Genomic DNA, 57671 nt, shown 5'->3' with positions numbered 1-57671 from the left:
CGGCCCGGACGCCACGACCACGGATGGCACGACCACCGATGGCACGGACGCGGGGGACGAAGGCCCGAGTGCGCAGGGTCCGGATGGCGATCGGCCGGACGGCACCGGCTGATCGCTCGTCCGTTCGTCCGGACGGGCCGGCGGTTGTCCACAGGCTCGGATCGCTCGTCCACAGCGGTCGGCGGGATCTCGCCCGGGACCGGATCCGCGTGACACGGTGGTCCTCCCGGCCCACGGGCCGGATTCCGAACTGTGTCCGGCGGCCGCGGCCGCCGGTGGACCCGCGGGGGATCCATGCGCCCGATCCTCAAGCCTGGCCTACGTCGGCTCTGGCACAACGGCTCGACCTTGCAGCTCGGCATCGATCCGACTCGGGCCGTGGTCGTCACCGGTCTCCAGCCGGCGCACACGGCCCTGCTCGACACGCTCGACGGCCGCCGCACCTGGGAGCAGGTGCGTGCCGACGGCGGCCCGGCCGGTCAGGATCTGCTTGATCTGCTCGCCGAGGCCGGCATGCTGACCGACGCGACCCTCACGTCGTCGCTGGCGGCTCCCGACCCACAGGCGGCCGCACGGCTCGCTGAGGCCCTGGGGGTACCGGGCAGCGCCGTGGAGCCGGCCGTCGCCGCCCGGGCCGAACGAGCCCGGCTGCTTCCGGATCTGGCCGCGTTGTCCCTGCGCTGGGCCGATCCGGCTCGCCCGCTGGCGGTGCTGCGGGCCCGGCAGGCCGCCCAGGTGCTGGTCCAGGGAGCCGGGCGGGTCGGTGCGCAGATCGCCGCCCTGCTGGGTGCGGCCGGCATCGGCCGCATCGTGATCGATGATCCCGGGGTGGTTTCCGCCGCCGACGTCGCGCCCGGTGGGCTGCGCCTGGCCGATGTGGGCCGCTCCCGGGCTCTCGCGGCGGGTGCGGCGCTGACCCGGATCGGCCATGGTTCCCCCGGGCAGCAGCCGTCGGCGGCACCGTCCCGGCCCGCGCGCGCTCCCACTCGGCCCGGTCGGCCCGATCAGGTGCCGGCGGTCGGTGACTCCGGGCCACCGGTGCCCGCGGCCTTCGAAGCGGATCTGGTGGTGCTCGCCCCGATCGGCCCGCCGCTGCTCGCCCCGGATCTCGCGCTCGACCTGGAACACCGCGGTCACGCCCATCTGCTGGCCGGGGTGCGTGAGACCAGCGGGATCGTCGGGCCGCTCGTCGTGCCCACGGTGACGGCCTGCCTGCACTGCCAGCATCTGCACCGCCACGACCGGGATCCCGACTGGCCGCGGCTCGCCTTCCAGCTGGTCCGGCCGCGGACCAGCGGCGACGACCCCTGTGACGTGACCCTCGCGAGTCTGGTCGCGGCGCTCGCCGCGATGCAGGCCCTGGACTATCTCGACGCGTCCGCTCCCCTCCCCCGGCCCGGCCACGCCGAGCGGCGGCCTTCGGCCGCGCACCGCGTCGCTGAGACGAAAGCCATAGTGCTGCGCGGCGAGACCCCCCTGCCGGCAACGGCGAACGGATCTCTGGAGTTCGCCGTGCCCGGCTGGCAGGTCGCCCGCCGCAGCTGGCCGGTGCACCCCAACTGTCCCTGTCGGACAGCCCGTCGCGCCGCCCGGGCCGCGCCGCCGGGGGTGCCCCGGGCGGGCACGGTCCCGCCCGGTCCCGGCGGCCGCGGCGACCCGCCGACACACCAGGCTGGGCCAGCCGAAGCTGGATAACACCCAGCAGTTCGTCACGCGACCCTCCCGTAACACGGCGGGAGGGGGCACGATGGAGCTGTGTCCGACATCCCGCGGCGGGCAGTGGTCCGCACCGCGAAACTGGCCGCGCTCCCCTTGGGGATCGCCGGCCGCGCCACGATCGGCGCCGGTCGACGCCTGGGCGGTCGCCCCGCCGAGGTCGTCGCCTCTGAGCTGCAGCAACGCACCGCCGCGCAGATCTTCCGCGTGCTCGGTGAGCTCAAGGGCGGCGCGATGAAACTCGGCCAGGCGATGTCCGTCTTCGAGGCCGCGCTGCCCGACGAGGTGGCCGCGCCCTACCGGGCGGCACTGACCAAACTGCAGGAGGCGGCCCCGCCACTACCCACCGCGGTGATGCGGCGGGTGCTCGAGGAGGAACTGGGCCCCGAGTGGCGGTCGCTGTTCGCCGAGTTCGACGACACGCCGGTCGCGGCGGCGAGCATCGGTCAGGTCCACCGGGCGGTGTGGGCGGACGGCCGGCCGGTCGCCGTCAAGGTGCAGTACCCGGGAGCCGGCCCCGCGCTGCTCGCCGACCTGACCCAGCTTGGTCGGGCCGCCCGCCTGTTCAGCTCGATCGTTCCCGGCCTGGACGTCAAACCCCTCATCGAGGAGCTCAAGGCCCGCGTCGCCGAGGAACTCGACTACCGGCTGGAGGCCGCCTGGCAGGCCGCCTTCGCCGAGGCCTACGCCGGCGACCCCGACATCGCGGTCCCCCGTCCCATCGCCGGCGCCGACCGGGTGATCGTCAGCGAGTGGATCGACGGAACGCCACTGTCCACCATCATCAGCGAGGGCACCTCCGAACAGCGGGACCAGGCCGGGATGCTGCTGGTCCGGTTCCTCTACTCGTGTCCGGCCCGGGCCGGGTTGCTGCATGCCGACCCGCATCCGGGCAACTTCCGGCTGCTGGCGGACGGGCGCCTGGGCGTCCTCGACTTCGGCGCGGTCAACCGCCTGCCCGGCGGGCTGCCCGAGCCGGTGGGCCGCCTCGCCCGCCAGACACTGGCCGGGGACTCGGCGGCGGTCGCCGACGGGCTGCGCGCGGAGGGTTTCATCCCGGCGGCGGCCGAGATCGAAGCCGCGGATCTGCTCGACTATCTGGCCCCGATGCTGGCCCCGATCGCCGCGGACGAGTTCACCTTCACCCGCAGCTGGCTGCGGGGTGAGGCCACCCGGATCGGCGACTGGCGTTCGGCCGCGGCCCAACTCGGCCGCCAGCTCAACCTCCCCCCGTCGTACCTGCTCATCCACCGCGTGACGCTCGGCGCCATCGGTGTGCTCTGCCAGTTGGGCAGCACCGGCGACTTCCGCGCCGAGATGGCACGCTGGCAGCCCGGTTTCGCCGAGCCCGGCACGCCGGCCGCCCGCGCCGCCGCGCATGCCAACCGGCCCGACCGTCCCCTGCCCGTCCTGCGGGTCCGGGAGGAGGCGGGCGTCATCCACGCGCTCGCCGGTCCGGTCGTCCTCGGGACCCCCCGTTCCCGCCGTGGCCGGCGCCGAGCGACCCTGGCCGAGACGCCCACGCCCCCCGCCACGGGAAAAGCCGGCGCGACCGGCACCGGACGGGCAGCCCGGACCAGGGCGGCCACCCGGTCGAAGCCCACCCCGAAACCGCGAGCCGCCCCCGCGCCGGCCGCTACCGATCCGGCGGTCCCCGAGTCGTCCGCTACCGATGGCCCGACGTCCAGCGGCAGGCCGACCGCCGCCGGCGCGCCGAAGCCGAAAGCCGCCACCAGGTCACGACCACCCGCCCAGACGAAGATCACCGACCAGCACAGGGCAAGCGATCAGCCCGGCCCGGTAGATCAGCCCGGACCAGCCGACCGAACCGGCGCAGGCGACCGGGCCGAAGCGGTCGATCAGCCGACAGCCACCAGCGAGGTGGTGCCAGCGCCCAGGCCCGACCCCGACAACGGGCGGTAGCTCGAGGCCGCGAGGCGATGCTGGGGTGGCGAAGCTACTCGCCGGAGGGAAGATCACCGAGGTAGATGAAGCCGTAGCCTTCGTCGCGGAAGCGCACGCCGGCGGCCCGCAGGGCATCGCCCCAGTCACCGCGGCAGTCCGGATCGGCGGCTTCCGAACCGTGGTCGGCGGTCAGCAGGAACGCGGTGTCAGCCAGCAGGCCCCGCTCGGCCAGCAGATCGAGGAAGACACCCAGCCGTGCGTCCGCGTCCCGCAGCGCGGCCCGGGACTCGGGCGAATAGGGGCCGCCACCGTGGTGGCCGGTGTCGGTCACGGTGGTGTTCCACCACATGACGTCGGGCGCGACCGCATCCGCGGCCCACAGCTGCAGGACCTGGGTGAGGCCGAGCGCGTCGACCCGGCTGGACCACGCGTAGTCGGGATCCCGGTTCGCCCATTCGGCGTCGCTGTGCGGATCGCCCTCGACGGGGGGCAGGTAGTCGCCCATGTCACCAGCGCCGCTGGCGGAACCGGCCGCGCGGACCAGGCCGAACGTCGAGTAGTGCGCGCCCCGGTCGACCGGCTCGTTCACGCAGGCGGTCACCGCCGCCGGACGTGCCCGGAGCACGGCCTCGAAGAGCGTCTCGACGCCGTCGCGGAGCTGCTCACAGGCCGCGTGCCAGGTCTTCACGTCGTTGACGATCACCTGACGGCCGACGGCGCGGTCGAAGTAGACGTTGTGCAGGATGCCGTGACGGCCGGGGCCGACACCGGTGAGCGCGGAGGTGTGGTTGGTCAGTGTCACGCTGGGGAACTCGGCGATGGCACCGCCTGTCAGCGCTGTGCCTTCGGCGAGCAGCCGGGCGACGTTCGGCAGTACGCCGGTGCCGGCCAGATGCAGCAGATCGTTGCAGTTGGCGCCGTCCCACAGCAGACCGACGACGTGGCGTGCGACACCGGCGGTGACGATGTCGGTCAGCGCCGTACCCTCGGCCCCGGGCAGGCTCGCCGAGGCGAGAACGGCGAGGGTCGGGGCGATGTCGATGACCCGGGCCACGCCCTCACGCAGGCCGCGCGCACGCACACCCGCACCGGAGAGCAGCAGGGGGGCGCGGGACTGGCCGGCGTCCAGCGAGCCGTGTTCACCGAGATGACCGCCGCGCTCCGGCCAGTAGTGGCCCGGGGTGTGCACGACGATCAGGTCGGGTGAGCGGGTGGCGTCGCCGAACGCGGACAGCAGCCGCCGGCCGGCGAACGGATAGGCGTTGCGTTCGTTCGGCGGGGACGGGTCGGCCAGGGCGTTCGCCAGGGGCACGCCGTGCAGCGGATCCTGCGAGACCAACGGGTCACGCCCGGAGCGCACCTCCCAGGGCCCGTCCGGTGTGGCGGTGGGCACGCGGGCCGACCCGGCCGCGTTCGCGACATACAGCCACGGCGCGTCGACCCAGGCGACCAGGTCGACGATCGCGGCGAGTTCCGGCGCGGTGAGTGCGGCGACCGCCCGACCCAGCTCGCCGGACCCGTCGGCGCGGGATGCCGCGCGGTGCGCCGGGACGCCAGGGGATCGTGGCCCGACGGCGCGGTCGGGTTCTGGTTCGGCGGCGAGCCCGGCGCCCACCGCCGCGAGCGATGGTTCGGCCAGGGACGATGGTTCGGCCAGGGACGTCGACTCGGGGGTGGATGGGGCTCCGGTCGACAGCGGGTAGACGCGATCGCGACTGGGCACGGGGAAACCCTATCCGGGTGCCCCCGTCAGGCGAGGAAATCCACAGCCAACACCGGCGGGCGGAACACCGACTGCTCGGTGTTCCGCCCGCACCCAGGTGGCTTGGCCGCGGCCGCTGGCAGCCGCGGCCATGTTCAGGCCGCGACCCGCCGAGGCGATGGCCCGTTCAGGCCGCGACCTCCTCGGGACGGACCTTGCGTGGCCGGCCGCGGGGGCGTTTGCGCGGGACGACGGTGCCGGTCACCACCAGCTCGCCACCCCACACCCCCCACGGCTCGCCCCGATCGAGGGCCGCGGTCAGGCAGGCCGCCCGGACCGGGCAGGTGTGGCAGACGGCCTTCGCGGTCTCCACGTCCGCCGGGGACTCTGCGAAGAACATTTCGGGATCGACGTCCCAGCAGGGCAGAACGAGCCGATCCTGCTCGATCCGGGCGACGATCATGTGATCGAACACCGGGGTGTCACCTCCGACACGGTTGGGCTTCGAGCGGATGGAAGGAAGCGAAACGACAAAGAGCCGCGATCCCCATCGGGATCGCGGCTCTCGTGTCAGCTCCGGAGCGCTTACTCCGGATGCGGATCGAGGACGTGTCCCGATGTGAGGTGACGGTTCGTGGGCAGCTGGCCAGCGGTGTTCCCGGTGACCTGGCGATGCTTCGTGAGCAGCGCGGCAGTGCCCGACAGCGGTGCGACGGGTGCCTGCTGGGCGGCGAACACAGCCGTGGCGCTCGGCCGGGCCGCGCCTGATGTGGCCGCCAACACCATGGGGGTGATGGACATGCCGAGAACCCGACCTCGGGCACTCGCCGCCACGCCGGCATCGGCCATGCCGATGGTCGACAGGGCGGTATAGAGGGCGCGCGCGAGCGCCGGACCAGCGCCGATCTCCGTGCTCTGGAGGCAGGCCGCGGACAGCGGGCCCTGCTGACGGATGACCTCGCTGCTCACTCTGTTCGCCAGAATGTTCACCATTGCGAGATCACCTCGATTCTCCGGAGGGCCGGTGGCGCATGGCAGCCAGTCGGCGTCTGTGGGGCGTCGGTGTAACCGTAGAAGGCCTTCGCGAGAACCTCAACGTATTTTCTGTGTCACGAGTATGACACGTTGCGCCACAAGGGTTGAGCCGTGCTCACGGCGTGGCGCGGTCGGCCACCAGGGCGAGCACCGCCGCGCCGTACCGGTCGAGCTTGGCCTGGCCGATCCCGGGGATCCGGACCAGTTCGGCGACCGTGCCGGGGCGGCATTCGGCGATCGCGCGCAGGGTCGCGTCGGTGAGGATGACGAACACCGGCATGCGGGCCTCCTTCGCGGTGGCGGCCCGCCAGACCCGCAGGCGTTCGTACAGCGCGGCATCCACGTCACCGGGGCACTGGGCGCACCGTCCGACCCGCGCCGACGCGCCGGTCAGCGACTGACCGCAGACCCGGCAACGCACCGCGGAACGCCCCCTGGTCCGGGTCCGAGCCGCGTCCCCGGGTCCCCGGGAGCCGGGCACCCCGCCCGTCCCGTCTGATCCCGGCGACCGCTCCCCACCCGGGTCAGCCGAGGCGTCCCGTCCGGTGGCTCCCCCGCCGCCCCGGGAGCCACTCGAGCCAGCGGCACCACCGAAGCCACCGGTACCACCGGAGCCACGGCGTGCGGGGCGTAGCTCGTCCAGGAAACGGGATGGGCGGCGGACCCGGCTGGCTCCCTGGGTGCGCGCCAGCGACCATGACAGGACCAGCTGGGCGCGGGCACGGGTGATCCCGACGTAGAGCAGCCGGCGCTCCTCCTCGACCTGCTCGGCGGAGCGGGCGTGCACCAGCGGCAGGGTGCCCTCGGTGAGGCCGACGAGGAAGACCGCGTCCCATTCGAGGCCCTTCGCGGCGTGCAGGGTGGACAGCGTCACCCCCTCGACGGTCGGCAGATGCTCGTGGGTGGCACGATCGGCGAGTTCGTCGACGAACTCGCCGAGGCCGGCGGCGGGATCACGGGCCGCGAGATCCTCGGCGAGCCGGTGCAGCGCGGCGAGGTTCTCCCAGCGCTCCCGTTCGGCGCCGGTGCCCACGGCGGCGGTGTGCGGGTACCACTGCAGCGCACCGAGGACGTCCGCCACGGCGTCGGCGAGGCCGAGCGGACGGTCGGCGTCGGCGGAGCGGACGGCGGCCCGCAGCAGTCCGCTCGCCTTGCGGACCTCCGGCCGGGCGAAGAACTTCTCCCCGCCGCGCAGCAGACAGGCGATGCCGGCCGCGCCGAGGGCCGACTCGTAGGCCTCCGACTGCGCGTTCGTCCGATACAGCACGGCGATCTGGCTGGCCGGCAGGCCACGGGCGAGCAGGGTCCGGATGCGACTGGTGACGGCGGTGGCCTCGTCGGCCTCCGTGTCGCACTCGAGCCACACCGGCGCGGGCCCGGCGGGCGCGGCGGCGACGAGCGCGGCCCGGGGCCCCGCCCCCACCAGCCGGTTGGCCAGGGCCACCACCTGGGGTGTCGACCGGTAGTCGCGCACCAGCCGGACCACCGCCGCCTGCGGATGACGGCGGGGGAACTCGAGCAGGTGACGCGGTGAGGCCCCGGCGAACGAGTAGATCGTCTGATGGGGATCGCCGACGACACACAGGCTGTCGCGGTCACCGAGCCAGGCGTCGAGCACCCGCTGCTGGAGCATGTTGACGTCCTGGTACTCGTCGACGACGAAGTGCCGGTAACGGGAGCGGATCTCGCCCGCGACGAAGCCGTGCTCCTCGATCATGGCGGCGGTGAGCAGCAGCAGATCCTCGAGGTCGAGGACCCCGGCCTCCCGTTTGGTCTCCTCGTAGGCGCCGTAGAGCCGACCGATCGTCGCGGCGGTCATCGTCGTCTCGCGGCCCGCCGCCGCGGCCAGGCGCGCGTAGTCCTCGGGTGTGACGAGCGAGACCTTGGCCCATTCGACCTCTGCGGTCAGGTCGCGCAGTTCCGTGCGGTCGGTGCGCAGGCCCAGCCGGGCCGCGGCCCGAGCCATCGTCGGGATCTTGCTCGACTCGAGTCCGGGCAGCGGACCGCCGGCCACCGTCGGCCAGAAGTACTGCAACTGGCGCAGTGCGGACGAATGGAACGTCCGCGCCTGCACCCCCGGCACACCCATCGCCCGCAGCCGGCCGCGCAGCTCACCCGCGGCCCGGGTGGTGAAGCTGACCGCGAGGATCTGATCGGGCGCAACCCCGCGATCCGCGACCATGTGCGCGATTCTGTGGGTGATCGTGCGCGTCTTGCCCGTACCGGCCCCGGCCAGGATGCAGACCGGGCCGAGCGGGGCGGCCGCGGCGGCCCGCTGCTCCGGATCCAGCGCGGCCAGCAGATCGTGGCCGGCGGCCGGGCCCGCCGCGCCGATCTCACGGGACGCGGCGACGGGCGTCGCACCGGGTGGGCCGGCGGGTGCGGCGGCGGCTGGCGCCCGGGGCGTGGCGATGGGCGCGGGCGGCGGAGCGGTGGGTCCGGACATCCCTCGACACGGTAGTACCGGTCTGGCGCGGGAAGGGACGGCGCCGCCACACTGTTGGAGCATCTGTTGTGTCCCAGTGACTTGGAGGCCATTCGTGCTCACGATCTACACGACTTCCTGGTGCGGCTACTGCGTTCGACTGAAGAGCCAACTGGACCGCGCCGGCGTGGAGTACAAGACCGTGGATATCGAGAACGACCCGACAGCAGAGCAACGTGTCCGCGATGCGAACAACGGGAACGCGACCGTGCCGACTGTGCTCTTTCCCGATGGCACTGTGATGACGAACCCGAGCATCCGCCAGGTCACCGAGAAGGTCACTTCTGCCGCATAACGGATACGTAGAGCAACGACATCCCGGGAGTTCTTACCTTCCCACCGCACACGCGGCCGGCACGTGGGACGGTGTCCGTCACTGCCCGTGAAGTTTGTGGGAGAGTTCGGCCTGTGTCGTCAGCACCTTCAGAACAGGCGTGGAGCACCGTCGATGCCGCGCTACGGGCGGTTCATGCCCGCGGCCAGATGGAGACAGCCTGTTTCGTCGTGGTTTCCGCGACGACCGTGGGCTATCTCCGGCTGGCGGGATCCTTCGCCGGTCTCGAGGTGGGAACCCACTATCCCCGTGCCGACAGTGTCATCGCCCGCATGCTCGACGGTGCCCCCGCGGCGGCGTCCGGGGTTGGTCCCGGGCATCCCGCGGCCGACACCGCGGAGCATCGTCTGTTGGGGGTGCGCAGCTATCTCGCGACGCCGGTCCTGCGTCCAGATGGCCGACTGCTCGGTGTTCTCGTCAGCCTGGACCATGGCGAGGTGCCTGTGACCACAGAGAATCGTGCCCAGGTACGTGGGATCGCCGACGAACTGGCGGCCTCCGGTCACGTACCAGTGTCCGTTGGCTCGGCGTCCGACGCCGACGGCCCCGTGGCCGCGATGTCGGCGGCGGCCACGGACCTGTCCGACGCGGTAGCGGTGGCCCCAACGGGCGATCCAGCCGAGTCGGGGGCCCCCACACGGGTGTCCCTGACCACGGATCTCCCACCCGGGTCCGTCGCCCCGCCCACAGGCGTCCCACGCACCGACGTCCCACCTACAGACACCCCACCCGCGGACGTCCCGCAACCGCACGCTGACGTCCCGCATACCGAAGCCCCGCCTGTCGACGCACCGCAACCGCACACTGACGTCCCGCAGGCCGAGCGGACGCACGCCGAGGCGACGGCTGGCGGCGGGCCCGCGGTGGGTGTGCCGTCCGGTGCCGGGACTGCGACCTCCGCCGGCCGGGGGGCACCCGTTGCCGGCGCCGCACATCCACGACCGGGCCGGATGCCGACGCCGCAGACCATCGCGCGGGCGGTGCGCCCCGGCGGGCCGGCTCGGACCACGCCGCCGCGTCCGGTCCAGCCGGCGGCTGCGGCCGGATCGGCCGGCTCGTCGAGTGCTGGACGGGGGACGAACGCGGCTGCCACGGCCGCGGCCACGACGGCCGCGGCCCGCCGCCCAGGGGCGGACATGCGGCTGCGGCGGACCTCGGCCGGCTGGGTGGTCGAAGGACCGGGACCGGAGGTACGGCCGGTCGGCGATCTGCTGTCCGCGATGGTCCTGGCCGACCTGCTCGCCGAGGACCTCGCCCCGCCCGGGCGGCCACGCCGCGCCGAGCGGGATCTCGGTGAGATCGAGCAGCTACGGCTGTCCGTCGTCCAGCTTGAACATGCGCTGGCCTCCCGCGTGATCGTCGAGCAGGCGATCGGGGTGCTGGCGGAACGTAATCAGATTCGCCCACGCGAGGCGTTCGAACGGCTGCGGCGCACGGCCCGCGGCATGGGCCGCCGGGTCCATGACCTGGCCCGCCAGGTCGTCGACTCGGTCGGTGACCCACGGGTCGCCCTGCCCGGGGAACTCGGTGGACGCGGCAACGCCGGCGGTCCTGGCAGCCCGGGCGATCCCGGCGGCCCGGGCGGTACCAGCGGCTCGGGCGGTACCAGCGGGCCAAGCGGTACCGGTGGCCCGGGGGGTACTGGCAGCGGCGGTCCGGGGGCACCTGCCGGCGGTCCGGGCGGCGTGTCAGGCGGCACCCCCGCGGCTGGCCCGGCCGGCGCCGCGACGTCCCGCGGGCCGGATCGGGCCGTTTCCGGCGGGAGCGCCGGGGTCACGGGTGGGTCCGGCGCGGCCGGGGTCGCACCTCGACCGGCTCCGCCGAGGTCCCCGTCCGAACGTCACTGACGCGGACCGGCGGGCGCCACTGACACGGCCAGCGGCGTGCGGTGGTGGGCGCGGCGTCAGGCCGGTGCGATCGGAGCCAGGTCGCCCACGGCGCGGGCGATCCGCTCGCGGTCACCGACAAGGACCGTCACCAGACGTGTCGGTGCCAGCAGGTCAGCCGCCGCCGCCCGAAGGTCCTCGAGGGTGACCTCGGCCAGGGCCCGCGGATGGTCACGCAGGTACTCGACCCCGAGGTCCGCGCCGGCCAGCGCCGACAGGGTGGAGGCAAGGCCCGCGGCGGTGGCGCTGCCCAGTGCCAGGGTGCCGACGGCGTACTGACGTGCCGCGTCCAGTTCCCGCTGGCTGGGCGCCAGCAGCGCGATCCGGCCGAGTTCGTACCAGAGTTCGAGCAGCGCCGGGCCGGTGACTTCGGTGGCGACGTCCGCGGCGATCGTCAGGCGGGATCCGGCCAGGTAGTGGTCGATGGAGCTGCGCGGGGAGTAGGTGTAGCCCTTGTCCTCGCGGATGTTGTCGACCAGCCGGGAGCTGAAGTAGCCACCGAAGATCGTGTTGGCGAGCCGTTGGGCTGGCGCCCCGGGTGCTGACCGCGGCAACGCGGCCCCACCGAGGCGGATGTTCGTCTGCACCGCACCCGGCCGATCGACGATCAGGATCGGACCCGGTTCGATCACGGGCAGCGGCGGGGCCGGCGCCGAGAGCTCGCCCGCCCAGCCACCGAGAGCCGAGGTCACCGCGGCGAAGGCCCGTTCGGCGGCGATGTCGCCGACCAGGGTGAGGATGGCGCCGGCCGGGACCACCCGGCGAGCGTGCAGGGACCGCACGTCGTCCGCGCGCACGGCGGCGACCACGGCCGGGTCGGGGATGCCCGTGGCATACGGATGGTCACCGAAGATCCGGGCGAGCAGCGCCTCCCGGGCGATCACCGCCGGCTGGCTGCGGGCGACCGCGGTGTCCTCGACGATCCGCTCCCGCTCGCCGGCGACCTCGTCGTCCGGGTAGGTGGCGCCGAGCAGCACCTCGGCCATGATCCGCAACAGCGGCTCGAGGTTCGACGCGAGCGCGGAGCCGACCACGGCGAGCCGGTCGTTGTCGACTCCGGTGGACAGCGCGCCCCCCAGGCTCTGCACCTCGATGGCGAGCCCCGTGCGGTCGTGGCGGGCGGACCCGGTGAACAGCGTCTCCGCGAGCACCTCCGCACCGGCGTGGAACTGCGCGCCGGTGCCGGCGAACGGAACCCGCAGCCGCACCTCGACGAGCGGCACGCTGGTGCGCTCGACCACGAGCACCCGCAGCCCGTTGGACAGCGTTCGGTCCGTGACCGAGGGTAGGCGCGCCGGCGCTGACGGCCGCACCTCGGGGACAAGAACGGATGTCACGGCTCTCCCGATCTCATGGCAGCTGGTCAGGCGGTACTGGGCGGGTCAGGCGGTGGGGGCAGCGCCGGCTTCGAGTTCGAGGACCGAGCGGCCCTGGTCCAGCAGGCTCGCGGCGGCGGCGGTGACCTCGTCGGCGGTGACGGCGGCAAGCTCGGCAGGCAGCTCGTTGACGAGCTCCGGACGGCCACGGCGCAGTTCGTGCACGGCGATCGACATCGCCCGGCCCAGCGCGTCGTCGGCCTCGCGCAGCAGCGACGAGACGACCCGGGCCTGTACCCGCTCCAGCTCGCCGACGACGAGGCCGTCGTGTGCCAGGCGCCCGAGTTCCTCGTCCACGGCGGCGAGCACGCCGTCGGCGGTCGCGTCCTCGGACTGGCGGGCCTCCAGCGTGAACAGCAGGGGATCACGCTGCTCGAAGGGGCTTCCGAAGGTGCCGAGCGAGGCGCGCACACCGGTCACCGAACGGTCGTGTTGGACGAGTCGGCGCTCGAGCCGGCTGGCGTCGCCGTCGCTGAGCACGTCGGCGAGCAGGCAGTAGGCGAGGAAACCGGTCAGGTCGCCGATCGGATCGGGCACCCGGTAGCCGACGGCGAGCGCGGCGCGGGGGGCGAGCCGGTCGGTGATCCGCTCGCGGCGCTCCTGCGAGCGCACGGGCTCGGCGAAACTGCCCGGCGCCGGCACGGCGCGGGCGGGGATGTCACCGAAGTAGCGCTCGACGAAGGTGAGCGCTTCCGCCGGATCGAAGTCACCGGTGACGGTTAGCACGGCGTTGCCCGGTGCGTAGAACTTGTCGAAGAAGTCCTCGGCATCGTCGAGGCTGGCCGCGGCGAGCTCGGTGAAATCGCCGTAGCCGTTGTGCGCGTTGGGAAACGTGTCAAACGCCACCGGCGGCAGGCTGATCCACGGAAATCCGCCGTACGGCCGGTTCAGGACGTTGACCCGGATCTCCTCCTGCACCACGGCGATCTGGTTCTCGAGGTTCTGCTGGGTGATCTTGGGGCTGCGCATCCGGTCGGCCTCGAGGAACAGCGCGAGTTCGAGCGCCCCGGACGGCAACAGCTCGTAATAGTCGGTGTGATCCGGATGGGTGGAACCGTTGAAGATTCCACCGGCGGCCTGGACGTGCTTGGGATGCTCCGCCTTGCCGACGTTCGCGCTGCCCTGGAACATCAGATGCTCGAACAGATGCGCGAAACCGGTGCGCCCCTGCGGCTCCGACCTGAAGCCGACGTCATAGTGGACGCTCACCGCCACCACCGGCGCCGTCCGGTCGGGTGCGAACAGAACACGTAGCCCGTTCCCCAGGCGCACCCGCTCGATCGGATAGCTCGGCACCGGAAAGGACGGCGAAGCCGCACCCTGGCGGGGTCGTACCACCGTCGGCGGCACCACCGCCGGCCTCCCCACGGCCGACCTCACCGCGGCGGAACCGACCGGATCAGGGGCAGGAACAGAGGACGTGGCCACGGATGCCACGCTACTGCCCACCGCCGCCCCTCGGGCCCGAGCGACGCACACCACCGGACGGACAGCGGACAGGACTTCGACGCCGCCCCTGACCATCGGGGGTGTGGCGCATGAGACAGTCTGTTCCCATGGGACAGTTTCCGGCCGGTCTGCCCGGGACGCTCGCCGCAGAGCTTGGCCAGTTGGGCGAAGAGGTCATCCTGGCGATCTCCCGGGAGGTGCCGGCCTACGCCCGTCCGCTGGAGGGCCGGTTCGGCCAGGGGGTGCGCCGCGGGGTCGCCGAGGCACTGCGGCGGTTCCTGGCTGTCGTCGAGGCCGGGCCGCAGCTCGAGCCGAACCTGGCCGCCGGACGGGACGTCTACGTCCGGCTGGGCCGCGGCGAGGTGCGAGCCGGACGTTCCCTGGACAACCTGCTCGGCGCCTACCGGGTCGGTGCCCGGGTTTCCTGGCGGCGTCTGGGTGAGGCCGCGGCCCGCAACGGTGTCGACGCCGCCGGTCTGGTCTCCCTCGCCGAGATGATGTTCGCCTACATCGACGGCATCTCGGCGGCGTCCGCCGAGGGATACGCCACCGAGCAGTTCACCGCCGCCGGTGAACGCGAACGCCTGCTCGACCGGCTCGGTGAGATGCTGCTCACCGGCGCTCCCGTGGACGCCGTCGCCCAGGTCGCCCAGTCGGGCCGGCTGACCCTGCCCGGTCGCCTGGCCGCCGTTCTGATCCCCGCCTGCGTCCCGGCCGACCCGCCCGCCCTCGACGCGGCACGTCGCGGGGAACCCAGCGATCCCGCCGTTGCCAGGAGCGCCGGGCATCCTCGGGAGGCTCGGGATCCCTGGGACAGCGGGGATGCCTGGGACGTCGGGGACGCCAGCGATCATGGTGTGCGGGCGTTGCGGCTGCCGGACGGCTGTCCGCGCACGGTCCAGGGCCAGGACACCTGGCTGTTCGTCGGCGCCACCGAACCCGGCCCTGGCCGGGTGGCGCTGACCGCGAGGCTGGCTGGTCTCGGCGCGGTCGTCGGCCCCGCCGTCGTCTGGGCCCAGAGTGCCGCGAGTGCCGCCCGGGCCCGCGGCGCCCGCGACGCCCGCGACGCCGGTCGTCTCACCACCACCAGCGCCGCCACCGCCGACCCGCTGTTCACCGACGAGTATCTGAGCGCCCTGCTGCTCGCCCGTGACCCGGACCTCGTCACCGACCTCGCCACCCGGCTCCTCGCCCCCCTGGACAACCTTCCCAGCCGCACCCGCGAACGCCTCGCCGAGACCCTGTTGCACTGGCTGTCGCTGCGTGGCCAGCGCGGCCTGATCGCCGAGCGTCTGCACATCCATCCGCAGACCGTCCGCTACCGCGTCAACCAGCTACGCGACCTGTTCGGCCCAGGCCTGGAGGACCCCGACATCCGCTTCGACCTGGAGCTCGTCCTACGCGCCGGCGCCGCCGCCCGACCCGCCATTGCCGCCACCGAGCGCTCCACAGCCCCGTTCGATGCCCCGGGTGCCCTCGATCGGCCCGTCCCGACCGGCTGAACGCCGGCCATCCCGTCCTGGCCTGGCTCCGTCCTGGCCTGGCTCCGTACCGCTGACCCGGACGGTGCCCGTTCGGGTCCCGCGTCCGGTACGGTCAGCGGCGTGCGGCTGGGCACCTTCAACGTGATGCACGGACGGTCCCTCGCCGACGGTGCGGTTCGGGCGGAGCGTTTCGTCGATGCCATCGTCGGGCTGGACGCGGACGTCCTCGGCCTCCAGGAGGTCGACCTCGACCAGCCCCGCTCCGGCCGGCTTGACCTCGCCGCGCTGGCCGCGGGGGCCATGGGTGCCGACGACGGCGACTGGCGATTCGTCCCCACGGTGTATGGGACGCCGGGGGAGACCTGGCGCCCCGCGGACGTCCCCCGCCCTGCCGGTGAACCGGCCTACGGCATCGCGCTGATCAGCCGGTTTCCGGTGCGGGACTGGCGGGTCATCGAACTCGGCCGGGCGCCGGTACGTTCACCGATCGCCCTGCCCGGCGGCGGTCCCGGCGGCCGGGCACGCCTGATCCTGCTCGACGACGAGCCTCGCCTGGCGGTCGCGGCGACCCTCGACACCGACGACGGTCCGCTGACCGTGGTGACCACGCACCTGTCCTTCGTCCCCGGGTGGAACGCCTGGCAGCTGCGTCGTCTCACCCGCCGCCTCACCCACCGTCCCGCCGGGGCCGCCACGGCCGCCGAACTCGGGGACCCTGCCGGGACCACCGGGACCACCGGGACCACCGGGGGCGATCGCGGCGCTCGGAGTGATGGCGGTGACGGCCCGGTCGTCATCCTCGGTGATCTGAACCTGCCCGGTGCGCTGCCCGGTCTGCTCACCCGCTGGCACCGACTCGCCGCGACCCCGACCTACCCGGCGCCCGCACCCCAGGTACAGCTCGACCATGTGCTCGCCCGCGGCGTGATCGGCGAGGTCCGCGCCGTGCACTGCCAGCGCACCCCCATCTCCGACCACCGCGCCCTGCTCGTCGACCTCGCCCGCTGACACCACCGGCCGCGATCTGGCCGTGATCTGGCCGTGATCCGGGCGGTGCGGGCTCCAGAGCCCGTCGTGCGTCGCTCAGTTCGAGGCGGTCGGGGCGGGACCGGGGCCCGGTGGGGTGGCGCGGGGCGGTGCGGGGGTCAGGAGGGTGGCCAGGTCGGATTCGGACAGGGGATGGGGGCGGACCAGAGCGCCGGTGCGAACGTAGAGGAAAGCGGCGTCTACGGCATCCAGTGGTATGCCGCGAAGGCGGGCCCAGGCCAGGCGGTAGACGGCCAGTTGCAGGTCGTCGGCGGGAGACTGGCCGGTCTTCCAGTCGATGACCTCCCAGCGTCCACCGCCGAGGGAGTAGACGGCGTCGATGCGGCCACGGATGATCCGTCCGGCCAGGGGAAGCTCGAAGGCCTCCTCGATCGCGTGGGGACGCCGCGTGCCGTAGGGGGTACGCAGGAAGGCGTCCTTGAGATCGCGCAGGTCGTCGTCGGTGAGCTCGGCGTCCGCGGCACCGGGGAGGTCGTCGGCTCCGATCAGGGCGCGGTGGTCGAACAGTTCCTCGACCCAGGTGTGGAACCGGCTGCCGCGGCGGGCGGCGGCGACCGGCTGGCGTGGCAGCGGCCGGACCAGTTCCCGGGCGAACGCGGCCGGGTCCGCGTGCATCCGCACGATCTCGGACGCGGTCAGGGTCGCCGGCAACGGGACGTCCAGCCGCGGGCGCCGACTGGCGCGTTCCTCGGCGAGCAGCAGCCGTGCCTCCCGGTCCAGCTCCCCCAACAGCGCCCGCTCCCCCGCGGTCAGACCATCCGGATCGACGCCGGGGGCGGCGAGGGAGCCGGAGGGGTGCAGGGCGGTGTCCAGGTGGGTGAGGACCTCGCGGGCGGCTTCGAGGCGGCGGGCGTACGGCTCGGGGTCGTAGGGGACGGGCCAGGCGAACTCGGGCGGGGTGTCCAGCGCCGGGTTGACACGTTCGGCGGGGCGGGGGGCCCAGACGTCGACGCGTCCACCGCCGGAGCCGGCATGCGCGGCGAGTTCCTCGAGGAAGATGGACGCGCCACGCGGTCGCTTCTGGCTCGGGCCCCACCAGTGGCCGCTGGCGAACAGCAGGGACTTCGCCCGGGTGACCGCCACGTAGGCGAGGCGGCGTTCCTCCCGTTCGGCGTAGGCCCGGGCCTCGACGGCGTACGCGTCGTGGTCGGACTTCTGGTCGGACACGGTCACCGCCGGCAGGTCGTCGGCGTCGCCGCGCAGCGGCACCGGGAGCACCCCGGTCGAGGTCGTCCACTGGTCGCGGACGGTGACGTCGGGGAAGACGCCGGCGCTCAGGTTCGGGACGACGACCACCTCCCACTCCAGCCCCTTGGACCGGTGCATGGTCATCAGGGCGACCGCGTCCGCGCCGGAGGGACCCGTGACGTCCAGGCCGCGCTCGTGCTCCCGGGCGGCGTGCAGAAAGCCGAGGAACGCGTGCAGGGACGTGGTCCCGTCGGGATCGGTGAAGTCGGCGGCGATGTCGAGGAACGCGGCGACGTTCTCCTCGCGGCGGGCGCGCACGGCGGCGTCGGTCGCGGTGAGCTCCACGTCCAGGCCGATCGTGGCGATGACGTGGTGCAGCAGGTCGAGCAGCCCCTCGCCGAGATGGCCGCGCAACGCCGCGATCTCGGCGCCCAGACGGCCCACCCGGGCGGCACCCTCGGCGGACATCTCCGGCCCGGGGTCGGCCAGCACATCGGACAGCGCCACCACGTCGGAGGGATCGACGTCCGCCACCGCCGCCCGCAGCGCGTCCTCGCCGCCCGGCGGTTCGGTCACCCGCCCCTCGGACGCCCGGCTCTCGGACGTACGGCTCTCGGACGTGGGTGAGTCGGGTGAGCCGGCGGGGCCGGGTGAGCCGGGGGGCTGGTCGAGGCGGACGACCTCGCGTGCCCTTCGGCCGAGGGCGGCGAGGTCGCGGGCGCCGAGGCGGACCCGCGGGCCGGTGAGCAGGCGGACCAGCGCGGTGTTCGCCGTGGGGGCGTCCAGGACCTCCAGCACCGCCACGATCTCGGCGACCTCCGGGACAGTGAGCAGACCGGTCAGGCCGACCACCTCGACCGGCAGACCGACGGCCTGCATCGCGGTGAGCAGCGGCGGGATGTCGCCGCGGGCCCGGACGAGCACGGCGATCTCCCGGGCGGCGGTGCCGGCGGCGACGGCGGCCCGGACCCGGCCGGCGATCCAGGCCACCTCGGCGGCCCAGGTGGTGTGCAGGGCGACGACCGTCTGGCCGCGGTCGGCGACGTCGGCGCGTGGGCGCAGTTCGACGACCCGGTGCCGGGCGCGCAGGGGCTCGGCGATGGCGTTGGCGAGTTCGAGCAGCCGGCCGCCGCTGCGCTGGTTGACCGACAGTTCGTAGACGGTCGACGGGGTGCCGTCCGCCTGCGGGAAATGGGTGGGGAAATGGTCGAGGTTCGCCACCGATGCTCCGCGCCAGCCGTAGATGGCCTGGCAGGGGTCGCCGACGGCGGTGACGGGATGGCCGCCGCCGAACAGTCCGGTGAGCATCCGGCGCTGGGCGACGGAGGTGTCCTGGTACTCGTCGAGCAGGACCACCGTGGCCTTGGCCCGCTCGGCCTGCCCGGCCTGCGGCATCGACTCGGCGATGTGGGCCGCGTAGGTGACCTGGTCGCCGAAGTCGAGCACGCCACGGTCGCGGCGCGCCGCGCGGTATTCGGCGACCAGCGCGGCGAGTTCGCGCCGTCCACGCGAGGTGTGGGCGAACCTGCGCAGCAGGTCCTGCACACCCTTGGTCCTCGGCCGCCGCTGGGCGGCGGCCAGGGCGGCGCTGACCTCGACGAGCAGCGCGGTGTCGAAGGCGGTGAGCGTCACCGGGTCGAGCAGATGCTCGCTCATCTCACCGTCGAGGGCGACGATCTCACCGACGACGGCGGCGAGCGAACGGGTCAACGCCCGCACCGAACCGTCGTGGGCGCGGGCCACCCGGGCGGCGAGCTGGTACCGCGCCGCGCCCGAGAGCAGCCGGACGTCCGGTTCCAGCCCCAGCCGCAGCGCGTTGTCGACGACGAGCCGCCCGGCGAACGCGTGGTAGGTCGCCACGGTCGGCTCGCCGTCCTGCTCATCCCCCGCGCCACCAGCGCCACCAGCTCTGTCCGGGCCGCCCGGGCCCGCGCTGGTCGCCCAGTCGCTGCCGTCGGCGCCGCCGGCGCGGCGCAGTGCCAGGCGCACCCGGGCGGCGAGTTCCGCGGCGGCCTTGGTGGTGAAGGTCAGGCCCAGCACCTGGTCGGCGCGCACCTGCCCGGTCGCGACCAGCCAGACCACCCGGGCGGCCATCACCGAGGTCTTCCCGGAGCCGGCGCCGGCGACGATCACTCCCGGTGCCAGCGGTGCGGTCGCGGCGGCGATCTGCTCGTCGGTGAACGGGACGTCCAGCAGGGTGCGCAGATCGTCCGGTTCGAGGCGCGGGCCGGTGCGCGTCCCGTCACGAAGGTCGTCGGGCTCGGCGCCGAAGCCGGGCAGGAACGGCTGACGGGACGGCCGCCCGTCGGTACCCAGCACACTCATGAGATGACCTGCCGTCCCTCCGGACGGGCGGGGCAGCTCGCCTGGAACGTGCAGGTGGTGCAGTGGCCGCCGGGCGCGGGACGGAACGTCTCGGCGTCGATGGTGCGCACCGCGTCGGCGACGACCTCGTCCATCCAGGTCGGGCCGTCGGCGGGCAGCGGCGCCTGGGCCTGCACCTTCGGCGGCCCGGGCGGTTCCTGCTCGGGGTCCGCGGCCGCGGTGTCCCCACCCGCGTCCAGCCGCAGGTGCACGAGCTCCGCCCCACCCGGCTCCACCACCGGCCGCGCCGCGACCGGGTCCAGCCCAGAGGCACCCGACGCGGCGGTGCGCTCCGATGCGGCGGTGCGGACGGCGTCGTCGAGGGCGCCGGATCGGACCGCGAGCTGGTAGCTGCCGAGCTGGGGGTGGCTGGCGAGTTCGGCGGCGGTCACCGGGGTGCGGCCGGTCTTGAAGTCGATGACGTGCACCCGGCCGGCGTCGTCGAGTTCGAGCCGGTCGATGAAGCCGCGCAGCCACACCTGACGGCCGGCGACGGTGAGCTGGCAGGTGAAGCGGACCTCGGCATCGACGACCCGGCGGCCCCGTTCGGCCGCGTGCCAGGTGAGGAAGCGGGCGAGGGCCTCCCGGGCGGCGGCGCGTTCCTGCTCGCCGCGCCAGCGGGCCTCGTAGGCCAGATGCCGCCAGACGGTGTCGAGCCGGGCGTCCAGGGCGGCGAGGTCCGCGGCGGTGCGGCCGGTGGTGACCTCGTCGGCGAGGGCGTGCACCACCCGGCCGAAGCCCTGCGCGGTCGAGGCGACGGTGACCGCGTGCGCCTCATGCTCGAGGAACCAGCGCAGGGAGCAGTCCCGCAGCCCGGCCAGCGACGACCCGGACAGGCGCACCGGCAGTTCCGGCGCGACCACCGGCACCTCGGACGTGGTGACCTCGAGCAGCCCCCACCAGGTGCGCGGATGGGCGGCGGGCGCCAGCGGACGGCCCTCGTCGTCACCGGCGGCGGCGAGCGCGGCCAGCCGGCGGCGCGCCGCGGTGCGCATCGCGGGACTCGCCCCGGGTTCGGTGGCCAGCCGGCGCAGGGTCGCGACCAGACCGACCAGGGTCAACGGCCGCGGCGGGCGCCCCGGCACGGCGACCACGGGCACGCCGATCTCCTCGAGGAACCGGCTGGGCCGGCTGCCGTCGTCATCGGGACTGTCGACCGCGGTGATCAGCAGGCGTCGCCGGGCCCGGGTCAGCGCCACGTAGAACAGCCGCCGCTCGTCCGCGAGCAGGTCCGCCCGGGTCAGCGGGGGGCGCAGGCCGCCTCGGGCCGGTGCGTCGAGCTCCTCGACGCCGAGCAGCGAACCGCGTTGCCGCAGGTCCGGCCAGGCGCCGTCCTGCACACCGCAGACGGCGACCACATCCCATTCGAGGCCCTTGGAACGGTGCGCGGTGAGCAGCCGCACCCCGCGGCGGCGGACGTCCTCCCCGACCGGGGCGATGGATTCGGCGGCGAACTGCTGGCGGCCGAGTTCGCCGAGCAGGGACGCGACGCCCAGCCCCGGCCCGCGCCGGGCGGCCAGCCGGGCGACCGCGTCGAACAGGGCGACCACCGCGTCCAGATCACGGTCGGCGGTGCGACCCGCCGCCCCGCCCGCCGCCGACGCGGCGACCAGCCGCGGCTGCCAACCGCTGGCCGACCACAACGCCCACAGCGCCTCCTCGGGCGACCCGCCGGGTGCGCGCAGCACGCGACGCCCGGCCACAAGCAGCGCGCCGACCCGGCGGGCGGGCGCGGCGACCTCGTCGGGTACGCGCACGAGCAGCCGGTCCGGATCGGCGACGGCCGCGCGAACCAGCTCGTCGGAGGCACCCGGCGCGGTGGCCCCCGCGTCGCGGTCGAAGGCCCGCAGCGCCCGGCCAAGCTCACGCAGACCGGCCGGATCCGCCCCGCCCAGCGGGGATGTCAGCAGCGTGCGGGCCGCCTCGACGGACAGCGCCCCACCCGGGTCGTCGGCGCAGCGCAACGCCAACAGCAGCAACGCCGCCGCGGACTCCTGCGCGACGGGAAGATCGTCTCCGTCGACGGTGACGGGGACGCCGGCGGCGACCAGGGCGCGGCGCAGCCGCCCGATCCGCTCGGCGGTGCGCACCAGCACGGCCATCCGCGCCCACGGGGTGGCGCGCTCGAGATGTTCACGGCGCAGCATGTCGGCGACCGCCCCCGCCTCCGCGCTGGCCGACACGTAGGCACGCACCTCGACCTGGCCGGCGCCGAGATCGTCCCGTCCGGTGAGGTCGCGGTGGGCGCGCAACGCCTGTGCGGGCAGCCGGGTCGCCGGCAGACGGCGGGCGACGTGCCGGCTGGCCAGCAGCGGCGCCGGGGCCATCCGCCGGCACCGACGCAACGCGACGATCGGCGCGTCCAGGCCGCCCACCGAGCGGAACCGCCGGGGGAACTCCAGCAGCCCTGACACCTCGGCGCCCCGGAAGGCGTAGATCGACTGATCGGGATCACCGAACGCGATCAGGTTTCCTCCGCCGCCGGCCAAGGCGCGCAGCAGCCGTTCCTGCGCGGGGTCGGTGTCCTGGTACTCGTCGACGAAGACATGCTGGTAGCGGGCCCGCAGCTCCTCCCCCGCCGGCCCCTCGGCGACCAGCACGGCGCGGTGCACCAGATCGGCGTAGTCCAGCGCCCCCTCGAAGCCGAAGACATCAAGGTAGATCTCGTAGAACTCGGCCAGCGCCGACCACTCCGGCCGGGCGGTACGCCCGGCCAGCTGCGCCAACTGCTCGGGCTCAAGACCCACCTCGCGTGCCCGGGCCAGCAGCGCCCGCACCTCCTCGGTGAACCCGCGGGTGCCCAGCGCCTGGGCCAGCGACTCCGGCCAGCGGGGATAACCGTCCTCCCGGGTGCCGTCGATGAGCTCGCGGAGCCGACTGTCCTGCTCCGGGCCGGACAGCAGCCGGAACCCGCCGTGGGGCGCCGGCCGGTCATGGGCCCGCAGCACCGCGAGGCACCAGGCGTGAAACGTCCACGCCCCCGGCCCCCGCCCGCCCCCACCAGCGGCGCCCAGGCGGGCGGTGATGCGTTCGCGCAGCTCGCCGGCGGCTCGCCGGCTGAACGTGAGCACCAGGATGGACTGGGGGTCGGCGCCGGCGGCGACGCGGGCGGCGACGGCCTCGACCAGTGTCGCTGTCTTGCCCGTGCCCGGCCCGGCCAGCACGAGCAGGGGGCCGCCCGGATGCTCGACCACCTGGCGCTGTGACCCGTCCAGCTGCAACGGTGTGGCGACGGGCACCGGCGCGGCGACCAACCGGTGGCCGGTGCGCGGCGCGGCGGGGGCCGAGGCGGACAGCAGGCTCACCGGAACAGCACACCACGCGCCACCGACACACCGACCGGCAGGCATCCCCACTGGTCCGTCAATCCAGGATCATGGCCCCCTGTGTCCGTCCGACAGGGTGGCGATGGCACCCACCGGCGACCCGACCATCGCGCATCCGACCCCCGTCTCGGGGTCGCCCGACCGGGCCAGGTCACACGCGCACGCGACCGGACGTGTCACTCTCGTCAGCCATGAGCCCATGCGCACCGACACACGACTGCGAGGGCAAGGTGGCGCTCGTCACGGGGGCGGCCTCCGGGATCGGCGCCGCCTGTGCCCGTCGGCTGGCCGCGGCCGGAGCCCGGGTCGTCCTCACCGATCTGCGCCCCGACCAGGTCAAAGAGGTGGCCGCGCAGATCGAACGGGACGGCGGCGAGGCCGTGGCCGTCGAGGCGGACGTCACCGATCCCGACGCGGTGGAACAGGCCGTGCAGACCGCCGTCGGCACCTTCGGACGCCTCGACCTCAGCGTGAACAACGCCGGTGTCACCGCCGGACGCGAACCGGTCGGCACCATCCTGGCCGAGGACTGGCAGCGCGTCCTGGACGTCAACCTCTCCGGCGTCTTCTACTGCATGCGCGCCGAGATCACCGCGATGCTGCACGGCGGCACCGGCGGGTCCATCGTCAACATGGCCTCGGTGTTCGGCACTGTCGGCTTCGCGGGATCGGCCCCGTACGTCGCGGCCAAGCACGGCGTCGTCGGCCTCACCAAGACCGCCGCCCTCGAGTACGCCATCCGCGACATCCGGGTGAACGCGGTCGCCCCCGGTTTCGTCGACACCGCCCTCATCCACGTGAACGGCCGACCCCAGCGCGGCGCCGCGCTGCTCACCCCGATCAACCGCCTCGGCACCCCCGAGGAGGTCGCCGAGGTGGTCGCCTTCCTGCTGTCCGACCGGGCATCCCTGGTCACCGGCAGCGTCTATTTGGCCGACGGCGGCCTCACCGCCCGTTAGGTCCGCGAACGAGGTCGGTCCGGCCGTGGATCAGGCGGGCGTGGATCGGTCCGGACGAGGTGGGTCAGGTGGCCGGGGTGGGTCAGGTGGCCGGGGTGCCGTCCCAGCGGGCGGCGGCCAGGTGGACGCGTTCGCCGGACGGCGTGAGCGGTGTGGCATCGGCGATCAGGCGGCGCAGCGCCTCGGCCGGGTTCGACGGGTTCGGTGCGCCGGTGGAGCGGATGACCCGGTGCCAGGGCAGGTCGTCCTCGGCGTAACGGCGAAGCACCGCGCCGACGGTCCGGCCCGTGCCGGCCCCGACGAACTCGGCGACGTCACCGTAGGTCATCACCTTGCCCGGTGGAATCCGGGCGATGGTGTCGAGGACCTCGCGGGCGTGCGGACTGGGCTCGGCGTCCCCGAGCCGAATCCGGGTACCGAGCCCCGCCGACACACTCGCCGGCGGGGCGGCGCGACTCCCCCGCACCCGTCCCCCGCCGGTGACTGTCGGCCTCCCCGGCTCCCTCATGACGCTCAGTAGACGGGAAGGGTCTTGTCCACCTGGGTGGCCCACGCGGTCACGCCGCCCTGGACGTGCACGGCCGAGGTGAAGCCGGCCCCCTTGAGGGTCGCCAACGCGTCGGCGGAGCGCACACCGGACTTGCAGTAGACGACGACCCGTCGGTCCTGCGGCAGTTCGGCGAGGTGGGCGGGCAGCTCGGCCTTGGGGATCAGCCGGGCGCCGGGGATGCGCACGATCTCCCATTCGGCGGGCTCACGGACGTCGATCAGCTCGATCGGCTCACCCGCGTCCAGCCAGGTCTTGAGCTCGGACGCGAGGATCGTCGACCCGGACGCGGCGAGCTGTGCCTCCTCGGACACCACACCGCAGAACGCCTCGTAGTCGATGAGTTCGGTGATCGACGGGTTCTTCCCGCACAGCGGGCACTCCGGGTCCTTACGGACCTTGATCGAGCGGTAGGTCATCTCCAGTGCGTCGTAGACCATCAGCCGCCCGACCAGCGGATCGCCGATGCCGGTGAGCACCTTGATGGCCTCGGTGGTCTGGATCGACGCGATCGAGGCGCACAGCACCCCGAGCACGCCCCCCTCCGCGCAGGAGGGGACCATCCCCGGCGGCGGCGGCTCCGGGTAGAGGCAGCGGTAGCACGGACCGTGTTCGGCCCAGAAGACGCTGGCCTGCCCGTCGAACCGGTAGATCGAACCCCACACGTACGGCTTGCCCAGCAGCACGGCCGCGTCGTTGACCAGGTACCGGGTGGCGAAGTTGTCGGTGCCGTCGACGATCAGGTCGTACTGGCTGAAGATCTCCATCACATTGGAGGTGTCCAGTCGGGTCTCGTGCAGCACCACGTTGACCAGCGGGTTGATGTTGAGCACGGAGTCCCGCGCCGACTCCGCCTTGGACCGGCCGACGTCGGACTGCCCGTGGATGATCTGACGCTGCAGGTTCGACTCGTCGACGGTGTCGAACTCGACGATGCCGAGCGTGCCGACGCCGGCCGCGGCCAGGTACATCAGCGTCGGCGAGCCAAGCCCACCAGCACCCACGGCCAGGACCTTGGCATTCTTCAGCCGCTTCTGGCCATCCATGGCGACATCCGGAATGATCAGATGCCTGGAGTACCGGCGGACCTCGTCGACGGTCAGGCCCTCGGCAGGCTCGACCAGAGGCGGAAGGGACACGCTAGCTCCTTGCGTTCGCAGTCGTTCTCGACGATGCCACGTTCTTCGACGATTCCACAGGGGCACGCGACCTGGTCACGAATCCGCCGGCCGCCACCCCCACGATCCACAGCGCCCGGAGCCGCCCCGCTGTTCCCTCACCCCCACCTTTCCGCCCGCTTCCGCTTTCCCCTTCGCCCGCCACGACCCGTGTGGACGGATTCCGGTTCGAGGCTGGTCGCGGGGTGTGACGCCAGCGGGGTGTGGCGGTCGTGGGTGCGACGGTCGTGGGTGCGACGGTCGTGGGCGGAACCGGTGCGACCTGGTGGGTGTTCCCGGCGGGCGCGCGGGTAGACCGTCGGTGACCCACCGCAACAACGCATCGACGATGAGGAGCTGAGGGCTGTGTCCTTCACCGACAAGATCCGCAACAAGGTGGACGAGCTTCGCGGACGGGGCAAGCAGGCCACCGGACGAGCCGCCGGTGACCGCCGCACCGAGAGCGAAGGTCGCGGCGAACGTGCCTCCGCCGACCTACGCCAGGCCGGCGAGAAGGCCAAGGACGCCTTCCGCCACTGAGGTCACACCGAGCCACCATCGGCGATCATGTGGAGCTGTGGGCGGTCCGTGCGGTGCGCGGCGCGTCGTCGGCCGCGGCGGCCTTCGGCGCGGCCGACTTGCCGGGTGTGGTCCTGACAGTCGACTTCCGAGGGGACCGCGCGGGCCCGGCACCGGTACGCGCGGTCCCCGAACCTGCGCGGGAGGTACCGGAGGTCGCACGGGACGTGCCCGCCCCGGCGCTGGAGCGTCGAGACCGCCCCGGCTTGCCTGGTTCCACCGGGGACGACGCGGGCGGGGCGGGGGTGTTGGTGTCGGGCTGGTCGCCGCGGGCGGCGGCGATGCTGGCGCGCAGGGCTGCCATCAGGTCGCCAGTGGGCTCGCTGGGCTCGATCTCGGGTGGCGCGAGGACCTCACGGCCGGCGGCCTTGGCCTCGATGACGGACTGCAGGGCCTCGCGATAGTGGTCGGTGAAGCGGGTGGGATCGAAGTCGGCGGCGAGGGTGTCGATGAGCGAGCCGGCCATGGCGAGCTCCTGCGGACGTACGGCGACCTCATCCGACAGGAACGGGAAGTCCGGTTCGCGGACCTCGTCCGGCCAGAGCATCGTCGCCAGGACGAAGACTCCGTCGCGCACCCGGAGCGTCGCGAGCTGCTCACGCTGACGCAGAGCTATCCTGACCAGCGCGACCCGGCCGGATCTGGCCAGAGCGTCGCGCAGCAGCACGTAGGGTTTCGCGCCGGTCCGATCCGGCTCGACGTAGTAGCTCCTGGCGAAGTAGATCGGGTCGACCTGCTCCAGCGGCACGAACTCCAGCACGTCGATGGCCTTGGAGGTGGACAGCGGCAGGTTGGCGAAGTCGTCGTCGGTGAGTACGACGGTCTGACCGTCCGGCAGCTCGAAGCCCTTGGCCACGTTGGCGTAGGAGACCTCGTCGCCGTCGGCCTCGGCGACCCGGCGGTAGCGGATGCGGGAGCCATCCGATCGGCGGACCTGGTGGAACGCGATGTCCCGCTCCTGTGTGGCGGAGTACAGCCGCACGGGGATCGACACCAGACCGAAGGAGATGACACCCTTCCAGATCGAACGCATGTTCGCCCCTCACGTCGACTACCCACCATGGTGACCCACGGGACGCCCACATGTAAGCCAGATCGAACAAATGTCCACAGTTATCAGGTGGCGGCATGGCCCGTCCGGGGGATGCCCGTCCTGGGGAGATCATCTGGGGAGCCCGTGATGACGACCCCGGGATCTGACCTTCACCGCGGACGACGTGCTGCGACGCGTCGACGACCTCGGCGATCTGCTCGCCCCGCCGCTCGGCGACGCCTCATGACCCCCACACACCCGGATGCGTGGATCCCGCGTGAGAGGCACCCACACCGGGCACATCGCGGTCCGGGCCCGATGCGGGTCCAGGACCGCCCGGCGTCGGCACCCCACCCCGCGGATGCCGCATCGACGAGCTCAGGAGGACGTCCCATGGGAGCATCCACCGAACTACCCGGCTCCGGCCGCACCCTGGCAAGCCTCCCCCCCGAGAGCGTCCCCGCCGGCCACCTGCCGCTGGAGGCACCCGACGCCGACGCCGTCGAGCAGGCTCGGGAGGTCCGTCCGCGCGAAGCGGGCTCGACGGTGCTGGGCAGCGAGGTCGACACTGCCGGTGAGGTCGACGAGTTCGACCGGGTCGAGCAGAGCATCGTCGTCGAGACCGACGAGGACGACTACCGCTGACGACCCCGAACGACCCCGACCACGGACGGCTCTGAGCACGGTGGGCGGTGGCGTCCGCGCGGGTGGTCGGCCCGTTCGGGCCCCCACTGACGGGTGGGTCGTCAAGGTGGGTAATCCGGCCGAGCCGTACCGGGCCGGCCTGCTGTGCGAAAGTGAGCCGGCGACCCGTCGTCGGCCGCAGCCGACCTGGACCCGAAGGAGTGCCGGTGACCGCCGAGCCAGCCTCGCCCGGCACCCGTACGGGCCGAACTCCCCGGCTGCCCCGGACCGCCCGCCGCTTTCAGCTGCTCGGCGCCGCCCGCGAGGTCTTCGTCGCCCAGGGTTACCACGCGGCGGCGATGGACGAGATCGCCGAGCGGGCCGGAGTCAGCAAACCCGTGCTCTACCAGCACTTCCCGGGCAAGCTCGAGCTCTACCTGGCACTACTCGACGAGCACACGACCCAGCTGGTCAACGCCGTCGAGGAGGCGCTGGGCTCCACCACCGACAACCATGTGCGCATCGCCCGTTCGGTGCGGGCGTACTTCGACTTCGTCAATGACTCGTCCGGGGCGCACCAGCTCGTGCTGGAATCCGATCTGCGCAGCGAGCCGGCGGTGCGTCAGCGCATCGAGACGGCGTTCGCCCGGTGTGTCCACTCGATCGCGGCGACCATCGTCGCGGACACCGGGCTCGATCCCGCCGAGGCTGACCTGCTCGCCGTCGGCCTGATCGGGATGGCGGAGACGGCGTCGCGCTGGTGGCTCGTGCGCGGTGGGACCGTCCCCAAGGAGCGAGCCATCGAGGCGATGGTCGAACTCGCCTGGCGTGGCATCGGCGGCTACCCCCGGCAGGAACAGCCTTAGCACCCCGCCCGGCATGTGCCGGGAGCGAACACGCCGGACCCACGCCGGTAGAGAAGTCCCGGAAGCCATAGTGTGGGCCGTGATCCAACCTCGGTGGCGGATGTCCGCCACCGCGCGGGTCCCGCGCGGCTCCGCGCAGGTCCCACGAAGGTCCGACGAAGGCGGAGGTCATCGGTGGAGGTCAAGATCGGCGTACGGCAGGTCGGCCGGGAGCTGGTGGTGGAAAGCGAGCTGACCGCGGAGGCCGTGGCCGCGCAGGTCAGCGAGGCGGTCAAGGCTGGCAGTGGTGTGCTGACCCTCTCCGACGACAAGGGGCGCCAGGTGCTGGTCCCGATCGACGCGCTGGCATACGTGGAGATCGCGGCCACCTCGCCCCGCCGGGTCGGCTTCGGCGGCTGAGGGCTCGGCGGCGAGCGGCTCGATGTCCGGCGGCGTAGGCCGTCCGGGCCACGAGCAGGGGGCGGTGGGCGGACGGAGAGATCGTCGGCCACCGCCCCTCGTCATGTCGTCAGGCGGAGAGGCTCATGTCGTCAGGCGGAGAGGCCAAGCGCCGACATGCGGCGACTGTGGGCCGACATGATGCGGTTGAAGATGGCCGCCAGCGCGTCCAGATCGCCCACGCCCACCAGCAGGCCGGTGAGGGCGTCGCGGTCCACCCCGACCCGCTGCGCCTGGGTGAGGGCCTCGCCGACGAGCCGGCGTGCCCACAGCGCCAACCGACCGGCCACCGTCGGGTTCGCCTCGATCGCGGCACGGACCCGTTCGACGGCGAAGGCGGCGTGCCCGGTGTCGGCCAGAACCCGCAGCACGATCTCGCGGGACGACCCGGGCAGGCGGGTCGCGATCTCCCGGTAGAAGTCGGCCGCGATGTTGTCACCCACGTACGCCTTGACCAGGCTCTCCAACCAGTCGGCCGGCGCGGTCGAGTTGTGGAAGTCGGTCAACGGGCCGATGAACGGGGCCATCGCGTCCTCGGGACCCACGCCGAGCCGGTCGAGTTCGTCACAGATGGCCCGAAAGTGGGAGAACTCAGCCGCCGCCATCGTGGCCAGGGCCATCTTGTCGCCGAGAGTCGGCGACATTCGGGCATCGGTCGCCATCCGCTCGAAAGCGGTCAGTTCGCCATATGCGAGCAGGCCCAGCAGATCGACAGTCGCCTGGTCGGGCTGGTCCGCGGTGCCCGAAGCCGACGCGTCGGCCGGCGGGAACGATGTCTGCATCACGCTCGGATTCTGGCACCCCTGAGGTCGTCAACGGCGATCGTCGGCGAAGGAACTCCCGCTCGGGCCAGGAAGCGGCTATGCTGGAGACAGCTAGAGGCCGTTATGTGCCTCAGTAGTCGCGTAGTAGGCGTCGCCTCGTCACCTGTGCACCCAGAGCTGCCGTCCATGGCACCGGGCACACGGACTTCGGGCCGCGGGCGCCTCGCGGCTCAACGCGAGCGGGTTCAGCGCAGACACCGCTCAGAGAAGACCAGGAGCGTCCCGCTGTCCGTCACAGCAGAAGTACCTTCAGATGATCTATCTACATCCCCTTCGTCTACTGAGATCGCCGCGGTAGTTCCTCCCGCCGTGGTCCGCCCGACCTTCGCCGACCTGGGCGTCCGCACCGAGACGGTCGCGGCGCTGACCAAGGCCGGCATCGTGCACGCCTTCCCGATCCAGGAGCTGACGCTCCCGATCGCGCTCGGCGGCAACGACATCATCGGTCAGGCCCGCACCGGCACCGGCAAGACCCTCGCGTTCGGTATCCCCCTCGTGCAGACGGCGCTGGCTCCCGACGAGGGTGCCGACGGCCGGCCGCAGGCCCTGGTCGTCGTCCCCACCCGTGAGCTGTGCGTCCAGGTCACCGAGGATGTCACCCGGGCGGGTGCGGGCCGTGGCCTGCGCGTGCTGGCCGTCTACGGTGGCCGCGCCTACGAACCGCAGCTCACCGCGCTGCGCGCCGGAGTCGACATCGTCGTCGGCACCCCCGGTCGCCTGCTCGACCTGGCCCGCCAGCGGGTCCTCGACCTCGCCGCCGTGCGGGCACTCGTGCTCGACGAGGCCGACGAGATGCTCGACCTCGGTTTCCTGCCCGACGTCGAGCGCATCATGGCCCAGCTGCCCACCAGCCGCCAGACCATGCTGTTCTCGGCCACCATGCCCGGCCCGGTGATCTCGCTGGCTCGTCGGTTCATGGCTCGTCCCGTGCACGTGCGCGCCGAGCAGCCCGACGAGGCCCGCACCGTGCCCAGCACACACCAGCACGTCTTCCGCGCCCACGCGCTGGACAAGATGGAAGTGCTGGCGCGTGTCCTCCAGGCCGGTGGCCGGGGCCTCGCGATGGTGTTCGTCCGCACCCGGCGCACCGCCGACAAGGTCGCGGAGGAACTCGACAAGCGTGGCTTCGCCGCCGCCGCCGTCCACGGCGACCTCGGCCAGGGCCAGCGTGAGCAGGCCCTGCGCGCCTTCCGGGCCGGCAAGGTCGACGTGCTCGTCGCCACCGATGTCGCCGCTCGCGGTATCGACATCAGCGGTGTCACCCACGTCGTGAACTACCAGTGCCCCGAGGACGAGAACGTCTACCTGCACCGCATCGGCCGCACCGGCCGGGCCGGGGAGAGCGGCGTCGCCGTCACCTTCGTCGACTGGGACGATCTGCCCCGCTGGACGTTGGTCAACAAGGCTCTCGGTCTGCCGTTCGAGGGCCCGGTCGAGACCTACTCGACCTCCCCGCACCTGTTCGAGGCGCTCGGCATCCCCACCGGGGTCACCGGCAACCTCCCGCACGCCGCGCGCACCCGCGCCGGGCTGGACGCGGAGGACATCGAGGACCTCGGTGAGGCCTCCTCGCGGCGCGGTGGCGGTCGACGCGGTTCGTCCTCCTCGCGCACCGGGCGCTCCACCGCGCCAGCCGCGGCCGAGGCGCTTCCGGCGGCCACCCGTGCCCGCACCCGTCGGCGCACCCGCGGTGGCGGCGCGGCGGCGGCGGCCACCGGTCTGGCCATCGCCGGCGATGGCGACGCAGGCCTCGACGACCCGCGCATCGAGGTCACGGGCCCATCGGTCACCGGCGAACTGCTGGTCGAGAGCGCCGCACCGATGGTGACCACCCGCGTCTCCGCGGGCGTCGTCGGCACCGATGACACGCTCGACACCAACGGCGCGCAGGTGGTGTCGGCTCTGGCCGGCGAGTCCGGTTCGGCCGACGAGTCGACCCGTCGTCGGCGCCGTCGTCGCGGCACCCGCAGCAGGTCCGCCGGTGGCGCCCTGCTCGGCGACCTCACCGAGGTCGATGACACCGCCGACGACAGCACCCCGCGCGCCGAGTCCGCCTGACCCGGGGCCGTCCCGCCGCTGATTCTGTGGAGCTCCCACCCGGAGCTCCCCGGAGCAGCATCCGTCAGCCAGCACCGCAGCCGGACACCCGCCTCGTCGCGAGCGGCCATGCCCCACGTCGCTCCCGCCGTCTGAGCCCGGTCGCTTTCCGTGGGCCACGCGGGTAACCGGTTCCCGCACGGCGCTCAGCCCACAGCGCGAAGATGCAGGCCCAGGCGGACCCAGCTCACCCGGTGGCAGTTCGGGCAGCGCACCAGCGAGAAGTGCCGCGCCCGCATCACCGGCAGATGCACGCTCGGTGTCAGCACCCGCAGCGACTGCCAGGTTCCGAGCAGCCTGGTCCCGCCGCACCGGGAGCACTCGAGCCGCAGACCCGCGGACGGCGCCGGCGACGGCCGCGCCCCGCTGTACAGAACCCGCTTGCCATGCGCGTCCCGTCCCACCGACGGACCGGATGGCACCGTCGGCGGCCGCGCCGAGGTCTCCCCCGGCGCCGACCCCGTAGCACCGGCCGAGGCCACCGACGCCGTCGAGCCCGCCGGACCCGCCTCGAGTACGGCTGGTCCCGGCGCCCGGTACTCGCGGTGGCGCAGCCGATCGAACCCCGCCGCGGCCCCTGGCCGCACCACCGCATCGTCGCGGATCGGCGCGGGCGCAGGCGCCGGCGCCGGCCGAGGCGTCCGCCGGCGGGTGGGGGCCGGCTCGTCGCGAGCAGCGCCCATCAGCGGCGTCCCTGCGCGGTGATCGGCACGGCCACCGTTACCGACGGCGTCATCGCGGCCGGTGTCCCGGCGGCTGACGCCCCAGCGGGCGGTGTCGTCGTGCCCGGGGTGACCGTGGGCGGGATGAGCGCGGTGCGTTCCCTCGTCCGGCCGGCGGGCGATGGTGATCGACGAGCGGGAATCTCGTCTGCCGCGGACAGCCCGGCGATCGCGCGGGCATGTCGGCGGTAGGCGTCGGCGCCCTTGGACCGGCCGGCGGTCGCCAGGATCGATCGTCCCGTTCCCGGGGCCTCGGCGAAGCGCACCGACCGGGCGATCGGCGGCGACAGCACATCCACGTGGTAGCGCGCGACCACATCCGCGAGGACGGCCCGGCTGTGCGCGGTACGCGCGTCGAACAGGGTCGGCAGGACCCCGCGCACCCGCAGTCCCGCGTTCGTCAGCCGCCGCACGTCCTGGACCGTGTCCAGCAGCTGCCCCACGCCGCGATGCGACAGCGTCTCGCACTGCAACGGCACGATGACCTCGTCCGCGGCGGTCAGCCCGTTGATCGTCAGCACGCCCAGGGACGGCGGGCAGTCGATCAGGATGACGTCGTAGTCGTCGAGCAGGTCCGCGAGGGCGAGCCGCAGCGCGTGCTCACGCCCCGTGCGCGAGAGCAGCACCGCCTCGCTGCCCGCGAGCTCGATGGTCGCCGGCAACAGATCGGTCCCGTCCGCGGTGGTGGACACGACGATGCCCGCGGACAACCGGCCCAGCAGCACATCGTGCACCGACAGCTCGATCGTGTCGGGATCAAGGCCGAGTGAGAACGTCAGACAGGCCTGCGGATCAAGATCGACCAGCAGGACGCGGCGCCCCAGCTCGGTCAGTGCGGCACCAAGGCTGGCCACCGAAGTGGTCTTGGCTACGCCGCCTTTCTGGTTTGCCACCGCGAGTACATGGGCCACGCCGATCAGTGTGTACGGGTAATCGGGTGGTCACAACATCTAGCCGCTGTGAGTTCTCGCCGGATGCCCCACCCATCACCCGCGCCACCGGCGGCGACACCCACGGCACACCCCGCGCACTCTCGCCTCGTTCGGTCCGCCGGGCCGGCAAATGCCACAGATCTCCGCCACCAAGGTGGCAGCCCGCCCCACCCGGCGCCTCCTCGCCGCCGGGTGGGGCGGGGGGTCCCGCATGTGGCGGCCGACTCGGCCGGGCCGGACGCCATTAGAGTGCGCGGACGTGACAGGACTTCCGCGGATTGCCGTCCTTGGCCTCGACGCCGCCACCGCCGCCGCCGCCGTGGCGCTCGTCGACGGCGGTCTGGAGATCGCCGTCTTCGCACCCGAACCGATCTCGCCGGACGATGTCGCCGCCCTGGCCGCCTACGGCTGCGCCGACCGACTCGTGGCGCTCGTTCCCGCGACCCTGCGGCTGTCCGCCGCGACACCCACCGCGCCGCCCTTCGAGATCCACGGCACACCCGCGGATCATGAGCCGTCCGTGCCCGCCGAGGTGACGCGGCCGGACGCCGGGGCTCCGCTGGGAACCTTCGACGCGGTCGTGTTGAACGATCACACCGAGCATCTCCTGCCCACCGCACCGGCCGGACCGGCCGCGCCCTCGGGGGCCTCTTCTCAGCCGGGGGTGGTCCAGCGCTTCGGTGACGTGTTCGACCCCCGGGCGGCCTGGGTGTTCCACATCGGCGGACCGGTGGAACTCGGCGCCGCGCGGGGTCGCTGGATCGGCGAATACCTACGCGGGCGCTATGCCCTGCCCGCCAACCTCCCCGCGGGCCCAGACGCGGACCCAGGCCATGGCCACGGCCTGGGAGCAGGCTCGGGAGCGGGAGCGAGGTCGGGGGTTGGCGCCCGCCCGGGAGCCGGGGGGCTACCGGGGATGGCGGCCACCGCGGTGCGGGGACGTCCGTGGCGCCGCGGCGCCCGTTCGACCCTGGCCGACCTCGACCGGGAGCTGCAGGCCGGTCACGCCCGCGCCGCCACCGCCGGCTACCCGCTGCCCACGCCGTCCGCCTGGCTCACACCCAGCCAGTAGGCGCCGGTCGGCGGATCAGCCGATCAGTTGGGCCAGTCCGGTCAGGCGGTCGGCGGCGGCCCGCAGGGTCTCGTGGCGCTTGGGATAGCCGAAGCGGATGATGTGCCGGCCGTCCGCGGGGTTGGCGAAGAACGACGAGCCGGGCACCGCGGCGACACCGATCTCAGTGATCATTCGGCGGGTGAGGGCGACGTCGTCACCGGCGGGGTCGAGGGCGCGGGTGTCGCACATCACGTAGTAGGCGCCGTCCGGTGGACGGAAGGTGAAGCCGGTCGCGGTCAGCGACGCGCACAGCAGGTCCCGGCGGGCGCGGTACTGCTCGGCGAGGCCGGTGTAGTACTCGGCGGGTAGCCGCATGGCCGCGACCCCGCCGGCCTGTAGCGGTGCGGCGGCGCCGACGGTGAGGAAGTCGTGCACCTTGCGGATCGCCGAGGTGTAGGCGGGCGGGGCGATCGTCCAGCCGACCCGCCAGCCGGTGACGGCGTACGTCTTGGACAGCGCGTTGATCGTGACGGTGCGGTCCTCGAGGCCCGGGATGGTCGCCGGGGGGATGTGGCCGCCGGGGCCGAGGTACTGGATGTGTTCGTAGATCTCGTCGGTGAACACGAGGGTGTCGTGACGCTGGCAGAGTTCGGCGACGAGTTCGAGCTCCTCGCGGCGCAGCACCTTGCCGGTCGGGTTGTGCGGGGTGTTGAGGATGATCGCGCGGGTCCGGTCGCTGAACGCGGCGCGTAGTTCGGCCGGGTCGATGGACCAGTCCGGGGCGTGCAGGCGGACGAGCTTCGGGACCGCGCCGGAGAGAATCGTGTCCGGGCCGTAGTTCTCGTAGTACGGGTCGAACATGATGACCTCGTCGCCGGGGTCGACCAACGCCAGCATCGTGGCGATCATCGCCTCGGTGGAGCCGCAGGTCACACAGATCTCCCGCTCCGGGTCGACCGTCCAGCCCGGATAGGTGCGGGCGACCTTCGCCGCGATCTCGGCACGGAACTCCGCCGCTCCCCAGGTGATCGCGTACTGGTTGACGTCCGCGTCGATGGCGGCCTTGGCCGCGTCCTTGAGCTCCTGCGGGCAGGAGAAGTCGGGGAATCCCTGCGCCAGGTTCACCGCGCCGTGCACAAGCGCGAGCCGGGTCATCTCCCGGATGACGGATTCGGTGAAGGTCATCGCCTTCGCGGAGATCCGCGGCTGGTTCGCGGGCGCCCGCGGCGACGCGGATGCGGTGGTCTGCTCGGCCATCGGCCCATCGTGGCATCCCATCCGCCCACCGGACGCCCCGTACCCCACCGAGTGTTCCGCGGAACCGCCACCTCACCCGCCGCCCCAGCCTGCCCTGCCCTGCCCCCAGGTGTTCCGCGGAACCGTTTCCGCGCGCCGCGCCGGCCCGCTCAGACGTCCGTGGCCTCCCGCCCACCGCTGGCGGCCACATCGCCGGCGCTGGCACCGGCACCGGCCGCGCTCCCGGGATCCACCTCGCCGAGGGCATCCCAGGGCTGACGGTCGGGGGCGGCCGCCTGACCCTCCGGGCATCGCGCACGGAAGTCACACCAGGAGCACAGCCCGCTGGTCCGCGGCGGGAAGGCACGCTCGGCATCGCCGCCGGACCGCAGCGCCTCGGTGGCCGCGACCGCGTCGGCGGCCCCCGACTCGGCCCGGTGCACATGCCGGGTGATCGACTCCTCGGTGTGCTCCGCGACGGCGACCCGGCCACTCGGCACATGGTGCAGCTCCACCCGCCGGCACGGGCGGCGCAGCATCCGGCCGGCGGCCATGGCGTAGAGCGCGAGCGCCGGGGAGCTGCGCGCGTCGGCCTCCGTGGACGGCCGGCGGCCCGTCTTGTAGTCGACGATGACGAGCTCGCCATTCCGATCATCAAGCCGGTCGACCCGGCCGGAGAACGCCAGCCCCTCGGTGCGGGCGGCCACCGAACGCTCGACTCCCCGCGGCTCGGCCGCCGGGTCTAGCCCCGTGACGTAGCCGGCGGCCATCTCCGCGGCCCGCTCCCGCCACGCCACCGACTGCTCGCCGTCGCGGAACCCGTCAGCGACCCACAGCAACCGGACGAGCTGCGCCGCCCGCACCGGCGTGCGCTGCTCGAACGGCTCCTCCCACCACCGGCGCAGCGCGTTGTGCAGGCTCACCCCGAACGACGTGTGCGCCCAGGCCGGCCCCCGCGGCGGCCTGGGCCTGTCCAGGTAGATCATCCGGTACCGGCGAGGGCAGTCCTCGAACGCGGCCAGCCGCGACGGCGTGCAGGCGAACAGCCTGCGGGGCATGCCGGCGAGCTCCATCTGTGCCATCGCAGGATCATCCCACCGCCCTCCGACAGTTCGATCCGCCTCCGCGGCGGCGAGCCGCGCAGAAGCCCACAGCCACGGCGGTGGCGGCGGCAGGTGGCGGACCGGAAAGCCTCGACCGCGGCCTCCCCTATCGGGCGCATACGTCCGTCTCCTGCGATCGATCTCGTTCGGACCCGCCGAACAGCTCAGCATGTTCGCGGCGAACAAATGCCCGCCTACACCGGCGTTCTCGCAGATCAGGCACCTTTCCAGGGCCGAGAGACACTTTCGCGGCAAGGGGAGTGACGCAACCTCCGCGCTCCAGGCATCGTAGGGACGCGTCAGCTCGGAGCCACCCAGGCCCGAAGGATCTTCGGTGCTGTGGGAGCGACCGGTCGCTGGTGCCGGTCACCCTCAGGATCGAGAAGAAGTCCGTTGCTCACACCCGTGGAAAGCACTCCCCCTGACTGGACGTAGGCCGATCCACCACGTACTGCCGGCATGCCGCAGGCTCACCTCTCGACATGTCGGGACGTGGCGGACCCGGCACCGGTGCGATGATCAGTTCGCTCTCCGTGTCGCTGGTTGACTCCCGGTTGGCCAGCCGGTGCCAGAAAGGATGTGGCGCGTCGTCATGAACATGCCCAGTCGGCGGGCAGAGCAGGACGAACTACGAACGCGGATGCGCGCGGTCGGGATGTCCCACGACGAGATCGCGATCGAGTTCGCCCGACGCTACAAACTGCGTCCGCGAGCAGCCCACCGCGTCGCGCACGGCTGGACCCAGCATCAGGCCGCCAGGCAGATCAACGCCCTCGCTGCCCGCACCGGTATCGACCCCCGCGGCACGGCTCTCATGACCACTCCTCGGCTCAGTGAGCTGGAGAACTGGCCGTTGCCCCTCAACCGGCGTCGGCCCACCCCTCAGATCCTCGCCCTGCTCGCCGAGGTTTACGGCACCAGCATCCACAACCTCATTGACCTCGACGACCGTGAACATCTCACCGCAGCGGACACGTTCCTGATCTCCACCACACGTCGGGACGCCAGATCCGCGCAGCCTGCGGGGTCGCCTGCGCAGGGGTCGCCGCCGGTGGACTCGCCCTCTGGGCAGGCCGGTCCGGGCGTCGAGTCGCAACACGGCGGTAGCCGGTCCGGAAAGCTGCGTTTCGATGAGCCAGCTGGGAACGTCGAATGGGTGGATGCTCTTGGCCGCCGCGGTTTCACGATCATGGCCGGTTCGGCACTGATGGCAGGTCTGACCGGTGCCAGTCGCGCCCGTCATGTCGACCCAGCACTCGTCTCCTACTTCGACGACCAGTTGAAGGGCCACTACCGCGCAGACATGCTGCTCGGCCCCGGCGCGCTGACTGGCACAGTCAGCTCCCAGTTTCAGGTCATCGCGCGGCTGGCGGACGCGGCTGACGGGTCGACCCGTCGGCGCATGGCAAGAGTCGGCTCGTCGTTCGCCGCGTTCGCAGCATGGCTGTGGCTGGACGCCGGCGATCCCGTCGCCGCGATGCGCTACCACGACGCTGCGCTGGAACTGGCACATCGCTGCGGAGAGCGCGATGCCGTTGCCTGCGCACTGGTCGACCGGGCCATGGCCTTCACAGACCTGGGAAACGCCTCGGCCGTGATCGACCTGTGCCAGGCCGCACTGGTCGATGCCAGGCGTCTCTCCCCCGAGGTCCGCGTGTTTGCGTTGCAGCAGCAGGCACACGGCGCATCGCTGCACGATGACCGTCACCAGGTCGATCTTCTGCTTGACCAGGCCGGCCAACTCATAGACCAGGTCGATATCGAGCAGTGGGGCACGGCCTGTCGCCGCACCGGCGGCTACATCGAGGTGCAACGTGCCACCTGTTATGGACGGCTCGGTCTCGACGCCGGCGCCGACCATCTCTGGCGCCAGATCATCCCGGCTGCGCCCCCTTCAGCCCGTCGGGACGTCGGGGTCTGGTTGGCGCGCCACGCGGTCGCCGCTGCACGGCAGGAAGAGCCAGAACGGGCTGTGGAACTCGCGCGCCACGCGAGCGCGCTCGCGGTGGAGACCGGCTCCGTGCGGGCCCGGCGTGAACTGACCGCAGTCGCGGCAGCGATGGATCCGTGGCGTGCTCACCCAGTCGGCGAGAATCTGGTGGAGGTTCTCGCGTCCTTTACCACCGACGAGACCGGGAGGGCTCATGGCTGAGGCGCTGTCACGGGAACAGATCGAGGAACGCCTCGATGACCTGGACGGATGGACGACCGACGGTCGACGCATCGAACGACTGTACTCGATATCCCACATCCAAGGTGCGGCTTTCATCATGCATGTCGCTGCCATACAGAACGACTTCGGCCACCACTCCGACACCACGCTTGGATACCGGACCGTACACGTTTCGATCAGCTCGAGCGACATCGGCGGCTACGTTGCCGAACACGATATCGAACTGGCCAGAAATATTCATAAAATTTCGGTCACGCATGGTGCACAATAAAATAGAATAACTCGATAGATAGGCCGAAAAGTGATAAAGAGGAACTCTTTATCACGAAACAGGCGACCCCACCTATCGCGCCAACACCGCCGGAACCGAGCCATACAAATGGACAAAAAGGCATCCGTCCGCCGCGCGCGAACGGATGCCTTTTTACATTGGGAACAATATGGCTCGCCTCCCATCGGCGGACAGCATCCAGTAGGAGCATCCGCATGATGCGGACATCCTGGCCAAATTCTTGCGGGTCGTAAGACCAGTCCGCGCAGGTGGCACCCCAAGTACGGCGGCGAACAACTTTTTCGGATCCCGGGGAATGACCAGACCACCCGAAGTCGCGGAAAGTAACAGCCATGACACGCAACCTGCTGAGGCCGGTTCCAGCCCGCGGCCCTGTATCTCGGTGGCGTACCGTCCACCCGGAAGACAATGCCACGGAACATCTCCCTGAGCCTCTCACCCGACTGTTCGCCACTCTGCGACGTGCCGGTGCCAGCCCGAATATCGACCCTGCCGACGGCAGGGAACTACTTCTTGATCCACTCGTGCTTCGAGGTTGGGTGGAGCAGCAGTGTGCCGGTCAAGTGGGGCGCGTCCGGGTTACGGGTGCGCTTGATCGCCGCCTGCTCTTCGTCGAACGGGATGATGACCGGTGGATCGTGGCCGACCTGTCTGGCCAACCACATAATTCAAGATCCTGGCCGGTGTGGACCCGCGGCCGGCTGGTGCTGGACGAGCCGGCGTCGTGGCTGGCGCTGGCGGACATCGACGAACCGGCAGTGGATCGGTTGTCGGGGCCTGGCGTGCTGCTGGCCGCGTTGTATCACCGGGAAACGTTCCCGTTGCCGCGGTTTCCGCTGGGAATCAGTACCACGGCCCGCGCGGCTCGCGAGACGCTGCTTGGCACGGTGGCACTGGCCGATATGCAGCTCGGTCTCTCTCTCGAGGACCTGGCCGCCCGTGTCGCACAAGACCGGCCGGATATCTTGGGGTTGTCGGCAACGTTCGGCCAGTACGACCTGTTGATCGACGTCCTGGAGTCGGTCTACGCCCGTGCTGATCCGCCGCTGGTCGTAGCTGGCGGCAGTCTCACCGCACGCGTCGAACGGTTGCTGTTGGATCGGTTTCCGCGTCTGCTGGTCGCCAGAGCCGGCGGGGAGGCCACAATCAGCGCGCTGCTGGCGCACTGGCACGGCGACTGCCGGCTCGATGAAGTGCCCGGCCTGGGATACGCGGGAGCACCCCGCGCCAGTGGTCTGACGGTGCAACGGCGGCGCACGGCAAAACCTGTCCCCCGGGACGTGACAGCTGAAGTCGTTCCCGAGCTCGATCTGCTGCCTGCGACGTTCGACCATCATGGTATCGCGCAGTTGGAGACCAGCCGCGGCTGCACCAGCTACTGCTCGTTCTGTCCACGTGACCACAAGGGCAGCTGGGCAGGGGCGGGTGCGGGCCGGCTGCCGTGGCTGCTGGGCGAGCTGGCGGCGGTCTTCGACCGCTACCCGCTGGTGTCGCGGACGCTGTACCTGGTCGACGAGGAGTTCCTCGGCCGCGGCCCCGATGCGACCAGCAGGGCGCTGGAGCTGGCCGGGCTGCTGCACGGGGCGGGCTTTGGCTGGGAGTCGAGCTGTCGCGTCGACCAGGTCGTCCACCCGGACCGCGGCCTCGACTGGCATGTCGAACGCGCCGAGATGTGGCAGGCGCTGGTCGCCTCCGGGTTGCGGCGGATGCTGTTCGGCGTCGAGTCCGGCGTGGACAGCGTCCTCGACCGGTTCGCGAAGGACACCACAGGTGAGCAGAACCTCCTGGCGGCACGAACCCTGTCCGCGCTTGGCGTGCCGACCCGGTTCACCTACATCACCTTCGACCCGCTGATGACCCTGGCCGAGCTGAAGGCCACGCATACGTTCCAGGGCCGCACGGATCTGCTCCTGACCCCACAGAGTGGCCTATCCGCCGCCGAAGTGGTGCGCGGTGTCCGGGACACCGGGTTCGTCGCTGCGGCGAGCGCGGACCAGCCGTTCTACCGCGGGATTTCCTACCTGCTGGTCAGGATGGAATGTCTGATCGGCGCCGCCTACACCCGCCGGGTCCAGCAGGCCGGCCTCGCCGGGGCGGTGACGCCGTCGATGGGCCGGGTGGAGGCCCGTTACGCCGACTGGCGGATCGGGGTCGCCGCCGGCTGGGCGCAGCGCTGGGTCGACCGGCACTTCGCTCTCGACTACACGTTCAAGTCGCTGGAGAAGGTCCTCGACGGCGACCTGCGCCGCCAGACCCGCGAGGCTCGTGGCGTACTCAAGGACGCCAGCTACGCGTTGCTCGGCGACCTGATCGCCGAGGTCGACATCCAGCCGCTGCACCACGATGCGGCCATCGAAGCTGTCCTTGACACCCGGATCTGGCAGCGAGCGGAAGAACGACTCGTGTTGCTGCGGGGCGTGGTCGCAACCGCCGTGCACGACCTGCTGCCCGCCCTCGGCCGTGAGCACGCGGAGCTGCTCGCTGTCGAGCACCGGCGATGGTCGGCAGCAAGCAACTGGAGGCTGATCAACGCGGCGGACTCCTGTGCCAGTTGACCCGCGCCGTCACCCCTGGAGCTCAGGAGTCAGCCTTTTCCGGAATCGGCACCCAGGTGAACTCCGGGCAGAACCGAGCGTAGGTGACCAGCTTCCACGCCGCGTAGTCGTCGAACCGGCCAGCCTCACGCAACAGGTGCTTGACCCAGGTGTGGCAGACCCGCTCGTCATCGCTCATCGCGGTGTCGATCTGGTCGAGCATCCGGCATGCCACCGCGAAGTCGCCGACCGTCAGCGCGCTCAGGTCGACTTCCACGTCGTCCACCATGAAGGCGAACACCAGCCGCGTGGTGGAGAAGCTGGTGTTGCGCTCGCCCAGGAACCGGGTGCGGCCGTCGAGAGCGGCCATCAGCTCGCCGCGGCGCTCTACGGGGAAGCCGATACCCAGGTCCAGATCCGAGGTCTCCAGATTCAGCCGGGTCCCGAACGACCCGACGTCACGTGGCTGGTGGCCCGTCCACCGCTCGATGAGATCCGACGCGGAGGCACGGACGGCGTGCAGCCGGGTGTCATGGACGCGCATCGCGGTGTAGAACGCCTCGGCGCGGTCGAATTCGGCGTCGGGGAAGTCGCTGCGGTCAGTCCATCCCTTCGCTCTGATCGCGTCCACATCCAGCAGGGTGGCGGGGTCCGGAGTCGTCATGGCGGTGACCCTAGCGTCACAGCCAGCGGTACCTCCGTCCAGGCCAATACCAGTGATCTTTCCAGACGATGAGGTGAACACGATGACGGACACGAATCCGCTTGCGCCTCGGACGCTCGCGGGCGGGCTGACGGTCCACCCGCTCGGCATCGGCTGCTGGGCCATCGGCGGCCCCGACCACAACCTCGGCCTGCCGATGGGCTGGTCCACCGCTGATGACTCCGCGTCCCGTGCTGGCCTGGAGCTCGCCTACACGTTGGGCGCGAACCTGTTCGACACTGCCGATGTCTACGGCCACGGCCATTCCGAACGGCTTCTCGGCCGCCTCGTCGACCAGGTCGACCGGAACTCTCTCGTGCTGTCCTCCAAAGTCGGCTACTTCGCCGGCACCGCCGCCCACCCCTACCTGCCCACGGCGATGCGCCGCCAACTGGAGACCACCCTGGAGAACCTGCGCACCGACCGGCTCGACATCTACTTCTTCCACACCAACGAGTTCGGCCCTGGCGACCGCTACCTCGACGCGGCGATCGCCCAGATGCGCGAGTTCCAATACCAGGGCCTGATTCGATGCGTGGGTATGCGTGGACCGCACCGCTACGCTCCACACCGGCTCGCCCAGCCGCGCTCCACCCGGCCCGACAAACACGCCCGCTTCCGAGTGCTGTTCGACCGTATCCACCCCGACTACCTGGCAGTCCGCCACAACCCGTTGACCCCGCCACCGCCCAACGGCCACAGCGACATTTTCACCCTCGCGGCCGATCATCACACCAGTATTCTGATCAACAAGCCGCTCAGTCAGGGACTGCTTACCGGCAAATACCATCCGAACCACCCACCCGCCTTCGGCGACGGCGATCACCGGTGCCGCAAACGCTGGTTCACCCCCGACGCACTCGCGCTCGTCGACCGCCACCTCACGCCCGTGCGCGACCGGTTCGGCTCCTCAACCCACGACCTGGTCCGCGTCGCCTTGGCCTACAGCCTGCAACGCAGCACCAACGCGGCTGTGCTCGTCGGCTTCACCCGCCCCGACCAGATCCGCGACAACCTCACCGCCCTCGGCACCTCGCTGACCCCCGACGATCTGGCGTTCGTCCGCACCACCCTCGGCCAGCTCCACCACGACCTCGACACCGCCGGCGAGGTCTTCCTCGACGAAACGGCCCGATCCGCATGAATCCACAGCCGCCCCTGTTCACCGAGCTGCCCCACGACGCCACTACCACGGCGTCCACGTCACACCTGCGGCTGATGACCTTCAACGCCCAGCACGCCGCTGCCGAACGAGCCTGGCGCCAGGCCGCCTGGCTCGGCCGGCAGCCCGACGCCGACATCGTCGTGCTCACCGAAGTCGGTCCCGGACCTGGCGGCCACGCCCTGCTGGACGCGCTCGGCCACCACGGCTACACCCATTTGTACGCACCGCAGCCAGACCAGCCCGACTACCGCACCGTCATCGCCTCCCGCGGCACGCCTCTCAGCCCCGTTTCGACCGGCATCGACGTCCTCACGCACCGAGCACCCGCAGCAGAGCTGCACCTCGGTGGCCAGCCCCTGCGCCTTCTCGGCCTTTACGTCCCCTCCCGCGGCCCGAAGGAACATCGCAACGAGGCGAAACGTGCCTTCCAGCATGCCGTCGCCCAGGCCCTGCCCGGTTTCCTCGCCGCCTTCGACGGCCCGGTCATCGTCACCGGCGATCTCAATGTCATAGAACCCGGTCATCTTCCGCACTACCCGGTCTTCGGTCGCTGGGAATACGACTTCTATCGCACCTTCACGGACATCGGCCTGACCGACGCCTACCGCGCGCTGCACCCGGGCACTCCTGGCCACAGCTGGTACGGGCGTGGCGGCAACGGCTACCGCTTCGATCACACCTTCCTCACTGCCGACCGGCTCGACCTCACCAGCTGTGCCTATCTCCACGTCCCTCGGCGCGAGGGACTCAGCGACCATGCCGCCATGACCGTCGCGACTGCCCTTACTCCCGCATCCCCCTGATCACTGCGGCCGGACATGCGCTCAGGGACAGCGCCGTCGTTGCGGGCCGTTGTCGACGTCGGAGGCTGGTGGGGGCGGACTGGTCCTTCTACCGGGACGAAGCAGACAAATTTTGCCTTCTACCCTGTAGAAAAACCACGTTGATCGACAGGCCCGAGATTGTCTCGACCTGGGCAGCGCGCGCACCATCAGCCAGAGGCGGTGCCGGCCGGCACCGGCAGCGAGTCTGGGACGGGCCCACCTGCCGGAGCGGTATCCGTCACCGGGGCCACCACCGAGGCGGGCGGTGAGACCAGCGTGCCGAGCGACACCGGGGTGGGACGGGCGGGCAGCAGCAGGCAGGCCAGAGCCGCGGCGACCTCGACGACGGCGATGAAGACCCAGACCCGCTGGTAGTGGGCGAGGTCAGGGACCCCGGACGGGCTCGCCATCAGCGCGACCGTCGCGCCGACGCCAAGGACGGTGCCGAGCTGGCGGGCCATGGCGAACACGGCGCTACCGGTGGCCCGGCGGGTGGCGGGCAGCGAGGCGGAGATCGCCGCGGCCAGGGTCGGGATGACCAGGCCGATGCCGGCGCCGCAGGTGATCTCGAACGGCAGGACCTCCCGCGGGAAGTCGGGGGTGGTGCCGATGCCGATCCGGTAGGCCAGCAGGGACGCGGCGATCGTGAGGCAGCCGGTCGCGCCGAGCACCCGGTAGCCGAACCGGGCGGCCAGCCGGGCGGCGGCGAACATCGCCACGATCGCCGAGACGATGCCAGCGGGGGCGAACTCGAGCCCGGCGGCGAGGACGTCCTGGCGCCACAGATCGGTCAGCAGCAGCACGTTGCCGAGCAGCAGCGCCCCGAACCCGGTGAACAGCAGCACGGTGGCGCCGGTGGCGGCGCTGAACTGCCGGTCGCGGAACAGGTCGAGTTCGAGCACGGGCGCCCGGTGTCGGGTGCACTGCCAGAGGAACGCCGCGACCAGAGCCAGCCCACCGAGCAGTGTGCCCAGCGTGCGCGCCCCGGTCCAGCCCCAGCTCTCGGCCTCGACAAGACCCAACGTCACCAGGGCGATGCCGGCGGTGAGCAGGGCGGTGCCGAACAGGTCGGGCCGCACGACCGCACCCGAGCCGGCCGGGGCCTCGGCGCGGGATTCGGTCAGGACCCGGCGTGCGATCAGCAGGGTCACGATCACGATCGGCACGTTGATCAGGAAGATCCAGCGCCAGCTCGCCCGGGTGAGCAGGGCGCCGACGGGGGTGCCGAACGCGGCGGCGACCGAGCCGGTGGCCGCCCAGGTGGCGACGGCGGCCGCCCGGCGCGCCGGGGGGAACTCGCCGAGCAGCAGGCCGAGCGAGGTGGGCAGCAGCGCGGCGGCGCCGATGCCCTGGGCGACCCGGGCCGCGATCAGCCAGTCCAGTGACGGTGCGGCGGCGCACAGCACCGAGGCCACGGCGAACAGCACCATCCCGCCGACGAACCAGCGCAGCCGCCCGTAGGCGTCGGCGAAGCGGCCGAACGGGATGGGCAGCGCGGCCAGAACGATCGTGTAGCCGTTGAGCACCCAGGACAGCGTGGCGGGTTCGGTGTGGAACTCCCGCGCCAGATCACCGAACGCGACGTTGACGACGAACAGATCGAGGCTGGCGACGAACGTCGCCGCCGAGGTGACGAGCAGGACCCAGCGCAGGCGGGCATCCGCACGCATGAGCGACCTCTCCAGACGGTGAACGACACAGGACGACAGGCGGCAGTCGGTATGATGACGCTACCCGCAGATGGTCCAATCACGATACCAACATTTGAGTATCGTGACGCTACCAATGGTCGGTATGGTGACGCTACAATCGATGGCATGCTGCCGCGGACCTACGAGCAGGAGATCTGTTCCATCGCCGCGACCCTGGAGGTCCTGGGCGATCGGTGGACGCTGCTGATCGCACGCGATGCCTGCCTGGGCGTCACCCGGTTCGCCGATTTCCAGGCCCGCCTCGGCATCGCCCGCACGGTGCTCAGCGACCGGCTGGCCCGGCTGACCGAGGCCGGCGTCTTCGAGCGCCGCCGCTACAGCGAGCAGCCCGAACGCTTCGAGTACGTGCTCACCGAGCGCGGCCGCGACATCTGGCCGATCCTCAATTCCCTGATGACCTGGGGCGACCGGCACCTCAAGGGCGGCGAGGCCCCGTTCGTCATCCACCATCGCGGCTGCGGCGGCCACATCGACGACCGGCGCCGCTGCGAGACGTGCGGCCAGGAGGTCGGCGTCACCGAGGTGGTGCGCCTGCCCGGCCCCGGCGCCCGCCGCATCCAGCCCCAGCCGCCCGCGGAGTCGACAGCGGAGGCAGCGGAGACAGCGGAGGCGGAGACTGCCGAGTCTCGGCAGGTTGTTGCATCCGGGCAGGCAGGATAATCCGCACGAACGCGGACGGTGCCGCAGTGGGATCGGTGTACCTGGACGGATCCGTGCGCGGCTGGCATGCTCTAGCCATGGGGTGTGGTCGCGTCGCGAGTCACGGCGTGCTGCCGCCCATTTTTTATGGGGATCGGGTCCGGTCCCCGCTCAGCCGCTGACGTCGCGCGGCACAAGCCCAGGCCAGGCCCGGTCAGTCCCGGGTTGATCTCGCCTGGGCGGCGCCGGACCTCCGAACGAAAGGTCCCCCTTGTGGAGAACACCGCGGAGAACCTCGTCGACCGTTCCGACGCCGCGATCCCCGCACCCAGCGCACCTGGTGACGTGGCACACGCCCGCGTGGTCAGCACCGCGCCGACGATCAGCAGCATCGCCGAGGGGCGCGGGCTCATCGACGACATCGACGCCCAGCTGCGCGCGCTGCTGACCAACCGCCGCGATCTGTCCAGCCAGATCCAGTCGCTGCGGCAGGTCGAGGGCGGCCCACGGATCGAACACGCCCGGGAGAACAGGATCATCGCGTCCTGGGCGGACGAGCTGGGCCCCCGCGGCGTCGAGATCGCCCTGGCGGTCCTGACCCTCTGCCGCGGCGCCGCCAGCCAGTAACCGCTGTGCCGGCCAGGCGGGCCAGCCGGTTCACGCGGGCTGGCCGGCCGGGCCGGATGGGTCAGCCCGCCGGATGGGTCAGCCGGGCGGGGCGTGTTCGCCGGGTGGTCCGGGACGCGCATGGTTGGCCGGCTCCTGACGTGGCCGCTGCTCCCCGCGGTCACCATTGCGGTCGCGGGGACGATCGCGGTCGCGCTTGCGGTTGCGGGGGCGCTCGGGCAGGTCCAGCTCGGTGAGCAGGCCGCGGAGTTCGGACCGCAGGAAGTCGCGGGTGGCCAGCTCACCGACGGTGATGCGCATCGCGGCGACCTCCCGGGCGAGGTACTCGGTGTCCTCTCGGGTGCGCACCGTCTGCTCACGGTCCTGGGCGAGGTTGGCGCGGTCCCGGTCGTCCTGGCGGTTCTGCGCGAGCAGGATCAGCGGTGCCGCGTACGCCGCCTGCAGCGACAGCGCCAGGGTCAGGAAGATGAACGGGAACGAGTCGAACCGGATGCTCGACGGTGCGGCGATGTTGTAGGCGATCCACAGCACGATGACAATGCTCTGCACCACCAGGAACCGCGCGGTGCCGAGGAACCGGGCGATCCGTTCGGCGATCCGGCCGAACGCGTCCGCCTCGTAGGACGACGGCCGTACCCGAGCGCGCCGCGACGCCCGCGGCTGATCCAGACGCGGCCCCCGCCGCCGACGACGGATCACAACTGCGCCCCCGCCGAGACCTCGCCGACAGCGCCCGGATCGTCCCCGCCGGCCGCGGGTGGGGTTCCGGCTCCGGGCCCCGTCCGCGCCTCGACCTCATCCGCGTCCAGTTGGCGTTCCCGCCAGTCGGCCGGCAGCAGATGGTCGAGGACGTCGTCGACGGTCACCACCCCGACGAGCCGACCGGCCCCGTCCAGCACCGGCGCCGCGACCAGGTTGTACGACGCGAGATGCCGGGTCACCTCCGCCAGCGGTGTATCCGGGCGCAGGGAGGCGATGTCCACCTCGATCACCCCGCCGACCAGCGTCGACGGCGGTTCCCGCAGCAGTCGCTGGAAGTGCGCCAGGCCGAGGTAGCGGCCCGTCGGCGTCTCGCACGGCGGGCGCACGACATACACCTGCGCGGCCAGTGCCGGCGACAGTTCCGGCTCCCGGATGCGCGCGAGCGCCTCGGCGACCGTCGCGTTCGGCGCGAGCACCACGGGCTCGCTGGTCATGATGCCGCCGGCGCTGTCATCGGCGTAGAGCAGCAACCGGCGCACCCCGGCGGCCTCGTCCGGCTCCATCAGGCGCAGCAGCCGTTCGGCGTCCTCGGCGGGTAGTTCGCCGAGCAGGTCGGCGGCGTCGTCAGGATCCATCGCCTCGAGCACGTCGGCGGCGCGTTCCTCGGCCAGTCCGCCGAGCAGTTCGACCTGCTCGTCCTCGGGCAGTTCCTCGAGGACGTCGGCGAGGCGCTCGTCGTCCAGGGCCGCCGCGACCTCCGCCCGCCGCTTGTCCGACAGGTCGTGCAGCAAGCCGGCGAGGTCCGCCGGCCGCAGCTTCTCGAACGCGGCCAGCAGGTTCGCGGCCCCCTGCCCCTCCTCCGGCAGCGAGAAGCCACTCACGTCGTCCCACGACACCGTGCGGACCTCGCCCCGACGCCCACGACCCCGCCGCACCGCCACCTGTTCGAGCACCCAGTCACCGCCGCGCACCGGCTCGATCGCCGCGTCCACGACGGTGACCTCCTCCCCCTTGGCCTCCTGACCGCCGCCGGCCTCCGCCTTCCCCACCCGTTCGGACGACCCGGAGGCCCCGAACGTCGCGCGGGACGCGGACTCGCCCGGTCCCAGCAGCCGCACCCGCCGGTCGAGCAGTTCGGCGAGCACCCGCGTCTCGTTCGGTCGCTGCTCGAACCGCCGCCAGCTCAGCCGCGCCGACGACAGCACCACCGCGCCGGACTCCACCCCTGTCACCCGGCCGATCGGCACGAAGATCGGCCGGCGCTGCACCTCGACCGCCAGCCCCAGCACCCGCGGCGGCTCATGCCCCAGCCGCAACGCCACGATCACATCGTGGACGCGCCCGACCTGATCCCCGTTCGGATCGAGGACGAGCAGCCCCGCCAGCCGTCGACAGAAGACCCGGGACTGCGCCGGACGTGTCGGCATCCCCCTCACCACCCCCCACGCACGGACCGCACCCACTGGACGTACGGACGGACGTGGCAGGGCGAATCTGGCCAGGTCGGTGCCACAGAGGTCGTCACGGCCGGAGGTTACCCGTCCCACCACCCACCGCAACCCACCCATCCCGTCACACCGCCCCTCGCCACCACCACACCCCGCGGCCGACCCGGGGTCGGCATCCACCTGCCCGGGTCGTCGTGGCCGGCGAATCGGCCCCGAACCAGACCATGGCGTCCCCGCGCACCCCACCCACCCGCGGCTCCCGCGAAAGGGGCACGGACCGTAGCCATGATGGGGGGCGGTACCGCGTCCCAGGAACAGGCGCGGGACACGGCGCGCGGAACGCCGCACGGGCGTCGCGCACTACGGAGAGTGGGGTCTGGAGATGCGGGTTGCCTTCCTCGGTCTGGGCACGATGGGGTATCCGATGGCGGGGCATCTGAGCCGGGCCGGGTTCGAGACGTCGGTGTTCAACCGGACGGCCGCGACGGCGCGGCGCTGGACGCAGGAGTTCACCGGCTCCGCGGCGCCGACACCGGCGGCGGCCGCGACGGGAGCGGACGTGGTGTGTCTGTGTGTGGGCGCGGATGACGACGTCCGGGAGGTGCTGGTCGGCCCGCAGGGGGCGCTGGCGGCGTTGGCGGCCGGTGCGATCATCGTCGATCACACGACGACGTCCGCGCGGGTCGCCGTGGAGATCGCCGCGTTGGCGCAGGAGCGCGGGGTCGGGTTCGTCGACGCGCCGGTGTCCGGCGGGCAGGCCGGGGCGCAGGCGGGGCGGCTGAGCGTGATGTGCGGGGGTGCGGCGGAGACCATCGAGCGGGTCCGTCCGGTGCTGGCCGCCTACGGAACGACGATCACCCGGATCGGCCCGGTCGGGACCGGGCAGCTCACGAAGATGGTGAACCAGATCCTGGTGGCGGGGGCGATCGAGGGCGCGGCGGAGGCGCTGAACTTCGCGATGGCCGCCGGCCTCGACCTGACGCAGGTGCTGCCGGCCGTCTCCGGTGGGGCGGCGAGCTCCTGGTATCTGGTCAACCGCGCCCCCACCATGATCCGCGATGAGTTCGACTTCGGTTTCGCCGTCGACTGGATGCGCAAGGACCTGCGCATCTGCCTGGACGAGGCGACCCGCCGGGGCATCCCGGTACCGCTGACCACACTCACCGAGTCGGACCTCAGCGACGCCCACGACCGCGGCGACGGCCGTCTCGACGCCACCGCCATCATCCGCCTGCGCCGCCTCGCCACCGACCCCCAGGCCGACCCGGAGGCCGACCCGGAGGACCAGCTCACCTCTGGTGGGCCCTCGGCCGCTCCCGCCGTCCACGCACCGTCACCGTGACACCGCCAGGCGCCCCACCCGGAACCGCTCAGAGGTACTGCTTGGACGGGTTGACCATCGCGCGGACGGTCTTGCCATCGTGGAACTCGCCGATCGCGGTCATCGACCAGGTCGCAGCGCCCTGGTCGCGTTGGACCCGGCACATGACCAGACCGGTGGCCGGCTTCGACTCGGACAGGTCGAACCGGACGAGTTCCTGACCGGTGAGGTCGTTGTAGAGCCGGCAGTAGGCGTTGCGCACCTCGGTGAACGGCTGCCCCTGGAAACTGTTCACCGTGAAGATAAGGGTGGTGACGCTCGGCGGCAGTGCGGCCAGGTCGACAATGATCGTCTCGTCGTCGCCGTCGCCCTTGCCGGTGAGGTTGTCACCGGAGTGGCGCACGGCACCGCGGGCGCCCTTCTTGGACATGAACCAGACCTTGTCGACGTCCTTGCCCCGCTCGTCGAACAGGATGCAGGAGGCGTCCAGGTCGATGGAACGGCCGCGCTGGGCCGGGTCCCACCCCAGGCCCATCCGCACCCGGGTCAGCGGTGCCTCGCCCGTCTTGACCAGCGAGACGCTCTGACCCTTGCGCAGCGATACCCGGCCCTTGTCCAGGTTGACCCGCCCACCAGGCTGCTGGCCCGCACCGCCAGCGGCGGGCGGACCGGCGGGAACCGGCGGCCCCCACTGCTGGCCGGGCGGCGGCCCGGACGGCGGTGCCCCGGGCGGACCCCACGGCTGACCGGCTCCCGGCGGTGGCCCGGGCGGCGGACCCCACTGCTGACCAGGCGGCTGCGGCGCGCCCCACTGCGGTGCGGCCGGCGGAAGCGGCGCCGGTGGCGGGCCCCACTGCTGACCACCGGGAGGCGCCCCGTACGGCGCCGCCGGCGGGACGGGCGGCGGCCCCCACTGCTGGCCTCCCACCGGCGGCTGCTCGGCGGTGCCGGGGTCGTCCACGGAGATGCCGAAGTCGGTGGCGATGCCGGCCAGGCCCGAGGCGTAGCCCTGGCCGACGGCGCGGGCCTTCCAGGAACCGGCCCGGCGGTAGAGCTCGACGAGGATCAGGGCCGTCTCGGTGCCGAGGCCAGCCGGATCGAAACGGACCAGCTCAGCGCCACCACGCGCGTCCCGCACAGCGATGCCGAGGCCACGGACACCGGCGAAGGTGAGCGGGCCGCTGCCGTCCAGGCTGCCGGTGACGACGACCTTGTCGATCTCGGCCGGGACGGCGGCCAGGCTGAACTCCAGCGCCGACGGCGGCACCAGCCGAACCCCGGGGCCGTTCGGCTGGTTGAAGAAGACGAAGTCGTCGTCCGAACGGACCTTGCCGGTGGCCGTCACCAGGATCGCGGCGATGTCCAACGGGCTCGACGAGGCGATCTCGACCCGGACGTCCCCGGTCGGCAACGGTGCGTTGCCACCTTTCGTCAGAACCTGTCCCATTGCCCCTCCATGACCGGCCTCGTCAGGGTCGCGCACCCTGTCCAACGGCCCCACCGCGGCGGACGGTTCCCGCCCCGAATACCGCGCGTGTCCTGTCCCGACCCTACGATCGGTGCATGGCATGGGCGGAACCGGTCCGATGAGCGACAACACGCTGGGCACCCGGATCGAACGGCATGTGGCCGGGGTGTTCGGCCCCGACACCGGCCGGGCCGCCGTGACGTTCCTCGGTACCGAGCAGATCGAGATCCTGCGCTACGGCCCCGACCGCACCGGAATCGTGCGCTATCTGACCCTCGGCATGTCCCGCGAGCCGATGACGGCGGCCGCGGCGACGGTGCGCGATCCGGCCGGTCCGCGCGCGGAGCTGGTGCTGTCGCTGCGCGGTCTGCAGGACAGCGTGCTGCGCCGGCTCGCGGTGCTCGCGGCGATTCCCGTGGTGGAGAGCCGTCCGATCGCCCCCGGCGCTGCCCTCGACCTCGGCGAACCGCTCTGGGACGGGGCCCCGTTCACCGCCGTCCTGGTCGCCGAACCCGGCGGTCTCATCCCCGATCTGCCCGCCGCGGCACAGCCGTCCGCGGCCATCGACGAGTTCTCGATCTCCGACCTGCTGGCCAGCCCCGACGCGGCCATCGGTTTCGACCCCGGCAGCGGCGGCGGCTCCGCCTCCGATCCGGGACCCGCGCCGGTCCGGTTCCTGCCGCTGCTGCCGATGACGACGAACGAGGCCGCCTACAAGCGCGTCCATGGCCCGGAGGCCCTGCATCAGCGCTGGCTGGCCGCCGGCACCGACCTGCGCGATCCCGCCCGCCGCGAGGTCTCCCTGAGCTGACCCGCCGCCCGCCGGGTCCGTCCGTGACCGGGACAGGGGCGACGTAGGGCAACAGAAAGCAAAGAACAGCCGAAGAACAACGCGTCCGGACGATGCGGTCCGCGTACGGGCCCGATCGGCGGCTACGCTCCCGAAGCTGTGAGCCGTGATCGAGGCGACGCCGTCTCCCCCGCCCGCGCCCAGTCGGCCCAGGGTGCCGGCCCGCGACCCCACCGGCGGTCGCTGCTGCTCGGTGGGCTGGGTCTCGGTGGTGCGGCGCTCGGCGGGATCGGCCTCGCCGCCTGCAGCACCTCGAACGGTACGGCTCCGTCCCCGGTGCCGACCCTGCGCGCGCCGACGCCCGTGCCGGGGGTGTCCGACGGCGTGTTCGGGCTCGGCGTGGCCAGCGGCGATCCGCTGCCGGACGGGGTGATCCTGTGGACGCGGCTCGCCCCGAAGCCGACGCAGGGCGGTGGTATGCCGTCCCGGGACGTCCCCGTCGACTGGCAGATCGCGACCGACGAGCGGTTCGCCTCGGTGGTCCGCGCCGGCACGCAGACGGCGCAGGCGGCGTTCGCGCACTCGGTGCACGTCGACGTCCGCGGGCTGGAGCCGGGACGCGACTACTACTACCGTTTCCGTGCCGGGACGGTGCTCAGCCCGGTGGGTCGCACCCGCACGGCCGCGGCGCCGGCGCCCGGTGGGGCGGCGGCGGCCAGCGGGTCGCTGAGCTTCGCGCTGGTGTCCTGCCAGGACTTCCAGAACGGCTACTGGCCGGCGTTCGACGCGATCGCCGCCGACCATCCGGACCTGGTCGTGCACGTCGGCGACTACATCTACGAGTACGACCCGGACAGCCGTTTCCCCGACCGGCTCCACACCACACCGCAGACCCTCGGCCTCGACCAGTTGCAGACCCTCGCCGACTACCGCAACCGGTACGGCCAGTACAAGGCCGACCCGGCGTTGCAGGCCGCCCACCACGCGGCCCCGTGGGTGGTGACCTGGGACGACCACGAGGTCGAGAACAACTACGCGGGCCTCGTCGACGAGCCCGGTGACACCGGCGCCAGGCATCAGGACCCGGCCCGGTTCGCCCGCCAGCGCGCCGCCGCCTACCAGGCCTACTACGAGCACATGCCGATCCGCGCCGAGCTCAACCCCGGCTCCCCCGACCTGCGGATCTACCGCCGGCTCACGTTCGGCAGCCTGGCCACGTTCAACGTGATGGACACCCGCCAGTACCGCACCCGGACCCCCGGCGACTATCCCTCGGCGATCGGTCCGGCCGAACTGGGCCGCACCGACTTCGACGGGACGATGGCCGGCACCGACCAGGAGCGCTGGCTGCGCGCGGGTCTGGACGCCTCACGCACCCGGTGGAACCTCATCGCCCAGCAGACCATGATGGCCCAGCTCGACGGCCAGCTCCCCACCGGCGGCACGGAGCTGCTCACCAACCTCGACCAGAACGACGGCTACCGCCCGTACCGGCGGCGCCTGCTGACCGGGGTGCGCGACAGCAGGGTGTCCAACCCCGTCGTGCTCTCGGGTGACCTGCACTGCGCGTGGGTGAACGACCTGCGGGTCGACTTCGACCGGCCGGACACCCCGGCGGTCGCCACCGAGTTCGTCTGCACGTCGATCAGCTCGGCGTTCTTCCTGATCAGCGACGATTTCGTGCGGGAGAACAACGCCCGGTTCAACCCGCATGTGCGCTACTTCCGCGGTGACCGACGCGGTTACACCCGGTTCCGGCTCACCCCGACGCAGTGCCGCGCCGACCAGCGCGTCGTCGCCGACTCCGACCGCCCGGACTCCCCCGTCACCACCGACGCCACCTGGATCGTCGAGGACGGCCACCGCACCGCCCACTCCGCCTGACCCACCCACCCCTGCGCCGCCACCAGACGAATACTCTTGGTCACGCTAGGCTTGCGGACTGTTGCGACAGTCAAACCCCGGGAGCCGCGCGTGACGATCGTCGAGGAGCCGCCGAACCCTTCGGGCCCGGTCATTCGATCCACCTCGGAGCCGGACCTCGCGGTCCACCGCCGGCCACGGTCGAACCTGCTCGGCTACCTGCGCACGACGTCCCACAAGGACATCGCGGTCATGTACTTCGTGACCTCGATGGGATTCTTCCTGTTCGCCGGGATGCTCGCCGTCATGATGCGCTCGGAGCTCGCCCGGCCAGGGTTGCAGTTCTTCTCCAACGAGCAGTACAACCAGCTGTTCACGATCCACGGCACGGTCATGCTGCTGCTGTTCGCGACACCGCTGGCCTTCGCGTTCGCGAACCTGCTGGTACCCCTGCAGATCGGCGCGCCGGATGTGGCGTTTCCCCGCCTGAACGCTCTGTCGTACTGGCTTTTCCTGTTCGGCGGACTCGTCGTCATCTCGGGTTTTCTCACCCCGGACGGCGCCGCCGACTTCGGCTGGTTCGCCTACGCACCGCTCAGCGGCAAGGACTACTCCCCGCTGCCCGGTGGCGATCTGTGGATTCTCGGCCTGGCCGTCTCGGGTCTGGGCACCATCCTCGGCGGCGTCAACATGATCACCACCATTCTGTGCCTGCGGGCGCCGGGCATGACGATGTTCCGACTGTCGATGTTCTGCTGGACGTTCCTGGTCACGTCCATCCTGGTGCTGGTCGCGTTCCCGGTGCTGGCCGCGCAGCTGCTCTCGCTCGAGGCCGACCGCCGGTTCAACGCGCACGTGTTCGACGCCGGCAACGGCGGCGCCATACTCTGGCAGCATCTGTTCTGGTTCTTCGGGCATCCCGAGGTCTACATCATCGCCCTGCCGTTCTTCGGGATCATCAGCGAGATCCTGCCGGTGTTCTCCCGCAAGCCGCTGTTCGGCTACAAGGGACTGGTGTTCGCCACCGTCGGCATCGGCGCGCTGTCGGTGGCCGTGTGGGCGCACCACATGTTCGTCACCGGCGCGGTGCTGCTGCCCTTCTTCGCGTTCCTGTCCTTCCTCATCGCGGTGCCCACCGGGATCAAGTTCTTCAACTGGGTCGGCACGATGTGGCGTGGACAGCTCACCTTCGAGACACCGATGCTGTTCGCCCTCGGCTTCCTCGTCACGTTCCTGTTCGGCGGGCTGACCGGTGTGCTGCTGGCCAGCCCGCCGATCGACTTCCATGTCAGCGACAGCTACTTCGTCGTCGCCCACTTCCACTATGTCGTGTTCGGCACCGTTGTGTTCGCCGCGTTCGGCGGCACCTACTTCTGGTTCCCCAAGGCCACCGGCCGCATGATGGACGACCGTCTCGGAAAGGTCCATTTCTGGACGGTGTTCTTCGGCTTCCACGGCACGTTCCTGGTGCAGCACTGGCTGGGCCTGCGCGGTATGCCCCGCCGGTACGCCGACTACGGACCATCGGACGGATTCACCACCCTGAACACCCTGTCGACCGCCGGGTCGTTCCTGCTCGCCGTCTCCACACTGCCGTTCCTGTACAACCTGTGGCATTCCTACCGCCGCGGCCCGCTGGCGGCCGTCGACGATCCCTGGGGCTTCGGCAACTCGCTGGAGTGGGCCACCTCCTGCCCGCCGCCCCGGCACAACTTCACCGTGCTCCCGCGGATCCGCTCCGAACGTCCCGCCTTCGACGTCCACTACCCCCAGGTCGCCGGCTCCATCGACTACCACGCCACCCCGGAGTTCACCCCCACCCCCGCGCCCACCGTCGCCCCCACCCGCGAGGCGCCAGGGGAGCCCTAGTGCAGCGCCTCAGTAGTTCCTTGCCGCGAGGCATACCGATTGATCGTTACTTCTGGTAGTCGGTTAGGTGGAT

At 72.1% G+C, this 57671-nt stretch carries 48 protein-coding genes (1 of these 48 running past the window's edge); 25 read left to right on the top strand and 23 right to left on the bottom strand.

The window, feature by feature from the left end:
* The 3 genes from MXD61_RS19680 to MXD61_RS19670 all read left to right on the top strand — a co-directional run.
* On the top strand, positions 1–112 hold the end of the coding sequence (locus MXD61_RS19680; RefSeq protein ID WP_248814943.1) for a zinc-dependent metalloprotease. 1397 nt of this gene lie to the left of the window's left edge; the window shows 112 of its 1509 coding nt (coding positions 1398–1509); the start codon falls outside the window, past its left edge; its stop codon occupies positions 110–112.
* A 182-nt stretch (positions 113–294) separates the two neighbouring features.
* Entirely contained in the window at positions 295–1695 is a 1401-nt protein-coding gene (locus MXD61_RS19675; protein ID WP_248814942.1) for a ThiF family adenylyltransferase, read from the top strand.
* 60 nt (positions 1696–1755) lie between these two features.
* Positions 1756–3639, top strand: coding sequence for an AarF/ABC1/UbiB kinase family protein (locus MXD61_RS19670; RefSeq protein ID WP_248814941.1), 1884 nt, complete (start codon positions 1756–1758; stop codon positions 3637–3639).
* A gap of 34 nt (positions 3640–3673) precedes the next feature.
* Here the strand turns inward: MXD61_RS19670 and MXD61_RS19665 are convergent, their stop codons facing one another.
* The 4 genes from MXD61_RS19665 to MXD61_RS19650 all read right to left on the bottom strand — a co-directional run bounded on the left by MXD61_RS19665 (position 3674) and on the right by MXD61_RS19650 (position 8804).
* On the bottom strand, positions 3674–5344 hold the full coding sequence (locus MXD61_RS19665) for an alkaline phosphatase family protein (protein ID WP_248814940.1): 1671 nt from the start codon (positions 5342–5344) through the stop codon (positions 3674–3676).
* A gap of 166 nt (positions 5345–5510) precedes the next feature.
* Positions 5511–5798, bottom strand: a complete 288-nt coding sequence (locus tag MXD61_RS19660; RefSeq protein WP_276511361.1) for a WhiB family transcriptional regulator — start codon at positions 5796–5798, stop codon at positions 5511–5513.
* 110 nt (positions 5799–5908) lie between these two features.
* Complete coding sequence (locus tag MXD61_RS19655; RefSeq protein WP_248814939.1) at positions 5909–6316, bottom strand: hypothetical protein; 408 nt, start codon at positions 6314–6316, stop codon at positions 5909–5911.
* 157 nt (positions 6317–6473) lie between these two features.
* Complete coding sequence (locus MXD61_RS19650) at positions 6474–8804, bottom strand: ATP-dependent DNA helicase UvrD2 (protein ID WP_248814938.1); 2331 nt, start codon at positions 8802–8804, stop codon at positions 6474–6476.
* 94 nt (positions 8805–8898) lie between these two features.
* Between MXD61_RS19650 and MXD61_RS28155 the strand changes: the two genes are divergently transcribed.
* Positions 8899–9138 carry a mycoredoxin gene (locus tag MXD61_RS28155; RefSeq protein WP_163547188.1) on the top strand — a complete coding sequence of 80 codons (240 nt, stop codon included), beginning with the start codon at positions 8899–8901 and terminating at the stop codon, positions 9136–9138.
* Between the two features lie 113 nt (positions 9139–9251).
* Complete coding sequence (locus MXD61_RS28150; protein WP_308222797.1) at positions 9252–11024, top strand: ANTAR domain-containing protein; 1773 nt, start codon at positions 9252–9254, stop codon at positions 11022–11024.
* 56 nt (positions 11025–11080) lie between these two features.
* Here MXD61_RS28150 and MXD61_RS19635 read toward each other — a convergent pair whose 3' ends face one another.
* Together MXD61_RS19635 and MXD61_RS19630 are read right to left on the bottom strand one after the other, a co-directional pair.
* Positions 11081–12400 carry a pitrilysin family protein gene (locus MXD61_RS19635; protein WP_248814937.1) on the bottom strand — a complete coding sequence of 440 codons (1320 nt, stop codon included), beginning with the start codon at positions 12398–12400 and terminating at the stop codon, positions 11081–11083.
* Between the two features lie 45 nt (positions 12401–12445).
* Entirely contained in the window at positions 12446–13792 is a 1347-nt protein-coding gene (locus tag MXD61_RS19630; protein WP_374629222.1) for a M16 family metallopeptidase, read from the bottom strand.
* A gap of 203 nt (positions 13793–13995) precedes the next feature.
* Between MXD61_RS19630 and MXD61_RS19625 the strand changes: the two genes are divergently transcribed.
* Together MXD61_RS19625 and MXD61_RS19620 are read left to right on the top strand one after the other, a co-directional pair.
* Positions 13996–15390, top strand: a complete 1395-nt coding sequence (locus MXD61_RS19625) for a helix-turn-helix domain-containing protein (RefSeq protein WP_248814936.1) — start codon at positions 13996–13998, stop codon at positions 15388–15390.
* 102 nt (positions 15391–15492) lie between these two features.
* Entirely contained in the window at positions 15493–16380 is an 888-nt protein-coding gene (locus tag MXD61_RS19620; RefSeq protein WP_248814935.1) for an endonuclease/exonuclease/phosphatase family protein, read from the top strand.
* 75 nt (positions 16381–16455) lie between these two features.
* Here MXD61_RS19620 and MXD61_RS19615 read toward each other — a convergent pair whose 3' ends face one another.
* Together MXD61_RS19615 and MXD61_RS19610 are read right to left on the bottom strand one after the other, a co-directional pair.
* A complete protein-coding gene (locus MXD61_RS19615; protein WP_248814934.1) occupies positions 16456–19932 on the bottom strand; it encodes an ATP-dependent DNA helicase in 3477 nt (1158 codons plus the stop codon).
* A complete protein-coding gene (locus tag MXD61_RS19610; RefSeq protein ID WP_374629219.1) occupies positions 19929–23321 on the bottom strand; it encodes an ATP-dependent helicase in 3393 nt (1130 codons plus the stop codon). The genes MXD61_RS19615 and MXD61_RS19610 overlap by 4 nt, the downstream gene beginning before the upstream one ends.
* 167 nt (positions 23322–23488) lie before the next feature.
* On the opposite strand from MXD61_RS19610, the gene MXD61_RS19605 reads away from it, so the two are divergent.
* A complete protein-coding gene (locus MXD61_RS19605) occupies positions 23489–24256 on the top strand; it encodes an SDR family NAD(P)-dependent oxidoreductase (protein ID WP_248814974.1) in 768 nt (255 codons plus the stop codon).
* A gap of 82 nt (positions 24257–24338) precedes the next feature.
* Here the strand turns inward: MXD61_RS19605 and MXD61_RS19600 are convergent, their stop codons facing one another.
* Together MXD61_RS19600 and moeZ are read right to left on the bottom strand one after the other, a co-directional pair.
* On the bottom strand, positions 24339–24764 hold the full coding sequence (locus tag MXD61_RS19600; RefSeq protein WP_374629217.1) for an MGMT family protein: 426 nt from the start codon (positions 24762–24764) through the stop codon (positions 24339–24341).
* 5 nt (positions 24765–24769) lie between these two features.
* Complete coding sequence (gene moeZ / locus MXD61_RS19595; RefSeq protein WP_163548473.1) at positions 24770–25942, bottom strand: adenylyltransferase/sulfurtransferase MoeZ; 1173 nt, start codon at positions 25940–25942, stop codon at positions 24770–24772.
* 384 nt (positions 25943–26326) lie between these two features.
* Between moeZ and MXD61_RS19590 the strand changes: the two genes are divergently transcribed.
* Complete coding sequence (locus MXD61_RS19590; protein WP_163548472.1) at positions 26327–26500, top strand: CsbD family protein; 174 nt, start codon at positions 26327–26329, stop codon at positions 26498–26500.
* A 25-nt stretch (positions 26501–26525) separates the two neighbouring features.
* On the opposite strand, the gene MXD61_RS19585 is transcribed toward MXD61_RS19590, so the two are convergent.
* The gene (locus MXD61_RS19585) at positions 26526–27572 is read right to left on the bottom strand and encodes a Ku protein (RefSeq protein WP_248814932.1); all 1047 of its coding nucleotides are present in this window, start codon (positions 27570–27572) and stop codon (positions 26526–26528) included.
* Between the two features lie 393 nt (positions 27573–27965).
* On the opposite strand from MXD61_RS19585, the gene MXD61_RS19580 reads away from it, so the two are divergent.
* The 3 genes from MXD61_RS19580 (at position 27966) to MXD61_RS19570 (ending at position 29461) form a co-directional block, all read left to right on the top strand.
* Positions 27966–28217 carry a hypothetical protein gene (locus MXD61_RS19580; RefSeq protein ID WP_248814931.1) on the top strand — a complete coding sequence of 84 codons (252 nt, stop codon included), beginning with the start codon at positions 27966–27968 and terminating at the stop codon, positions 28215–28217.
* Positions 28218–28423: 206 nt separating this feature from the next.
* Entirely contained in the window at positions 28424–29062 is a 639-nt protein-coding gene (locus tag MXD61_RS19575; protein WP_163548469.1) for a TetR/AcrR family transcriptional regulator, read from the top strand.
* 174 nt (positions 29063–29236) lie between these two features.
* On the top strand, positions 29237–29461 hold the full coding sequence (locus MXD61_RS19570; protein WP_163548468.1) for a DUF3107 domain-containing protein: 225 nt from the start codon (positions 29237–29239) through the stop codon (positions 29459–29461).
* A 131-nt stretch (positions 29462–29592) separates the two neighbouring features.
* Here the strand turns inward: MXD61_RS19570 and MXD61_RS19565 are convergent, their stop codons facing one another.
* A complete protein-coding gene (locus MXD61_RS19565; RefSeq protein ID WP_248814973.1) occupies positions 29593–30282 on the bottom strand; it encodes a ferritin-like fold-containing protein in 690 nt (229 codons plus the stop codon).
* Positions 30283–30705: 423 nt separating this feature from the next.
* On the opposite strand from MXD61_RS19565, the gene MXD61_RS19560 reads away from it, so the two are divergent.
* Positions 30706–32382, top strand: coding sequence for a DEAD/DEAH box helicase (locus MXD61_RS19560; protein WP_374629244.1), 1677 nt, complete (start codon positions 30706–30708; stop codon positions 32380–32382).
* A gap of 185 nt (positions 32383–32567) precedes the next feature.
* Here the strand turns inward: MXD61_RS19560 and MXD61_RS19555 are convergent, their stop codons facing one another.
* Positions 32568–33008: a hypothetical protein gene (locus tag MXD61_RS19555; protein WP_248814929.1), complete on the bottom strand. Its 441-nt coding sequence runs from the start codon at positions 33006–33008 to the stop codon at positions 32568–32570.
* Between the two features lie 95 nt (positions 33009–33103).
* Entirely contained in the window at positions 33104–34054 is a 951-nt protein-coding gene (locus tag MXD61_RS19550) for a ParA family protein (protein WP_248814928.1), read from the bottom strand.
* A gap of 280 nt (positions 34055–34334) precedes the next feature.
* Here MXD61_RS19550 and MXD61_RS19545 point away from each other — a divergent pair, with 280 nt between their 5' ends.
* The gene (locus MXD61_RS19545) at positions 34335–35147 is read left to right on the top strand and encodes a hypothetical protein (protein ID WP_248814927.1); all 813 of its coding nucleotides are present in this window, start codon (positions 34335–34337) and stop codon (positions 35145–35147) included.
* Positions 35148–35162: 15 nt separating this feature from the next.
* Here the strand turns inward: MXD61_RS19545 and MXD61_RS19540 are convergent, their stop codons facing one another.
* On the bottom strand, positions 35163–36386 hold the full coding sequence (locus MXD61_RS19540; protein ID WP_248814926.1) for a pyridoxal phosphate-dependent aminotransferase: 1224 nt from the start codon (positions 36384–36386) through the stop codon (positions 35163–35165).
* A gap of 149 nt (positions 36387–36535) precedes the next feature.
* Positions 36536–37447, bottom strand: coding sequence for a PD-(D/E)XK nuclease family protein (locus MXD61_RS19535; RefSeq protein ID WP_248814925.1), 912 nt, complete (start codon positions 37445–37447; stop codon positions 36536–36538).
* Positions 37448–38060: 613 nt separating this feature from the next.
* Between MXD61_RS19535 and MXD61_RS19530 the strand changes: the two genes are divergently transcribed.
* Both MXD61_RS19530 and MXD61_RS19525 read left to right on the top strand, forming a co-directional pair.
* Entirely contained in the window at positions 38061–39620 is a 1560-nt protein-coding gene (locus tag MXD61_RS19530; protein WP_248814972.1) for a helix-turn-helix transcriptional regulator, read from the top strand.
* On the top strand, positions 39613–39912 hold the full coding sequence (locus tag MXD61_RS19525; protein WP_248814924.1) for a 4a-hydroxytetrahydrobiopterin dehydratase: 300 nt from the start codon (positions 39613–39615) through the stop codon (positions 39910–39912). The genes MXD61_RS19530 and MXD61_RS19525 overlap by 8 nt, the downstream gene beginning before the upstream one ends.
* Here the strand turns inward: MXD61_RS19525 and MXD61_RS19520 are convergent.
* Positions 39893–40267 carry a hypothetical protein gene (locus tag MXD61_RS19520; RefSeq protein WP_248814923.1) on the bottom strand — a complete coding sequence of 125 codons (375 nt, stop codon included), beginning with the start codon at positions 40265–40267 and terminating at the stop codon, positions 39893–39895. The two genes, MXD61_RS19525 and MXD61_RS19520, sit on opposite strands and share 20 nt — an antisense overlap.
* Before the next feature lie 172 nt (positions 40268–40439).
* On the bottom strand, positions 40440–40598 hold the full coding sequence (locus MXD61_RS19515) for a hypothetical protein (protein ID WP_248814922.1): 159 nt from the start codon (positions 40596–40598) through the stop codon (positions 40440–40442).
* A gap of 93 nt (positions 40599–40691) precedes the next feature.
* Here MXD61_RS19515 and MXD61_RS19510 point away from each other — a divergent pair, with 93 nt between their 5' ends.
* Entirely contained in the window at positions 40692–42488 is a 1797-nt protein-coding gene (locus MXD61_RS19510; RefSeq protein ID WP_374629242.1) for a radical SAM protein, read from the top strand.
* A 22-nt stretch (positions 42489–42510) separates the two neighbouring features.
* Here the strand turns inward: MXD61_RS19510 and MXD61_RS19505 are convergent, their stop codons facing one another.
* The gene (locus tag MXD61_RS19505; protein WP_248814920.1) at positions 42511–43131 is read right to left on the bottom strand and encodes a hypothetical protein; all 621 of its coding nucleotides are present in this window, start codon (positions 43129–43131) and stop codon (positions 42511–42513) included.
* An 82-nt stretch (positions 43132–43213) separates the two neighbouring features.
* On the opposite strand from MXD61_RS19505, the gene MXD61_RS19500 reads away from it, so the two are divergent.
* Together MXD61_RS19500 and MXD61_RS19495 are read left to right on the top strand one after the other, a co-directional pair.
* Entirely contained in the window at positions 43214–44314 is a 1101-nt protein-coding gene (locus tag MXD61_RS19500; protein ID WP_248814919.1) for an aldo/keto reductase, read from the top strand.
* Positions 44311–45138 carry an endonuclease/exonuclease/phosphatase family protein gene (locus MXD61_RS19495; protein ID WP_248814918.1) on the top strand — a complete coding sequence of 276 codons (828 nt, stop codon included), beginning with the start codon at positions 44311–44313 and terminating at the stop codon, positions 45136–45138. The genes MXD61_RS19500 and MXD61_RS19495 overlap by 4 nt, the downstream gene beginning before the upstream one ends.
* A 188-nt stretch (positions 45139–45326) precedes the next feature.
* On the opposite strand, the gene MXD61_RS19490 is transcribed toward MXD61_RS19495, so the two are convergent.
* Entirely contained in the window at positions 45327–46829 is a 1503-nt protein-coding gene (locus tag MXD61_RS19490) for an MFS transporter (protein ID WP_248814917.1), read from the bottom strand.
* Positions 46830–46976: 147 nt separating this feature from the next.
* Here MXD61_RS19490 and MXD61_RS19485 point away from each other — a divergent pair, with 147 nt between their 5' ends.
* Together MXD61_RS19485 and MXD61_RS19480 are read left to right on the top strand one after the other, a co-directional pair.
* Positions 46977–47531: a helix-turn-helix domain-containing protein gene (locus MXD61_RS19485; protein WP_248814916.1), complete on the top strand. Its 555-nt coding sequence runs from the start codon at positions 46977–46979 to the stop codon at positions 47529–47531.
* A gap of 252 nt (positions 47532–47783) precedes the next feature.
* Positions 47784–48137, top strand: a complete 354-nt coding sequence (locus MXD61_RS19480) for a chorismate mutase (RefSeq protein ID WP_225438418.1) — start codon at positions 47784–47786, stop codon at positions 48135–48137.
* 78 nt (positions 48138–48215) lie between these two features.
* On the opposite strand, the gene MXD61_RS19475 is transcribed toward MXD61_RS19480, so the two are convergent.
* Positions 48216–48833, bottom strand: coding sequence for a DUF1003 domain-containing protein (locus tag MXD61_RS19475; protein WP_374629240.1), 618 nt, complete (start codon positions 48831–48833; stop codon positions 48216–48218).
* Entirely contained in the window at positions 48833–50266 is a 1434-nt protein-coding gene (locus MXD61_RS19470; protein WP_248814914.1) for a magnesium transporter MgtE N-terminal domain-containing protein, read from the bottom strand. The genes MXD61_RS19475 and MXD61_RS19470 overlap by 1 nt, the downstream gene beginning before the upstream one ends.
* Before the next feature lie 403 nt (positions 50267–50669).
* Between MXD61_RS19470 and MXD61_RS19465 the strand changes: the two genes are divergently transcribed.
* Complete coding sequence (locus tag MXD61_RS19465) at positions 50670–51629, top strand: NAD(P)-dependent oxidoreductase (RefSeq protein ID WP_248814913.1); 960 nt, start codon at positions 50670–50672, stop codon at positions 51627–51629.
* 28 nt (positions 51630–51657) lie between these two features.
* Here the strand turns inward: MXD61_RS19465 and MXD61_RS19460 are convergent, their stop codons facing one another.
* Positions 51658–53055, bottom strand: a complete 1398-nt coding sequence (locus MXD61_RS19460; protein ID WP_248814912.1) for a TerD family protein — start codon at positions 53053–53055, stop codon at positions 51658–51660.
* A 139-nt stretch (positions 53056–53194) separates the two neighbouring features.
* Between MXD61_RS19460 and MXD61_RS19455 the strand changes: the two genes are divergently transcribed.
* The 3 genes from MXD61_RS19455 to ctaD all read left to right on the top strand — a co-directional run bounded on the left by MXD61_RS19455 (position 53195) and on the right by ctaD (position 57598).
* Entirely contained in the window at positions 53195–53887 is a 693-nt protein-coding gene (locus MXD61_RS19455) for a suppressor of fused domain protein (protein WP_248814911.1), read from the top strand.
* Positions 53888–54025: 138 nt separating this feature from the next.
* Entirely contained in the window at positions 54026–55750 is a 1725-nt protein-coding gene (locus MXD61_RS19450; protein ID WP_374629210.1) for an alkaline phosphatase, read from the top strand.
* A 90-nt stretch (positions 55751–55840) separates the two neighbouring features.
* Entirely contained in the window at positions 55841–57598 is a 1758-nt protein-coding gene (ctaD, locus tag MXD61_RS19445; protein ID WP_374629208.1) for a cytochrome c oxidase subunit I, read from the top strand.
* Positions 57599–57671 lie beyond the last annotated feature (73 nt).

The sequence above is a fragment of the Frankia sp. AgPm24 genome, assembly GCF_023243055.1.
GTDB classification, from domain to species: domain Bacteria; phylum Actinomycetota; class Actinomycetes; order Frankiales; family Frankiaceae; genus Frankia; species Frankia umida.
Note: the sequence above shows the minus strand (reverse complement) of the source record. Positions and strands in the feature narration are given on the sequence as shown.

Excerpts from the sequence above, each read along its gene's own strand:
- MXD61_RS19535 (WP_248814925.1), bottom strand. The coding sequence starts at position 37,447 with ATGGCACAGATGGAGCTCGCCGGCATGCCCCGCAGGCTGTTCGCCTGC.
- MXD61_RS19605 (WP_248814974.1), top strand. The coding sequence starts at position 23,489 with ATGAGCCCATGCGCACCGACACACGACTGCGAGGGCAAGGTGGCGCTC.
- MXD61_RS19675 (WP_248814942.1), top strand. The coding sequence starts at position 295 with ATGCGCCCGATCCTCAAGCCTGGCCTACGTCGGCTCTGGCACAACGGC.
- MXD61_RS19580 (WP_248814931.1), top strand. The coding sequence starts at position 27,966 with ATGGGAGCATCCACCGAACTACCCGGCTCCGGCCGCACCCTGGCAAGC.
- MXD61_RS19455 (WP_248814911.1), top strand. The coding sequence starts at position 53,195 with ATGAGCGACAACACGCTGGGCACCCGGATCGAACGGCATGTGGCCGGG.
- MXD61_RS19615 (WP_248814934.1), bottom strand. The coding sequence starts at position 19,932 with ATGAGTGTGCTGGGTACCGACGGGCGGCCGTCCCGTCAGCCGTTCCTG.
- MXD61_RS19470 (WP_248814914.1), bottom strand. The coding sequence starts at position 50,266 with ATGCCGACACGTCCGGCGCAGTCCCGGGTCTTCTGTCGACGGCTGGCG.
- MXD61_RS19460 (WP_248814912.1), bottom strand. The coding sequence starts at position 53,055 with ATGGGACAGGTTCTGACGAAAGGTGGCAACGCACCGTTGCCGACCGGG.
- MXD61_RS19520 (WP_248814923.1), bottom strand. The coding sequence starts at position 40,267 with ATGGCTGTTACTTTCCGCGACTTCGGGTGGTCTGGTCATTCCCCGGGA.
- MXD61_RS19655 (WP_248814939.1), bottom strand. The coding sequence starts at position 6,316 with ATGGTGAACATTCTGGCGAACAGAGTGAGCAGCGAGGTCATCCGTCAG.
- MXD61_RS19650 (WP_248814938.1), bottom strand. The coding sequence starts at position 8,804 with ATGTCCGGACCCACCGCTCCGCCGCCCGCGCCCATCGCCACGCCCCGG.
- MXD61_RS19490 (WP_248814917.1), bottom strand. The coding sequence starts at position 46,829 with ATGCGTGCGGATGCCCGCCTGCGCTGGGTCCTGCTCGTCACCTCGGCG.
- MXD61_RS19530 (WP_248814972.1), top strand. The coding sequence starts at position 38,061 with ATGAACATGCCCAGTCGGCGGGCAGAGCAGGACGAACTACGAACGCGG.
- MXD61_RS19505 (WP_248814920.1), bottom strand. The coding sequence starts at position 43,131 with ATGACGACTCCGGACCCCGCCACCCTGCTGGATGTGGACGCGATCAGA.
- MXD61_RS19465 (WP_248814913.1), top strand. The coding sequence starts at position 50,670 with ATGCGGGTTGCCTTCCTCGGTCTGGGCACGATGGGGTATCCGATGGCG.
- MXD61_RS19525 (WP_248814924.1), top strand. The coding sequence starts at position 39,613 with ATGGCTGAGGCGCTGTCACGGGAACAGATCGAGGAACGCCTCGATGAC.
- MXD61_RS19610 (WP_374629219.1), bottom strand. The coding sequence starts at position 23,321 with ATGCCTGCCGGTCGGTGTGTCGGTGGCGCGTGGTGTGCTGTTCCGGTG.
- MXD61_RS19485 (WP_248814916.1), top strand. The coding sequence starts at position 46,977 with ATGCTGCCGCGGACCTACGAGCAGGAGATCTGTTCCATCGCCGCGACC.
- MXD61_RS19500 (WP_248814919.1), top strand. The coding sequence starts at position 43,214 with ATGACGGACACGAATCCGCTTGCGCCTCGGACGCTCGCGGGCGGGCTG.
- MXD61_RS19600 (WP_374629217.1), bottom strand. The coding sequence starts at position 24,764 with ATGAGGGAGCCGGGGAGGCCGACAGTCACCGGCGGGGGACGGGTGCGG.
- MXD61_RS19495 (WP_248814918.1), top strand. The coding sequence starts at position 44,311 with ATGAATCCACAGCCGCCCCTGTTCACCGAGCTGCCCCACGACGCCACT.
- MXD61_RS19585 (WP_248814932.1), bottom strand. The coding sequence starts at position 27,572 with ATGCGTTCGATCTGGAAGGGTGTCATCTCCTTCGGTCTGGTGTCGATC.
- MXD61_RS19565 (WP_248814973.1), bottom strand. The coding sequence starts at position 30,282 with ATGCAGACATCGTTCCCGCCGGCCGACGCGTCGGCTTCGGGCACCGCG.
- MXD61_RS19625 (WP_248814936.1), top strand. The coding sequence starts at position 13,996 with ATGGGACAGTTTCCGGCCGGTCTGCCCGGGACGCTCGCCGCAGAGCTT.
- MXD61_RS19515 (WP_248814922.1), bottom strand. The coding sequence starts at position 40,598 with ATGTGGTTGGCCAGACAGGTCGGCCACGATCCACCGGTCATCATCCCG.
- MXD61_RS19540 (WP_248814926.1), bottom strand. The coding sequence starts at position 36,386 with ATGGCCGAGCAGACCACCGCATCCGCGTCGCCGCGGGCGCCCGCGAAC.